We start from the raw sequence: 57,671 nt of genomic DNA, 5'->3' as shown, positions 1-57,671 counted from the left end.
TCCAGCGTCGCGCCTGCACATATCAAGGCAAGTGGCAAGGCAATGTTTGACAGTAGCTGACCTGTTTTGGCAATCGGTGTAGGCGGTAAAGGCAAGCCTACCCCCTTATAAATAAAGGCAGACACCAAGGCGATGATGAGCGGATTTTGAAAAATCTTGATGATAATATCCCGACTTTGGGCGGATAACCCCTTACTCTGGCTCGTGCGTGATAGCGTAATGACCGACAAGATATTATACAAAATCGTCAAAATCCCTATGTACACCGCCCCCACACTCGTCCCCACCGCCCCATAAGCGTTGGTTGCCACCGACAGCGAGATAATCGCCATGTTCGAGCGAAACACCCCTTGCACAAAAACGCCTTTATCACGCACGTCCTTAATGAGCATTTTGGCGTACAGTTCCGCCCCAAAAAACAGCACAAAAGTCGTTACAAACCCTGCCATGATGAGTGGCAACTGCTCGGCATAATTCACTTCACTTTTTATCACGCTAAAAAACAGTAAGCACGGCAAACCAAAATTAAAGACGATTTTGGATGCCGTATCAATAAAATTACTGTTAATCTTGCCTGATTTTCTCATATAAAAACCCAGCCCCATCAAGGCTAGGTTTGGAAAGACAATCATAAAAGCAAAACTGATGGCTTGGAGGATTTCTTGGGAGTTCATGGTAAATTCTGGTTATGATAAAATGACTTATCATAACCAAAAATTACTCAAAAATAAAGTAAAAATCTGCTCGTTATTAAAATGATGAAATTTTATAGGCATTTACCGCACTATCTTTTCCAATGTAGAAAATATAGCCATATTTCAAAATAATGGTTTCGCCATTTTGACCTTTTAATCCATGATGATAAAATCCTTTATCAACACTACAAGCGTCTTTTTCACTTTGCCAAGTCAAATCGCCACAGGTTTTAATTTCTACCCAAGTTTTGCCTTGTTTTTGTTGGGTTGTTACCTGACCTGTTAAAGCTGTACCACCACACGCCATATTAAAATAAGCATTATTATATTTTGGTACAGGGGCATCGTCTTTATCCAATAATTTTGGAAAAAATTGCAAGGTTTGTTTGGTATTTTCAAAATACAAATCTTCCAAACGAACTTCATTATACACATCAGCACAACCATCAAAATCCGCCAATATTGCTTGTTTTTGTGCGGTCATTGGTTTGGTTGTGTTTTGTGTTGGATTAACACAGCCAACCATTAAAATTGCCATTAAAAACGCATATTTTTTCATAATAATTTCCTTATTTTAACACTAATTTTATGGTATGGTTTTATGACTGTTTAAATTCACTCTCAAAAGCTGTCAAAACCTTTAAAGTTTTGCTACTGTCATGAATGGCAAAGACAATTTCATCAAAGAAATTTTTAAACTTTTCTTGTTTTAAGCAATCGTTAAATATTTTTGCCACTTGCACAGGGTCGTTTTTAAATACGCCACAACCCCACGCTCCTAATACCACAATTTTATGCCCTTGATGTTTTGCCACGCTTAATACATAATTGGCACGGCGAATTAAAGTTTCTTCAATGCTCTTTGTATCATTGGGACATCTTTGTAAATGTACGCCTGCATTGGGAGCGGGGGCGGTGATTACTGAACAAGTAAAAATATCGTCCAATAGTGTTTCTTTATTCACCCGAAAAAATGGCACGGCAGGCGAATAAATAATATGGTCGGTATAAAGCATTGATTTGTGCTTGCGGTTGATTTCATAATAATCAGGCTGGGTTAATTGGCACAAATACAGCCCAGACGAACGGCACAAATCTTCTTCTTGGGCTTTTGCCCCACTCAAAAAAACCACCGCCTGCATTTTTGGCGGACGCAAAATTTAATAAGCAAACATTGTCTTTTTGTTCTTTGACAATCAAACGATAAATTGCTTGCTTGCTGGCTACTTTCGTGCGTTACGCTTAACTTTAAATTACCATTACCAATTTGATTGTCATTGGCAAATAATTGCGCCAAGTCATCTGGGCGATATAATAAAGTATTGCTTTGGGCAAATGTTTGTTTATCCAAAAAATCAATTTCGCCTTTATCAGTTGGTAATTTGCCTGTTTGGCTGATTTGTAGGGCTTGCTGGGCGATTTGTTTGGTGTTCATTTTATTTTTCCTTATTTGAATGTAAGGTGCGTATTATGCACTATTAAAAGTGGCTAACATTTTTAAATGGTGCGTGATACACACCTGACGAATTTTTAAGAATTTTTTAATCTCTCCAATATCACTTTTGGATTGGTTTCATCTTGCCAAAAAATCAAATCACAAACTGAAAGATTGGGATAGCGTTTATGCAATGCGTCCATATTCCTATCCACAATCGCTACATTGCAGACAACGTCCAAGATTTCTTGAATGAGATTTAAGCATTCATCATCGGTTAATGTTTGCCAATTTTCAATATTAGGCGTTAATAAAATTTGGCACAAATCTTCCAATGAAATGCCTTTATAATAATTTTCAACCAAATACCAATCCACTTTCTTTTTGGCAAGGGATTGAATTTGGAATTTATATTGTTCGTCCAAAAAGTCCGTGCGTTCAAATGCTTGAATAAGCTGTGATAATTTTTCAAAATCGTTTGCCATAAGATTTTTTAAAGTATTAGGCATATAATATCACACACCATTTAAAATAAACTCTAAATGGTGCGTATTCTTATCAAAAATCCTTACTCCGCCACTTTCTCCATTCTCTTCATCTTCTTAACCGTCATCGCAAGTAAACTCACCGCCGCAGGGGTAACACCGCTGATACGGCTTGCTTGCCCTAGTGTTGCAGGGCGGACTTGGGTGAGTTTTTGCACGACTTCGTTGGATAAGCCTGACACGCCTGCATAATCAAAATCAAGCGGTAGAGCCGTGTTTTCAAGGCGTTTCATCTGCTCAATCTCATCATTTTGGCGGTCAATATAGCCTTGATATTTGACACTTATCTCAATCTGCTCGCCCACGTCATCGCCCACCGTACTGTCTGACACTTTGGCAATGTCGGCAAACGTGATATTTGGGCGTTTTAAAAGGTCAAGCAGGCTGTTTTCTTTGGTCAAAATCTCGCCTGTATTTTCCATAAAGGCTTTACCAATGGCGTTATTTGGCGTTGCCCAGATGTCTTTTAGGCGGGCGGTTTCGCTGGCGATGGACTCCATTTTTTGATTAAATTTCGCCCAGCGTTCATCGTCCACAAGCCCAAGCTCTCGCCCAATGGCAGTCAAGCGTTCATCCGCATTGTCTTCACGCAGTAAGAGGCGATGTTCGGCACGACTTGTAAACATACGGTACGGCTCTTTGGTGCCGTGAGTTATCAAATCGTCCACCAACACGCCAAGATACGCCTCGTGCCGTTGTGGTGTCCACGATGCCTTGCCAAGTGCCATGCGTCCTGCATTTAGCCCTGCCAGTAGCCCCTGCGCCGCCGCCTCTTCGTAGCCTGTCGTGCCGTTGATTTGCCCTGCAAAATACAAGCCGTCAATGGATTTGGTTTCTAGTGTGGGTTTTAGATTTTGTGGGTCAAAATAATCATATTCAATGGCGTAACCGGGGCGTGTGATGTGAGCATTTTCAAGCCCTTTCATGCTATGGATAAACTCAATTTGCACATCAAACGGCAGGCTCGTTGAGATGCCATTGGGGTATAGCTCATGCGTGGAGAAGCCCTCAGGCTCAATAAAAATCTGATGACTGTCTTTTTCGGCAAAGCGATGAATCTTATCCTCAATGCTTGGGCAATAACGGGGTCCCACCCCTTCAATCTTACCGCTAAACATGGGCGAGCGGTCAAGGTTGGCACGGATAATATCATGCGTGCGTTCGTTGGTGTGTGTGATGTAGCAGGGGATTTGGCGGGGGTGCATAGACACATCGCCCATATAGCTCATCACAGGGAGCGGTGTGTCGCCGTGTTGCACAGTCATCACGGAAAAATCCACCGTACGAGCGTCAATACGAGCAGGTGTGCCTGTTTTGAGTCGTCCAACGGGGAGCTTTAATTCACGCAAACGGTCAGCCAAGCGAATGGACGGCATATCGCCTGCCCGTCCGCCTGACTGGTGCTGTAAGCCAATGTGAATCACCCCACCCAAAAAAGTCCCCGAAGTCAGCACAATCGCACGGGTATTTAGGCGAATGCCTGTGGCTGTAACCACCGCCACCGCACGTCCATTCTCTACGATGATGTCATCCACAGGTTGCTGAAAAATCGTCAAATTTGGCTGATTTTCAAGCGTATGACGGATACTTGCCTTGTATAAAATACGGTCGGCTTGGGCTCGGGTCGCTCGCACGGCCGCCCCTTTTCGGCTGTTTAGCACCCGAAACTGAATGCCTGCCTTGTCGGTTGCGAGTGCCATTGCCCCGCCCAGTGCATCCACTTCACGCACCAGATGCGATTTACCGATACCACCAATGGCAGGATTACAGCTCATCTGCCCTAGCGTCTCAATGTTGTGCGTGATAAGTAGGGTATCTGCCCCCATGCGAGCGGACGCAAGAGCGGCCTCTGTGCCTGCGTGTCCGCCACCGATGACGATGACATCATAAGATTTGGGGTGGGTATAGAGTGTTGTCATAGTTGTTAATCTGTCTAAAAATTTAGGAAAAATTGGGGTATTATAGCAGATTTGGGGTGTATTTTGGGAAAATTGGGGAAAAATTTGAGTTTTGGTAAGGTGCGTATGACGCACCATTTGAGCAATTGAACCTAAAACAGTGCGTGGTACGCACCTTGCAGTTTTGGGCAAAAAAATAACCGCTTTATAATCAAAATAAAGCGGTTGGGCAAATCAAGGCAAACGATTGCCTTGTTTATCAATAGAAAAAGTTTCGCCGTTTAATTCAACTTCGGCGACATCATTATAAAAAGAAAAGGGTTGGTCGTATTGTATTGGAATAACAATTTTTCCTGTTTTGTCAATCATCCCCCATTTGCCATCTATTTCTACACCTGCCAAACCATCATTAAATCCAACATAAAGGCTGTCATAATTGGCAGGAATAACAATGTTTCCACTTTTATCAATAAATCCCCATTTTCCATCTATTTCCATACCTGCCAAATCTTCACTAAAATTATTAAGATAATCATATTTTATCTCAATAACCACTTTGCCTGATTTGTCAATAAACCCCCACTTGTCGTCTTGCTCAACTTTTGCCAAACCATCAACAAAAACATCAACTTCATCATAAATAAATGGAATAACCACACGATTGGATTTGTCAATAAATCCCCATTTGCCATCATTTCTCCTAACGCCTGCCAAACCTTCTGTAAAATCCAAAGCCCAATCGTACATAAAAGGGATAATGGTTTTTCCTGATTTGTCAATAAACCCCCACTTATCGTCTTGTTGAATGCCTGCCAATTGCTCATTAAAATTATAAAGATAATCATATTGCAATGGAATGATAACCTTGCCTGTTATGTCAATAAAGCCCCATTTTTCATCTTTTTGAACACCTGCCAAGCCATCTTTAAAACCCCACGCTCGGTCATATTGCAATGGCATAACCAATTTTCCAGCTTTATTAACAAAGCCGTGTTTTGCATTTGAGCCTTGTTCGTCAAACAGCCAAACTTGGGTAAGCCCTTCTTCTGATAAACAATCCACAAAATGATATTCAACTTCGGTCTGTGGTTTTTCACACCCCCACGCCTGCCCTGCCGACAGCACGCCCATCAAAATCATCATCCAGTTTTTGTTAAAGTATTTCATCTGTCGTCCTAAATTATCATCACACAAAGACAAAAAGATCTTAAAAATTAAGGTCTTTTTGGGCATCATTGGCAAGCAAAGTGTCAAGATTGGCACGAGCCTCATCGGGCATTTTGTCAAGTAACGCCTGCTTCATCAGCTCATCATTACTTGCCATTACCAAACGCACCAAAGGCAACACTTCAAAAGGCAAATCATCGACCTTTTGGGCGAAATTTGCCAAATAATACGCCCCGTCCACGTCATTATCCACCATGACCCTATCATAAACAGCACGAAAAGCCGATTCGCTCGCCCCATTATTGGCAATCAAAAGATGAATGGCTTGCAAGGCAGTATTAGGATTTTGGCAAAGGCTGATAATTTGCTCAGAAATGCTTGGCATGCTCATAAAAATACACCGCTCTCTTGTTGGATTTGCCCCAACATCTCTCGATCAACCAGTGTGGGTAATGAGTCATTAAGCTCACCACCGAGGTCGCCCACCAGCTCCATTAACGGCTTTATATCTACAGGTCGCTCCGACTCTGGCATAGCCTGCATGATTCTCACCAAATAATAAGCCGACTGTATATCCATGTCCGCACAGATTCGCTTATGGATGGCACAGATGGCATCTTTGTCAATATTTTCATATTTTATCCAATATGCCAATGCACTCAATGCCGTGTCAGGCTCTTGGCATAACTCTACAATTTCTTGGCTGTTTTTATGAATGAAACCTTCGTCTAACATTGCATCACCTTGCTACTTATCTTATTTGTGGTTATCAATAAAAATCGGTTATTTCAAATAACCGATTATCTCCATCATACTTCTGGGCTATGCTCTTCAATCAGTGGCTTTAATTCGCCTGATTGGTACATTTGTAGGATGATGTCGCTACCGCCGATGAGCTCGCCATTTACCCATAACTGTGGGAAGGTTGGCCAGTTGGCGATGAGTGGCAAGGTGCTACGGATTTCAGGATTTTCTAGGATATTAACAAAGGCAAATGGTCTACCGATTTGGGTCAAAACTTCCACGGCACGGGCTGAAAATCCGCATTGGGGAAATTGTGGCGTGCCTTTCATATATAGTAGGACAGCATGGTCTTTGATTTGGTTTTCAATCAAGGTTTTGATTTGGGGATTGATGTCGGTCATGGGATTGCTCCGATTTGGAAAATTTGAGTTATTATGGGGGCAAATGGGGATTTTTACAAGAATTTTTTGCGTAAAAGCTCATCACTTGTCAGCACGGTCGCAAATTCGCCATGCAAATTGGCAAGGCTGATTTCATGCACAAGCTGGCTGTCAAACCGCTCGCCTGTCGCCCCCATTCTATCAAAAGTCGCTGCAGCGTCCGATACCACAAAAGTGGTAAAGCCTAGATTGCCTGCCATGCGTGCGGTCGTGGATACACAGTGATTGGTCGTAAGCCCTGCAAGAACAAGGGTGTCGATGTTCGCTTTGGTCAGTTGCTTATGTAAATCTGTGTCGATAAAACTACTATTGACATGCTTTGTAATGACGGTTTCATGAGCTTGCGGTTTGGTCAGCTCAATCCAGTCAAAGCCTTGGTGTGTAGGGTGTAGGCGTGATTGGGGCGTGGTTGATGAATGACGAATGTGAAAAATCGGCAAACCCTGCTCTCGCCAATGGTTTAATAATTCAAAACAAACCTGCTCACAGTTTGGGTTGTTGCGATTGCCACCCCAATAGGCTTCATCATAAAAACCTTGTTGTAAGTCAATGAGTAATAAGGCGGTGTTTTTGACAATCATTTGATTTTCCTGTATTTATTGGCAACTAAATTTACAATTATGTTAAGCTAGGATTTTTTAACCAACAACACCACCGCACTCGCCCAAATGCCCTCGCCACGCCCTATCCAGCCCATTTTTTCATTGGTGGTCGCCTTGATACTCACGCAGTCCACACCTGCGCCAAGCACACCTGCGATGGTCTCACGCATGGCGGTGTTGTGTGGGGCGATTTTTGGACGCTCGCAAATAACCGTCATGTCAGCATTGCCAAGCGTATAGCCGTGCGACTTGACAAGTTCATAGACGTGTTTTAATAGCACTTTACTATCCACCCCTTTAAAAGCAGGGTCGGTGTCGGGGAAATGCTGTCCAATGTCGCCCAACGCCAACGCCCCCAAAAGTGCGTCTGCCAAAGCGTGAAGTAGTACATCGCCGTCCGAATGAGCCTTAATGCCGTGCGTGTGAGGAATACGCACACCGCCAAGCGTTACAAAATCGCCTGTCGTAAAAGCGTGAACATCTATACCTTGACCGATTTTTATCATGATTGAGCCTTTTTGCTTTATCTTAGTTTGTCTTAAACAAGGCTTGTAAAATAATTAGCAAGCCTTATATAATGGCAAGTTTACCACAATTTTATAACAAGAGACAATCATGACCCCTTACCGCCTATCCGATGTCGCCCAATTTCACGGCAAAAATCCCAATCAAATCAAAGTCATCGTTGGTATGTCTGGCGGCGTGGACAGCTCGGTGTCGGCTGTTCTATTAAAAAAAGCAGGCTTTGACGTTGAAGGCTTATTCATGAAAAACTGGGAAGAAGATGACGGCACCGAATACTGTACCGCCATGACGGACCTAGCTGACGCCCAAGCCGTTGCCGACAAAGTGGGCATACCGCTCCACACCGCTAACTTTTCGGCGGAGTATTGGGACAATGTCTTTGAGCATTTTTTGGAAGAATACAAAGCAGGTCGCACACCCAATCCTGATATTTTGTGCAACAAAGAAGTCAAGTTCAAAGCCTTTTTGGATTATGCCTTGACGCTGGGGGCGGACTACATCGCCACAGGGCATTATACTCGCCGAAGTTTTGAAGTGGACGGCAAGGCGTGCTTACTGCGTGGACTAGACACCAACAAAGACCAAAGCTATTTTTTGCATGCAGTCGGGGGCGACAAAATCGCCAAAACGCTGTTTCCTGTGGGCGAATTAGAAAAGTCAGAAGTACGAGCGATTGCTGAGCGGTATGAGCTTGCCACCGCCAAGAAAAAAGACAGTACGGGCATTTGCTTTATTGGCAAGCGAAAGTTTAAAGACTTTTTACAAACCTACCTACCCGCCAAACAAGGCGACATCTACACCGATGACGGTGTCAAGCTAGGTAAACATGACGGCTTGATGTATTATACCATTGGGCAACGTGGGGGCATTGGCATTGGTGGGGTGGCAAATCGCCCCGATGCGCCGTGGTTTGTCTTGCATAAAGATTTGGTAAATAACCGCTTGATTGTCGGGCAAGGACACGAACACCCTTATCTCATGTCCACCACCTTGACTGCTTATAAACTTGATTGGGTCGTCAATGCACCTGCCAACGGCACAAAACTCACCGCCAAAACCCGCTACCGCCAGCCTGACCAAGAATGTACCGTTTATCTTGAAAATGACACCATACGGGTAGTTTTTGACAATCCCCAACGAGCGGTAACGGCAGGACAATCGGTGGTCTTTTATGACGGTGATGTGTGTTTGGGTGGGGGTGTGATTGATTGGTGTGATGCGAAGGTGGGCTAAGGAAAAATAAAATGACATCACTTCCACAAAAAATGACGCTTGGCTTAAAATCTGCTTTATTTGATAATTTTTACAATTATGAAGACAGGGCAAGCCGATTGGAAGCAAGCCGATTGGAATTTTTTAGTTTTTTTTATTTTTTATTGGCTATTTTTAATTGTTCTTGCTTTTATTTTAGAAAGCTTAAAATTAGATGTTGTGTTAAACAATGTCATATTGCTTGCCGTATTTACACTTTTAACCTTAGCCAAATTATCGGTCAGCAGTCGCAGATTGCACGACAGTAACTTATCTAGTTATTGGTTTATCTTAAATTTTATTCCCATCATTGGTTCATTGATATTTTTGGGGTTAATGTTTAGAAAGGGAAGTAAAGGCGAAAATCGGTTTGGTGCTATGCCATCTTTTTAATGATTGATAATTTATAGGTTGTTATATTTATCTTGTATTTAATTTTATTATTTTTGGATAGGGATTTTTTGCCATTTTGTGAGCAGTTGGGATTAAAATCGGCTTTTTAACTTTAAAGCCCCAATCTATCCCGAACGCTTTTTGCAAACCGCTTAATAACACAATCTAAATCAACTATCCCGATCAAACTACACCGCAACCCATACACAAATCAGCGTCCACAAAAACACCCATCGCCCTACCCACGCATTATGGCGAAACGCCTTAAAGCAAGCAAGTCGCTCCCTATCCTTAATCAGCCCATACTGATACACCACCATCGCCACCACAGGCAATACGCCCACCAGTGCCCAAAGCCCCATGCTTTCATAAAAATAATGCCACCAAATCAGCTCCATCAAACCCACAAAGCACGCCTGCAGTGCCATGATGATTGCTACGTCATATTTACCAAACAAAATGGCGGTGGATTTGACCCCAATTTTAACATCATCGTCCTTGTCGCACATGGCGTACATCGTATCATACGCCACCGTCCAGCACATATACGCAACAAAGACAAGCCAGCCCCATTTATCCACCGTGCCAATGCTCGCCACATATGCCATTGGCACCGCCCAGCCAAACGCCATTGCCAAAACAACCTGTGGCAAATGCGTGTAACGCTTCATAAACGGATAAATAAAGGCAAGAAATACCGCCACCAGCGACCAATAAAACACCTGTATCGGCAAAAAAAACAGCAAACACGCCGACAATCCCGACAATCCCACAAAGGTAAAAACAGCCGTGCGTGCGGACAGTCGTCCATCTGCCAGTGGGCGGTTTTTGGTGCGTTTGACTTGCCCGTCCACCTTGCGGTCAGCAAAGTCATTGATGGCACAGCCTGACGCTCGCATCAGCACCGCCCCAAGCGTAAAAATGACGATGTGAGCCATGCTCGGCAGTCGCCCTACGCCTACATTTGCCAAAAACAATGCCCACAAGGTCGGGTATAGCAAAAGCTCCGTCCCCACAGGTTTGTCAAAACGGGTCAGTTGTAGCCATGCGATGAGTTTGTCTTTAAAAGTGTAAGTGGTTGCGGTCATGATGTTAAATGGTTAATTTTTGGGGTATTTTATCATAAAGCCTTTTTTATATAACAATGAAAAATGGTTTATATTTAAAAAAAATCGTTATACATTCTGCCCAAACCCCAATTATTTTTAAAATAAAAAATGACAAACCAAAATTTTTTGTTAAAATAAGCCCCAAATACTTTTTAACGGAAAAACCATGGCAGACAGCACCGAACACCCAGCACTCACGATAGACCCACGCACGCACGTGGCGGATTTGCCTTTTATCCATTACCAAGACGACACGCTATTTATTGACAACGTTAGCACCAAAACCCTAGCCCAGACCTATGGCACACCGCTTTATGTGTACAGCAAAAACGCCCTACTTGCCAATTACCGTGCCTATGTGGAGAGTTTCGCCCCCTTGTCAGACGTAAAAATTTGCTATGCCGTCAAATCCAACTCAAACCTTGCCATCCTTGCCACACTTGCCCATGCAGGGGCAGGCTTTGACATCGTGTCATCAGGCGAGCTTGCCCGCGTATTAAAAGCAGGCGGGCAAGCGGACAAAGTCGTCTATTCGGGCGTGGGCAAAACCAAAAGCGACATCGCCACCACCCTAAATGCAGGGATTGGGTGCTTTAATGTCGAAGCGGTGAGTGAGATTGAACTCATCAGCCAAGTGGCAAGCGAGCTTGGCAAGACCGCCCCCATTGCCCTGCGTATCAACCCTGATGTAGATGCCAAAACTCACCCTTATATCTCCACAGGCTTAAAAGATAACAAATTTGGCATCAGCCATGATAACGCCCTAGACGCTTATCGTTTTGCTAGCTTCCTGCCAAACCTTGACATCATCGGCATAGACTGCCATATCGGCTCACAGCTGACCGACACCCAGCCTTTTGTAGACGCTTTGGATAAAGTCATTGAGATGATTGACGAGCTGTTCGCACAGGGCATTAGCTTACGTCATGTGGATTTGGGTGGGGGCTTGGGCGTGCGTTATACCGATGAGACCCCTGCCAGCGTGAGCGAATACGCCAACGCCCTACTGCCCAAACTTTTGACATTACAAGAAAAATACGGCTTAGGGCTACATCTAGAACCAGGGCGAAACATCTCTGCCAATGCAGGGGTACTACTCACAAATGTGGACGCATTAAAACCCACCGAATACAAAAACTTTGCCATTGTGGATGCATCCATGTGCGAACTCATGCGACCTGCCCTATATGGCTCGGTTATGGCGGTTATCCCTGCTGATTTGACCGCCACGACCGCCCCCCAAGTGTGGGACATAGTCGGCTCGGTGTGTGAGTCGAGCGACTTTTTGGCAAAAAATCGTACGCTTGCCCTAAACGTGGGCGACACTCTTGCCATCACAGGGGCAGGAGCGTATGGCTTTGTCATGGCAAGCAACTACAACACCCGCCCCAGACCTGCCGAGATTATGTGTGATGACGGCTCTCATCGGGTTGTGCGTGAGCGTGAGAGCTTAGACGATTTGTGGCGTGGCGAGAGCGTTTAATAAAAACCGACCAGTTGGTATGTTTTATAGTAACACAACCGTTTAAATCGCCATGATTTTAAATAAAATGGGAGTGCAGGGATTGGCTCTGCACACCTTGTGAAAAACAATACCATCAAGCTCACAAACACAACCTTTTAACCCAACTTTTAACTCAGTCTTAACCCATTTAACCCCACTTTAACCCACCAACAAAATTAACACCATGTCCCAAATCCAGACCCTAGTCGATATGCTAAAAGCCTATCAAGCCCTACCCCATCACACCAACCCTGCCCTAAAACAGGCACTTGGCGATGTGCAAGCATGGCAAAAGGCTCGCATCAAACGCACCAATCACGCCCTATTTGCCGATGACAAAACCGCCCCACTTGCCAATTATCTCATTGAGCGGATTTATGGTGATGATGATTTTGACGTGCTTACCAATCAGCTTCTGACCGCAGGGACGAACGCCCTAAACGGCTCGGGCAAACTTGAAAAGCTCATCCCTACCAACGCCTTAGGGGCAGGCGTGCTTGGCGTGCAGTCGGCAGTTCATGCCATCAGTCTTGATTTGGCATTGGCAACGTCCTTACTGGCTGACTTTGGCGAGCGTTACGCTAATGGAGGCATTGATGACACACTCATGCATGACGTGTATCGGCACGTCAATGCCAAAGACGAACGCATCGCCCAAATCCACACCATCAAAGACGTGTGCGAGCAGTCTTATAAATATTTTAATTCTTTCATCCTACAAAACGCCTTTAAACTTGCCAAAGGCATGGCATACGACAACGGCTATCAGCCCCTATACGACTTCATCGGGGACGGCTTGGTTGCCATGAAACCCCTAAAACGCATTGATGATTTTACCGTGCCGTTTGTGGCAAATGAGCTTGTCGTTATTCACAAAATTCATGAATGAATTTTTAATTTTTCCCAAAACACGCCCATTCTTGCCCAAATTAGCGTATAATAAGGGCGTGTTTTTAAATTTGGAAAAATAGCCATGACCGACAACGACTTCACCAATCCTAACATCCTACCCACAGGCAAACCCCAAGGACAATCCGCCATGCAAACCCCCGCCAATGGCGAAACCGCCCACGCCAACACCCAAACTGACAACCGTTATTCTGAAAACATTGGCGAAACCACCCATTTTGGTTACCAAACCGTCAATGCTCGTGAAAAAGAAGCCAAAGTCGGACAAGTATTTACATCGGTTGCCACTAAATACGACATCATGAACGATTTGATGAGCTTTGGCATTCACAGGCTTTGGAAGCGTTTTGCCATTAAGATGAGTGGCGTGCGTGCAGGGCAAAGTGTCCTTGACATCGCAGGCGGTACGGGCGATTTGGCAAAAGTATTTAGTAAAGAAGTCGGTCGCTCGGGTCGTGTGGTCTTGTCCGACATCAACGAAGCCATGCTAGAAGTGGGTCGCACACGCCTTATCAATGCGGGGTGCAACAACGTGGATTTTGTGCTTGCCAATGCCGAAACCTTAGAACCCTTTGCCGATAATTCGTTTGACTTAGTTACCATCAGCTTTGGACTGCGTAACGTTACCGACAAACAAAAAGCCCTAGAAGCCATGTGGCGTGTGCTAAAACCTGGTGGGCGACTGCTTGTGCTAGAATTTAGCAAACCTGTGTTTGAGCCGTTGTCAAAAGCGTATGATCTGTACTCTTTTACCGCCCTACCGCTCATGGGGAAGATTGTTGCCAATAACAGCGAAAGCTATCAGTATCTGGCAGAGAGTATCCGCATGCACCCAGACCAAGCCACGCTAAAAGCCATGATGGAACAAGCAGGGTTTGTCAATTGCGATTATCACAATCTCACAGGCGGTATCGTGGCAGTACATCGTGGCTTTAAGGCTCGTTGATTTTTTATATCATTTAACTTCAAATATACTCGGGCGTGGAAAGCGCGCCCCTACAAAAGCATTTTAAAATTGTGGGCGAATGTCATTTACCCCTACAATCCATTTAAAATTAAAGGTTTTAAATGCCTGCCCCGAAAGGTAGATTTTACCCATTTGCCTTTTTTCTTTTTAAAACTCCTTTTATCAAACCCATTTTTACCAAAACCATGCTCATCTCTTATAAAAACCGCCTGTTTGACCTATATCGCATTTGTGCCAAATACCGCCTTGACACGCATTTTGCGGACGTACCAGAGCTTGCCCCTTTGGTACGGCTCATCAAAATGCACCCTGCCAGTATCGGCAAATCGCACAACCCATTGGGGGTCAAGCTCGCCTTAGAAGAGATGGGAACACTGTTTTTAAAGCTCGGGCAACTGCTCTCCACTCGCTCTGACCTACTGCCCCCTGATATCATCGCCCAATTATCGCTACTACAAGATAAAGTCGCCCCCTTTGACGTTGAGATTTTAAAACGTGAAATAGAACACCCCAAAACAGGGCTAGGCAAGCCAATCGGTGAGATGTTTGACCGATTTGATGAAAAGCCACTCGCCGCCGCCAGTATCGCCCAAGTGCATACCGCTTGCTTGCCTGACGGTCGAGAAGTGGTCGTTAAGGTCGTCCGTCCTGACATTCGCCCTGTCATCATCAAGGATTTTGAACTGCTTCGGGAGCTGGCAGGCTACCTATCAGCTCGTATGGAGTCGGCTCGGGCGGTGCATATCGTGAGTATCGTGGAAGACTACCGCCAAATCATGCTAAATGAGCTGGATTTGACCTTGGAGTCCGCCAACGCCACTCGCATGAGAGCTAACTTCACAAACTCGCCACTCATCTATGTCCCCGAAGTCTATATGGCAAACAAGTCGGTCATGGTCTCGGAGCGGATTTTTGGCGTGCCTATTAGCCAGACGGATAAATTTGACGCCTTGGGCTATGACCGTGCCGTCCTTGCCAAAAATGGTTTGACGATATTTTTTACCCAAGTGTTTCGGGATAACTTTTTTCATGCTGACATGCACCCTGGTAACATCTTTGTGGAGACCCTGCCAGACGGTCAAGCGGTGGCAAATCCACGCTATTTGGGGCTAGATTGTGCGATTATGGGGCAACTTGCTCCCGATGACCAACTTGTTGTCGCTCGTATGCTCCTATCGGTCATGAATGGCAATTACACCACACTGGTGGACATCATCAGTCATGCAGGTTGGATACCGCCATCTGCTGACAAGCACGCACTCATCGCCGACATGGCTCGCACGGTGTCCCCCATGGTGTCTAAGCCCATGAGTGAGCTTGATTTTGCAGGGATATTGTTTGAGATTTTAAACATCGCTCGCCGTCATCAGATGAGCATACCGCCACAGCTTATGCTACTTCTAAAAACGCTCGTCCACGTGGAAGGGCTTGGGCGTGAACTATATCCTGACCTTGATATTTGGTCGCTTGCCAAGCCGATTTTGACCGATTGGGTAAAATCACAGCTTGACCCCACACGTCTATTGAATGATTTTTATGACAAATTGCCCGAACATCTACTGTCCGCCACTGACCTGCCCAAACTTACTACCCAAAGCATCCAATCACTTGCCATGCTTGGCGGACGACAGGACAAACAGCTAAGAGAAGTCCAAGCCCTACGAGCCGATTTTTTAAACCAAAAACGCCATGACTGGATAGCGTTGGGCGGATTTTTTGCCTTTATCGCCATTGGGTTGACCGTGCCGATTTGGTGGGTGGGCGTGGTGTTTCATGTATTGGCATTGGGGTTTGCGGTGTGGCGGGTGTTGGCGTGATTGGACTCATCTGATCTTAAACAAACAGTCCAACCACAACCAGTGAAAAGATGTTTGGCATTACTTATAAAGATGTTGCAGTTGGTTTGACAATTCAAGCTTGAAAAACGTGCGATTCCCCTGCTTTTTTAAACAGGCATTTTTCATTGCAAATACCAAAGGTAGGCACTCCCTAATTATAAGCACTAAATTTGCTTTATTTTTAATCAATTTTATGTAAAATTTTATAGTACGAGCGGTCTGTTGCAAACATCAAAGTTTAACACGCCCTATAAAAATTATGCTAAAATAACAGAATTTACCCTTTAATAAATGATGGAAAAACCCATGACCGACCTACCCGAAAAAAACGACTTTATCCGCCAAATTATTCGTGATGACCTAGCAAGCGGTAAGCACGACAGCATTTTGACCCGTTTTCCGCCCGAGCCAAACGGCTATTTGCACATCGGGCACGTCAAGTCCATTTGCCTAAATTTTGGCGTGGCACAAGAGTTCGGTGGAGCGTGCAACCTACGCTTTGACGACACCAACCCCACCGCCGAAAAGCAGGATTATGTGGACAGCATTAAGGCGGACGTGGAGTGGCTTGGTTTTGACTGGGCAGGAGACATACGTTATGCGTCGCACTATTTTGACAAATTACACGAATGGGCGGTACAGCTTATCAAACAAGGCGATGCCTATGTAGACTTTCAAACGCCTGATGAGATTCGTGAACACCGTGGCGGTTTTGGTAAGCCATCTGTGGAATCGCCACAGCGTAACGCTACTGTTGATGAGAATTTGGCTCGTTTTGACGACATGAAAAACGGCAAATACAAAGAAGGCGAGGCGGTACTGCGTGCCAAGATTGACATGAATCACGCCAACATGAACATGAGAGACCCTGTGATTTATCGTGTCATGCACGCAAGCCACCACCAAACGGGCGATACATGGTGCATTTATCCGATGTACGACTACGCCCACCCCTTGTCGGACGCTTATGAGGGTATCACGCACTCGATTTGTACGCTTGAATTTGAAGACCACCGTCCTTTTTATGATTGGGTTGTTGAAAAAGTGGGCTTTGAGGTGCCACCCCGCCAATACGAATTTAGCCGTCTAAACATTGACCACACGCTAACGTCCAAGCGTAAACTCAAACGCCTTGTGGACATGGGCGTGGTATCGGGCTGGGACGACCCACGCATGCCAACCATTGCAGGCATGAGAAGACGTGGCTACCCTGCCGAAGGCTTGCGGGATTTTTGTGAACGCATTGGCGTATCCAAGGCAGACGGTGTGGTAGATTTTCGCCAGTTGGAATTTAGCATTAGAAACGTGCTAGAAAATACCGCCAGTCGTGGTATGGCAGTGCTAAACCCCTTAAAAGTTACCATTAGCAACTTTGATGAAGCGGTTGCTGATTTTGAACATCTAAAAAAAGACACGGTCAAGGCTCGCCTAGATAATGGCGTATTGTGGCTTACTCAGCCCAAACACCCACAGGCAGACAATGGCGAGCGTGAGATTCCTTTTACCAAAACCATTTATATTGATAAATCTGACTTTGAAATCACGCCCCCAGACGGATACAAACGCTTATCGCCAGAGAATCCTGAGATTCGTCTGCGTAACAGCTATGTGCTAAAAGTAGAAGAGCATATCATGGACGCTAATGGCGATGTGGTGGAGCTTGTCGCCACCATTGACCCACAAACGCTGGGCAATAACCCTGAGGGGCGTAAAGTTAAGGGCGTGATTCATTGGGTGTCGGCAAGTCATGGCGTGCCTGCCACCGTGCGACTGTATGAGCATTTATTATTTGAAGATGATGAAATCTCAGACGAGCATATTGCCACTATTAAAACACAAAACCCAGATGCCGATGATGATACGCTATGGGTACTAACCCACGTCAATCCAAATTCGGTAAAGGTTGTCAATGCCATTGTAGAGCCGTCATTGGCACAGGCAACAGGCGATGACAAATCCCAATTTGAGCGTGAAAGCTACTTTGTGGCGGACAGCGTGGAGCATAGCACCGATAAGCCTGTATTTAATCAGATTGTGGGGTTAAAAGATGGGTTTAAATAACTTTTAGCAATTTTAAAATTAAACGAAAGCCAAACGTGGTGTTTGGCTTTTTAATTCCATTGCCCAACTTTTAACTCGTTCACTTTACATTCTCATCAATCGCCTCATAAATGGCAAAAAGCTCAACATCATTTAGCACCGTCTCAGCAATGGGAAAAAGCTCTCGCTCTTCAAAGCGGATATGGTCATACAGAGCATTTGCAAGCTCCTTGACATCGTCCACACTTGGGTCGGTGTTGGCAAGTAGGCTCTCAATGTATTCATGCTCATCAAGCATTTGTTTTGCCAATTTAACCGCCCTGTTATCGGATAATTTTGTCAAAATAACATCAGCAAGGCGTGTCCGCTCAATCTCAAAATACGTGAGAATGGCAGTGGTCAGACACTCCACTAAGGCTTGATGGTGGATAAGTTTGTCGTCATCGGTGACGGATTTGGCTTTGTTGGCGATGACCAAGCCCAAATGGTGCTGGCGAGATAGGGGCTGTAAGGCGGGGTGTCGTTTCGTGGGAGTTTCTATTTATCAATTAAATTTTATTATAAAATAAAAAAACCACAAACACTAGGGCGATGTTTATGGTATTGTGGCACATAATGCTAATCAATAATTTAAGGTATAACTTATCCCGTAACTTCTCCCCTGTGCAGATAAGCTGGATAATTCACCATAAGTTGCTTTGGCAGCTTGACTAAATACGCTCTTATAATCGGCATCCATCAAATTATAAACCCCAAAATTTAGCTGACCCTTGGGCAGTTTGATCTCACCCAATAAATCCGCCACGACATAGCCTGAAATTCTAGCCTCCGGGGTTTTGCGGACATTTTGATTGGTTTTGGCAATCAGGCTGTCCTTGTAAGCTCTTTGTGTACCATCAATGGCAAGTAGTTGTAAGCGTAACTTATGTTCGTTTGGCGTAGTATATTGAGCAAAAGCGGTGGCTTTGGTAGGACTGATACGAAACGCCCCAAGCTCTCTGTACTGACCACCTGCATCTTTGTATTGACCTCGTGTATAGGCAATGCTGCCACCGACAGCCCAGTTATCATTAATCTTGTGATTTAATTCAAACTCCGCCCCATAAATACGCTCATCAGTATCAGCAACCACCACGCTATAATCTTTTAAAAACTGGGTTACTTTATCTGATGTATTATAAAAACCTGTCAACTTGGCACGGCTACCCCCAAATACTCCTACCCACCCTGCATCATAACTATTGACCGTGATTGGCTCGACATTATCAGAATTAACCACAAAACCTGCCCCAACATCTCGTAGCACCCTTTGCAGGTCAGGCAAACTATATCCCTGCCCAAAGTTGGCAAAAATACTGTGATTTGGCGTTAATTGATAATTTGCCCCAAGATTAAACAAAGTTTTGTGATGCTTTACTTTGCCAGAATTGACAACCCCTGCTTGATACGGCACTTTGTTTTGGATTAATAAATCAGCCAATAGCGACTCACTGGGTGGCACAAAATCGTCTGTTTTGCTGTCTATACGTTGATGTCGCACGCCTGCTGATATTTTTAAATCATCTGTTAAAGCAATATTGGCATTAGCAAAAACACCATAGGTTTTTAAGGTGGTGTCAGGCCCATAAGTGTAACGGTTGCCAGTGTCTTTAAATGCCAAGCCGTTGCTTTGCATAAAGGTGGTTAAATCATAACCTGTTGCCCCTTGGCGGTCTTTTTCTTGCTCATAGTCAATTCCATAACTAAGTAGCACAGGCTTTTGAGTAAGGTCAAATTTACGTTGCAAAGCCAATCTTGCTCCTAGTACCTCTGCCTTAGATTCAGATTGTAACACCCCATACGCGCGAGCTTGTAGGGCCTTAGTATAAGCATCCAAAGTGGCGGGTGGCAAATTCATGCTTTGTAAAATAGGCAGGGCTTTGGCGGTCGAAAACGGGGCAACAAAGGGGTAAAATCGCCCTTCTTCTTTACGATAATAAGCATTGGTATTGATGGTGTTACCCCACAAATCATCATGATGATAGTTGATATTAAAAGTGCTTTTGGTGGTTTTTGGCTGTTCTGATAATGATAAGCCTTTGATGGCATTTAATGAAGGCTTTTCTCCAAACAACACCGCAAGGCGATTACCATAATCAGGTGCATAATCGGTATCTTGTTTGTCGTTATAATGTGTCAATGCTAAATTGATGTTTTGTTTATCACCGATTTGCCAATCAACATTTGCATTAATACTTAGACTTTTGCTGTCTTGTTTATCGGTTTGGGCAGGCTCAGGAGCGATGCGTTTACCGTTAGCATCAAATGCCCCTCCTGTGGTGCGATAGTCGACATCAAGTCGTGCAAGGACATTGCCATTTTCGCTGACACCTGCTACACTCTGACCTACCTGATAACCGATACCTTCACTGGATAATTTACTACCATGTACACCGATGCGGGTTTCAAATTGCTCCTTTTCCAAATCCGACTTAGTAACGATATTAATCAAACCGCCTGTTGCCCCAGACCCATAAATACTGGTTGCTCCTGATAAAACTTCAATTCTAGCCACTTGACTGGGGTTGATACTATTAAGCTGTCGAGAGATGTCTCGCGAACCTGTCAAAGGCACGCCATTTAACAAAAATTGCACTTGACGACCGTACATGGTTTGCCCAAAGTTACTGGTGGTGCCACTACTTACCCCCAAACTTGGAATGAGCTGTGCCATTACATCGGCAAGCTGTCGAGAGCCTGTTGCTTGCTCTTGAATTTGCTCTTCATCTATAATTTTAGTGGTATGGGGCATTTGCGTGATACGATTGGCAAGTGCCATACCGCTCTTATCAATGGTAATAACCACAGGCTCTAATTCAACCGTTGGTAATGACTCATTGGGTTGAGCGTACAACTGCTGAGTTACTGCCACACTTAGTAAAGGCAAAGACAACCATTGAGAATAGTGGGAATGACGCATAAATTACTCCTTATGCTTATGGAAAAGTAAAATTTTAACAGTCTGTTACGAAAAATTTTTTTATCAATGTCGGCAAAATAAGCATTGACACCCCAGAACCAATCGCAAGCCATAAAAATAGCTTGTCATAGCCAAACTGATGTACTAAAAATCCACTCATCGCCCCGCCGATAAAATACACAAGCAACTCCACGCACACAAACAAAGTAAAGTCCGTGCCAGCTTGGTCGGGATTGGCAGCATTCATAAACAGAGCATATAAGGCAGTCATTGTTAAATAGCGAACAGATAAAATTAGCAAAACACTAATTGCCATCAAGCTCATAAATCCTGTTTTTAATAAACCTACCGCAGGTAAAAAATCACCCAATAAAGGATATAGCAATCCTAGACACAACAAAGCATAAACTGCCGTTCTTAGCCATCCGAATAATATAAGACAACGTACAATGTCGATATATTTGATTAATACCCCTGCCAAAAGTGCTGAACCAATCCCAACAATCGCTCCAAATACCGAAAACAAAAGCCCAATCTGAGACAGTGAAAAACCAAAATCCACAAGCATTGGATTTAGCATTGCCATCATCGGAGCTTCCACAAAGCGAAACACCACAATCAAAGCTAGTAACCATTTGGTTTGCGGGCGTTTGATAAGCCTAATAAGACTTGCTCTGGAAAGATTGGTAGCATGTTTGGGATTGTCTTGATCTTTTAAGAACGATAGTGAACACGAAATAAGCAAAACAGTTGTTGCCAAACTGATTGTCGCCATTTGCCAATCAAATCTCTGATATAGCCACAGTGTGCCAGCACCGCCTACCATACTACCAAACGCCACTCCAAAACTTTGCATGGCACTTGCCAGCCCAAAGGATGACTTATCAAATTGTTCCACTGTATAGCCATCAATAGCGATATCTTGGGTGGCACTTGCCAAAGACACCAAAAAACTTATGCTCAGAAATAATACAATCTCAGAAAACTGTAAAAAGCCAAGCCCAAACAGCCCGACTACCACGATAATTTGAGTAAAAAATAACCAAGTTTTGCGTTTGCCAATTTTGGCACAATAATAATTGTCCACATAACTTGCCCACAGAAATTTAAACGCCCACGGCAAATATAAAAGTGAAAGCATGCCAATCACCCTAATATCAACGCCTTGATGTCTTAAAATGGCAGGCAATGCCACATTAAAAAAATACAAAGGCAAGGCATGGGCAACATATAACAGTGCCACCATCGTCAAAAGATGGCGATTTTTTTGTTGTGAGACAATCATCAGACCGCCCCTATTTTAGTGTTTATCCATGCTTTGGCTTCAGTCAGTGATAACACCACCGCATAAGGCACTCGCCATGCTTTATGAAAAGCAGGACTGTCTAAGGCTTGTCTTTGAGTCTCATCATCAACAATTCTAACTAATCCCTTGCAATATTTAAAGAACGATTCTTTGTGCGTCTTGTACCAAACCGCCTCAGTCTGGCGGTAGTTATCAGGGAGTGTCAACCCTGTCCGACTATGGTAAATCAAGGCAAAACTCTGCTCACTGGCTAACAAATCACTCATAGCAATCAACCAACCATCAAATGCATCTTGACTAATCTCGCCTGAAAAATCGAGTAAAAATACAGGTAAGGAGCTATTTGGGTTCTGAATAGCATTTAGAAAAATAGGCATAACATCACTCTTTAATGCTGGCATTTAAATAATGGGCAAACTTACAATAAAACCCTTCTTTGTCACAAAAATATAACATTGCAGTTTTTTCAGGCATTACAATTTGATATTGGGGCATATAGTTTAATTCTTGAGCGACTACCTCATAGGGTTTTACACTTGCATCAGGTTCACCCACAATTTTTTTAGCAGGTGAATGTTCAAAAATAAAAAAGCTTAGTAGACGCATAATGGCACGCAAGTACCCTTTGCCAACAGCCTGTGCCTCTGCTAGTAACAAATGCCAACCCAAATCATTTTTGTCAGCCGTATAATACCCTGATAGTCTATCCCTTGCCCCTTCATAAACTTCGGCGTAACCAACCCATTCGCCATTAATACTAACCAAATACAAACGCTGGTGATCATCAGCCAACATTTTTTCAAAATAAACAGACAGCTCAGACAATGATTTATTGAGTTGCCATTGAGGGATAACATGGGGCATATTCATCCAACGATGCAACAATTCAATATGTTCAGGGTAGCGTATTTGCACCAACCCAAATTCAACCCCATTTTCTCTGTAAATGTAGTTGTTTGGCAGCCCCTGAGATAAAGTTGGCAATCGATTGATTTTACTGCATTGATCTTGATTAAAAGAATCGGTATAGATTTCTAGCATTTCTATTCTCTCATTAGGGTGTGTTGAATATTGGTATTTGNNGAAAAATCGCACGTTTTTCATGCAAAAACCAATAAAAGCGTTAAAATTTTCATCGTTTTTACAAATAATGTTATCAATGTTCAACACACCTTAGAAACTGTGGTGATATTGGATTGCAAATTGGTTCGCAAACCACGGGTTCTGGACGGTTGGCGTTATCTTGATAACCTCTTGTAAAAAAGCGAACACGATTTAGACACACCTTTTCAAATTTTGGTCTTTTTAAATCAAATAAAGCAATCCTCTCATTTAGCTCTGGATGTTGATGGTGAAATTCATCAACAATCTTTGATAACTCATTCCAAAATTCAAATTCAGATATATTATAATATTGATGTAATACATCAAAAATATAGCGATAATGCACAACAAAAAGCCCAGTGAAAATAAAATGACTCAAATCTTTTGGGGAGTGTTTTAATAAAATACCCACCTCTTTTGGTTTAGGCTCTTGTTCAAAAAAAGTGTCATCAACTAAATTAATATCATCCACAAAATCCTTTAAAACCATTTTTATCGGTATGCCATTCTCATGTATCAATAGACTATTTTCTCCATGTGGCGAAAATACAATTCCATAACGATACAACCAATACAATAATGGTGTTACACAAACTTTAAAGAATTTTTTTAGCCACTCAACAACCGTAAGACCCGACCGATGGATTAAATGTGGCAACAAAAAATCATCATGTCTATCTTTATGAATAAGTGCAGCTTGAGAGATCACTTTTTGATTATCAGTGATGTAATTTTCAACACTATCTCGCCACAAACAACCCAGTAATTCCGTAAATTGATAAGGTGGAGAGCTTAATTTATCAAAGGCGGGCTGTTTTACAGTAACTGTTGCTAACTCTCCCAATAGAACAACACCGGTTTCTTGCAATTGTTGGTCGTTTTTAAGTATTCTCAACAGCCATTCACTGATTTGCGGAGCAAAAAAATTACGCTTGTTTGGCAAGCCACGATATACTGCTGTATTTAAAATACTAAGTGGTAGTTTAATGTGATATGCTGTTTTATCAGTCATATCTGAAAAAGTTCGAATAGACTGTAAAGGTAAATACTCATGCTTAGACATTTCTAAAAACAGTAATTTTTGTTCAGAGATTTCAAGTGCATAATTTAAGCTAATCCAATTTGACCATTGCCAAGGATGTATTGGTAAAAATAAATATTCTTGACTGTCCAATCCTTTATTCATCAAAATGTTTTTAAAAGATTTATACTGACCTTCCCCCAACGTCTTTTTATAAATGCAATCACAAGTCAGCCCTTGAATTAATGAGAGTACCGCAAGACTTTTGTGAACAGCAAACCAAGGAAGTTTTCTTGCAATAGCAACCTCTGGAACATACTGTTTATAATCTTCATAGCCAAAACCGAGGCGACCTTTCCCCATAACAATCCAAGGATGTCCACGTAAAGCCGAGTCAACAACTGACCCACTAAGATTTGATAACGCTTCACTTGTTAAGCTATGCTTTGTGTATAAATGAGCCTCCGCCAACCAAGTATGATTAATTTCCTTTACCATATAAGCTTTTGTGCCATTATCCATATTCAGACTTTCACACAACTCAACAAAAAAATCAGTTAGATTATAAAAAGAATCACCTGTTTTTTTGTCATTAATAGAGTAGACGATAAAGCCACCAAATTTCTTTGGTTTGATAATTACTTCCAAATTAATTTTATCAAAAACAAATAACATTCTTTGCTTGTTTTCTGGCAAATATTCCACTTTTGTTGGTCTAATAATTTCTTCGTAAAGCAGCTCAGATATAGCAATCTTCATCAAAGACTGGCCAGCGCTTTTTAATTGCGACAACTCTATATTTAAATGATAAGCATTGGATGTATTCATTGCAAAACCTCATCTATGAAAAATTTGATAAAATATTGTTTCTACTTAGCTTATAAAACTCTTTATCCAAAATCCGATTGATTATGGTTGCTGAGCGATGAGCGCTCAATCCTAAATCTGGCGTCCCAACTCCATGAGTACAAAGTCCCATATTCTGCACAAAAATCCTCCCCATACCATTAGGGTGTTGGTAATTTACCTCATAATTTCGATCAATATCATAACTACCACAAGGTTGTTTTTTGATACAAGGATCTAATTCTGACATAAAATCCAGTGACGCTTGCTGATATCCAGTAGCCAAAATAACATAATCAGCACTTATTTTTGACGAAGTATTTGTATAATTATGTACAAAATCACAACAAATCTTGCCTTGATTCTGACAAGTTTGTATTAGTTTTAAATTTGAATTTAATTTTATTGATTTTTCATTATTCAAAATTATTTTTTGATAAAGCATGCTGTAAATATTTTTTAGTAAGTTTGAATTAATTCCTTTATATAAAAAATCTTGTTTTTTCAATAAATTTTTTCTTGCTTCTTCTGATAGGCTGTAAAAAAAATCCATATAGTCTGGGCTAAAATGCTCTAAAGCTAATGGCGTATACTCCATGGGAAAAAATCCCTCATCATCAGTAACCCAATGAATATTATTAAAATCATTTTGAATTAATTTATAAAAAATCTCGCCAGCTGATTGTCCAGAACCAACCAAGATAATATCGGATTTTTTCTTCTTTAAAAATTCATCAAAATTTTTCATAAAATCCGATGAATGGAAGCACTGATTTTCTAAATTTTTCACAATATTTTTTGTACAATCGGGAATATTTGGAGAAGTTCCTATGCCAATAACTAAATTTTTACACTCATAATTTTTAATTTTCCCATTACATTCAACAATAACATTAAATCCTTTATTAATAGGAAGAATCTGTTTTACTAAACAGCCAAAATTTAAATTTTCTAATTGACTGCATACCCATTGGCAATAGCTATTATACTCAATTCTTGGTAGGAAAAAAGACTCTTTAAAGTAAAATTGAAACAACCTTTGTTTTTCTTGCAAGTAATTAAGAAAACTGTACTTGTTTGTTGGGTCTACCATTGTTACCAAATCAGCTAAAAACGGAACTTGTAGTGTGGTATCAGGCATTAACATTCCTTGATGCCATATGAATTTTTCTTTTTTATCGAAAAATACTGTTTTTAAATGACAATCTTTATGGTTTAGCAAACTTGCCAAGCTTAAGTTAAATGGCCCTATACCAATACCTATGATATCAAACATGGTTTACCTCTTTGTGCTTTATAGGATTCTTTATCTTTACATAAATAGATTGGGTCTCTACTGGTGCAACCAGTTCATCCAAATCGTGTAAGCGAGTCAACAAATTTCCTTTGTAGGGTAATTGATTACTAAACAACAGAGTATTTAGTAGCTTACTATTTGGATACTTTTTCAACAGATTCTCAATATACTCCCGTAGTATATTGAGAAGATTTTCTTCTGTTGAAAATCCAGTTTTTGCAATACTGCTAATTAGCGAAAAAACCGTATTTCCAATAAAATAATATATAAATCGACTATTAGCAAAATCAATAGAAACAACACACTTTGCTCTAGCAATAAGATCTGTATACTCATCTATCAATTCATCTGCATAATCAGTAACATATCCAAAGCTTTGATTATCTCTTACCCAAAATTTATAAGGGAAATTATCTCTTATTTCTATGAGACAATTCTGTTGATGAGCCTCAAAAACCATACCATAATTATGATACATATCAATCATGGGAATTAGTGAAATTTTCAAAAATTCTTCAAACCATTTTTGACTAATTTCTCTTAAACAGACACCAAATTCTTTTTGACTACCTCTAATATTTTTGATAATGTGATATAGGCGATTTTTCTTTTGGAATGGATGATCTTGACATAACGTTGCCAAATTTGTAATGTTACCTTCTTCATTAAAAGGATTATTTCTAATAATGCAAATGGTTTCATTTATAATTTTTCCATCTACAATTACCCCATTCCAAGCAGGATCATTAACAACATCAAACATTGGGTATGAATTTTTTATATTTTCTCCAAACTGACTGTGCCAAATTTTATTAGCCAACAAACCTCTACGACCTTCTTTCGGTAAATTTATGCGTACTGAATTTGTGATTGCAACAGATAAAGATAATTTAAACATCCACTCCCTATTTAAGTTTACAACCGTACGAACTGATGTGGTGGCATAATAATCATCTCCCATTTGACCTAAATCTATTAATTTTTCTTCTGTTAATAATTTTTTATAAATATCTTTTTGTTGTAAATATTTCGCCTGCCAAGGATGTAGTATAATCAACCTAAAGTTATTATAACCTTCTGATTCATATTCTTTTTGAATTTTAATTTCATTTAAAATATCACTTTTTATCCTTTCTAATATCAGACCACTCTCTGACTCTTCAACGTAAATACTTGATTCAACCAACCAATAATGCAACTTAAAGCAACCATTAGTTTCTGGTGAAAAATTTTTCCATTGCACATTATCAAAACCAATTCTGTTTTTCGGAGTAGGATGCATGGTATGCCCACAGAATAGAGCTTGCTCCGTATCAACAAAATTAAGTTTTTTTCTTTTAAATATGCTGTCAATTTTTTGTTGTCGACTATCAAGAATTATCTGCAATTTTTCTGAACTATCCATCCATCTTGACAACACACTGTTGATGTTTATACTTTCTTTATCTGAATGCCAATATAGCATATCTTGTAACAATAAATTTGCCAGCATTAAAGAGTTAGTCTCTACAAAACCATCAGCTTGTTCAATATATATTTTATCAAAAATTTGATGATGTCCTAGCACACTGACAAATAGCAATGGAACAACTATGCGGACTTTTAAGGGTTCTAAAAACAAAGACAGGGCAGAGTGCCCCTCACAACATCCTCGACAAATGTCGCTTTGCTCGCTTGATTGTAAAATTTTAAAGCGACTGGTTTCAATACAGTAGGCGTTTATAAGATTTTGTATTGATAATCGCTCAATATCTCTTTGTTTGTTAGACATAAAACAAAGCTCCTCGTACTATAATTGATAATTATAATAATAATTATTATTATTGTCAATATATTTTATCAAATTTCATGTTAATTTCACCGTTAAGTCTCTCCAAATTCGGTCTAAACACTCTATATTAGACTTATGAATATCGCACAGTTTTAGAATTAATTTTTTAAATTATTATAAAAATCAATAAATTATAAAATAAAAAAACCACAAATACTAGGGCGATGTTTGTGGCAAAACCGAAAAAATGGTTTTTTAAACAAGTGCTTACTGCGATGTCTTTTGACGGACAATCTGATAACGTCTGCCCAAATACCAAATCGGTGCTGAGATGATGTGAATCAGACGAGTAAACGGCACAAGCAGAATAAGCGTGGTTCCTAAGAACATGTGTAGCTTATAAATCAGCCCTGCATCCACCACACGAGCGGCAGCACTCATCGGACGCAATATCGCCAAATCCTGTGCCCAGCCTGCCAATGACAGCATTAACGCACCGTCTTTATGGTCAGGATAGTGCCAAATGGTCGCAAGACCCATCAACAATTGCACCAAAATGATGACAAGTAGCATCTTATCGCTAAACGTGGATGTATGGCTCACACGTGGGTCGGTAAAACGTCGCCACATAAGAATCAGTAGTCCCACAAGGCACATCACGCCTGCAATACCACCGACAATGACTGCCACAAGCTGTTTGTCCGCCGCCGAGATAAAGCGTTCATAGACAAAGTGCGGGGTTAGCATACCAAAGAAATGCCCAAGCAGTACCACAATGATACCGATGTGAAATAGGTTACTGCCAAGTCTCATGCCTTTATCGTTTAGCATTTGGCTTGACCCTGCACGCCATGTATACTGCGATAGGTCAAATCTTGCCCAGCAGCCCAAAATACATACTGTCAAGGCGATGTAAGGGTAAATGCCGTACAAAAATATATGTATCCAGTTTTCGGGGGTTACTGCTGTGATTGCTGTTGCTTTTGCTATCATGACGACACTCCTTCGTTAACAGTTTTATTGGTTTTAAAATCCACCCAATGCACAGGGATTTCGCTCTCGTTTTGGGCTTGTCTTGCCAAGGTCTCGGCAATGCGAATGTCGGTTTGGCTTGACGGACAGCGTTCTTCTTGCTTTGCTGCCAAAAAGTCCACGGCTTCTTCTTCCCATTCTTTGTCAATGGCATCAAAAGTCGTATCATCCACCTTGTCTTTGCCCATCTTGGCAAGCTCTTCATCAATGACGGTCAAAGGCTTGCCTGCAATTTGCAATAACGCCTTAAACAGCCCAGCATAGCTACTGCCCTTGTCCACCAGTCTCGCCCCCAGTAGAGCGATGATGTGGCTAACATCGGCAATGTCCATGCGAATCTCAACATCATCTGCAAAGCTTGCCTTATAAGACAAAAATTCTAAATACATGGGCAAATAGTCGGGCAACTCTTTGACATCAATGGCAAAGCCCGCCTCTTCGTACTGTCCCATCAAATCCACCATCGCTTGCCCACGGTCTCGGCTCTCGCCATGCACGTGTTCAAACAGCCAAAGCGACAACGAACGCCCACGCTCAAACAGACTGTCATACACCGACTGAGCTTCAATCGAGCCTTTGCTTGATAACTCGTCAACAAAGGCGTTAATCTCTTGGCGAACCTCGGGGCTGATGAACTTTGATGTTGCTACGATGTCTTTACACGCATCTAGTGTATCATCGGCAAACAGCTCATCAGACGGATAATCCATCAGCAGGCTTATCACTTTTAATAATTTAAAATCAAGATGATTCATACTAGCCCCCATCAGTTATCCCACGTCTGCACGGTCTCAATCATCTCACGGCGATTGGACTTACGCTGACCGAACATACTGACGTCATTACCGCCTGTACAGCCATTACCAAAGCTAAAGCCACAGCCGTTTTTGTCGGCAAAGGCATCAGACAACGCTTCTTCACGGTGAGCGGTCGGAATGACAAAGCGGTCTTCGTAGTTGGCGATTGCCAAATAGCGGTACATCTCTTCAACTTGGTGTTTGGTCAAGCCCACGTCATCAAGCACCGCTTGGCTTTCAACCTTATCGACAAGTTGCATACGCTTATAAGAACGCATGGCAAGCAGGCGTTTTAGGGCAAGTTTGACAGGTGCTTCATCGCCAGCGGTCAGCATATTGGCAAGGTATTTGACAGGGATACGTAGGCTGTCCACATCAGGGATAAGTCCGTCCATGCCTACTTTGCCCGCTTCGGCGGCATTTTGGATTGGCGATAGCGGTGGCACATACCATACCATTGGCAAGGTGCGATATTCTGGGTGTAAAGGCAGGGCAAGTTGCCAGTCCATCGCCAGTTTATAGACAGGCGATTTTTGGGCGGACTCAATCACACTCATCGGCACGCCGTCTTTTAGAGCTTGCTCAATGACGGCAGGGTCATTGGGGTCTAAGAACACATCAAGCTGGGCTTTGTACAAATCTTTTTCGTTCGGGGTGCTGGCGGCTTCTTTGATTTTGTCGGCATCATACAAAAGCACGCCAAGATAGCGAATACGCCCCACACACGTCTCAGAACAGATGGTTGGCTGACCTGACTCAATGCGTGGATAGCAGAAAATACATTTTTCGGATTTGCCTGATTTCCAGTTATAATAAATCTTCTTATAAGGACAGCCCGAGATACACATACGCCAGCCACGGCATTTGTCTTGGTCGATAAGCACAATGCCATCTTCTTCACGCTTATAAATCGCTCCCGATGGACACGACGCCACACACGTTGCGTTTAAGCAATGCTCGCACAAGCGTGGTAAGTACATCATAAAGGTGTTTTCGTACTCACCATAAATGTCGGCTTGGACTTGGTCAAAGTTCTTATCGGCACGGCGTTTGGCAAATTCAGAGCCTAGGATTTCTTCCCAGTTTGGTCCCCATTCGATTTTTTGGATACGCTTGCCTGTGATGAGCGAGCGTGGGCGTGCAATCGGCTGATGGTCGCCTAATGGGGCGGTGTGCAGGTGCTGATAGTCAAAGTCAAACGGCTCATAATAGTCGTCAAGCGTTGGCAAATCAGGGTTGGCAAAGATATTGGCAAGCACACGGAATTTACCGCCAATCTTTGGATTGATGGAGCCGTTGGCATTACGAATCCAACCCCCCTTCCATTTTTCTTGGTTTTCCCACTCTTTGGGGTAGCCGATACCAGGCTTGGACTCTACATTGTTAAACCATGCGTATTCCATGCCTTCACGGCTTGTCCAAACGTTTTTGCAGGTAACAGAGCAGGTGTGGCAACCGATACATTTATCAAGGTTTAACACCATGCCAACTTGTGAGCGAATTTTCATAGGATTCCCCTTATGCCTAGTTCTTTTTAATTAATTTAAAAGAACATCGGTAGGTCAAAATTTGGTTTAGTTTATCCCTTTTGTCAAAGGCTTGCTATCCTACCAAAAGGGATAAACAGGGCGGTTTATCAGTCCAAAGTAGTAGGCAGTGGACGTGGCAGTCTGTCATCAGGCTTGCCCTCTAGCCAATCGATGTTCGCCATCTTACGCACCACCACGAACTCATCACGGTTACAGCCGACCGTACCATAGTAGTTAAAGCCGTACGCTTGCTGGGCATAACCGCCAATCATGTGCGTAGGTTTTAGAATTGCCCGAGTTACTGAGTTATGAATACCACCACGGGTGCCTGAGTTTTCAGAACCAGGGATGTTCACAAGCTTTTCTTGGGCGTGATACATCATTGTCATGCCTTCTTTGACACGCTGAGAGACGACCGCACGGGCGGTGATGGTGCCGTTGTGGTTAAAGACTTCAATCCAGTCGTTGTCTTCGATACCTGCTTTTTTGGCATCAATCTCACTCATCCACACGATAGGACCACCACGGGACAGCGTTAGCATGAGCAGGTTCTCAGAGTAAGTACTGTGGATGCCCCATTTTTGGTGTGGCGTTAAGAAGTTTAGTACAATCTCTTTGTTGCCGTTTGACTTATAGCGTTTTAGCTCGTCTGTCGTTCTTGTGTCAATCGGTGGGCGATACTGTTGCAACTGCTCGCCAAACGCCTGCATCCAAGGGTGATCTTGGTAGAACTGCTGACGACCTGTGATGGTACGCCAAGGGATGAACTCATGCACGTTGGTGTAGCCTGCATTGTAGCTGACTTTTTCGGATTCTAGTCCTGACCAAGTTGGGGATGAGATAATCTTACGGGGCTGAGCGACAATGTCACGGAAACGGATTTTTTCATGCTCAGACGATTTGGCAAGGTGCGTGTGGTCTCTTCCTGTATTGCTTGACAAGTCCGCCCATGCCTTGACCGCCACGTGTCCGTTGGTCTCAGGGGCGAGCATGAGCTACGTTGTCTTCGGTAACGGTGTAGTTTAGCTCGCCAAGTAGTTTGACTTCTTCCTTGGTGTCCCATGTGATACCTTTGGAGCCGTTGCCGAGCTCATCCATGAGCGTGCCAAGCGATGTAAATTTGGCATAAGTGGACGGATAATCACGCTCCACAACTTTGATGTGTGGGCAGTTCTTACCAGGTACTGGGCGTACGCCTTGGGTTTTCCAGTCGGTTCCACCAAAGGGCTGAGCCAGCTCGCCCTCTGAGTCGTGTTGCATGGGCAAGGTTACGATGTCTGTTTCCACACCAAGATGACCGACTGACAGCTCGGAGAATTTTTGGGCGATAAGCTTATAAATCTCCCAGTCCGTCTTGGACTCCCACGCAGGGTCGGTGGCAGCGGTCAATGGGTGGATAAAGGGGTGCATATCGGACGTGTTTAAGTCGTCTTTTTCGTACCATGTGGCAGTCGGTAGCACGATGTCTGAGTACAGACAGGTGGACGACATTCTAAAATCAAGCGTGGTAACAAGGTCAAGTTTGCCCGTTGCCCCATTTGGCTCAAAGTCAATCTCAGTTGGGCGAATGCCATCATGAATGGTCTCTTCGCCTAGGATACCGTGCTTGGTGCCTAGTAGGTAGTGAAGCATATATTCATGCCCCTTACCCGATGAGCCAAGCAGGTTTGACCGCCAGATGAATAGGTTTCTTGGGAAGTTGGCAGGATTGTCAGGCGACTCAGCAGCAAAACGAACGTTGCCATTTGCCAGATTGTCCACGACATAGCTCTCAATGTCCTGCCCTGATGACTTGGCAAGACGACCAAGCTCCAAGGGGTTCATGTTAAGCTGTGGGGCAGACGGTAGCCAGCCTGCACGTTCGGCACGCACGTTGTAGTCGAGCATATGCTCAGGAAACTCTGATTTGTCAGCGTGTGGCGATAAAATCTCATGAGCCGAGACTTTTTCGTGTCGCCATTGTGAGCTATGGTTATAAAAGAAGCTCGTGCCATTCATGTGGCGTGGCGGTCTGTGCCAGTCTAAGGCAAAGGCAACAGGAGCCCAGCCTGTCTGCGGTCTTAGTTTTTCTTGACCGACATAATGAGCCCAACCGCCCCCTGACTGACCGATACAGCCACACAGCATAAGCATATTGATAACGCCACGGTAGTTCATGTCCATGTGATACCAGTGGTTCATGCCTGCCCCGATGATGACCATCGATTTGCCATGAGTCTTGTCGGCATTGTCGGCAAATTCACGAGCGATTTGAATGACTTTTTCACGGCTTACGCCTGTGATTTTCTCTTGCCAAGCAGGCGTGCCTGCCACGGTTTCATCATTATAATCATCAGTTACGTGCTGACCGCCCACGCCATTGTCCACGCCAAGATTGGCAAGCATTAAATCAAAGACTGTTACCACTTTGACTGTTTTGTCATTGGCTAGTGTAAGCGTTTTGCAAGGCACATTTTTGTACTGGATATTGTCCCCTTCGGCGGCGGTAAAGTAAGGGTGTTCATCACCGCCAAAGTAGTCCATGCCAACTGTTGCCGCCTCGCCTGAGCCTTTTAGGGTCAAAGCCAAATCCACGTCTGTGTTGTTTCTACCTTCTTTACTCTCCAAGTTCCAACGACCGCTCTCGCCCCAACGGTAGCCAATCGCCCCATAAGGCGACACCAGCTCGCCATTATTATTGATGGCGATGGTTTTCCATTCGGGGTTGTTGTCTTGACCTAGGTTGTCCACCAAGTCAGACGCACGCAGGAACCGCCCTGCTCGTGCCGATTGCCCTTCGCCTTCGACCATGACAAGCATGGGCAAATCGGTGTAGCGTTTGGCATAATCGGTAAAGTAGGCACTTGGATTTTTTAGATAAAATTCTTTGATAATCACATGACAAAACGCCTGAGCAAGAGCGGCGTCTGTGCCTTGTTTTGGGTTTAGCCATAGGTCGCACAGCTTGGCAATCTCGGCATAGTCAGGGGTGATGGCGACAGTTTTTGTGCCTTTATAACGCACTTCGGTAAAAAAGTGAGCGTCAGGGGTACGGGTCTGCGGTACGTTTGACCCCCATGCGATGATGTAGTCAGAGTTGTACCAGTCGGCAGCTTCTGGCACGTCTGTCTGCTCACCCCACGTCATCGGAGATGCAGGTGGCAAATCGCAATACCAATCATAAAACGACAAACACACCCCACCGATAAGCGACAAATAGCGAGAGCCAGCGGCATAGCTAATCATACTCATGGCAGGAATGGGCGAGAAACCAATGATGCGGTCAGGACCAAAGGTTTTGGCGGTATAGATGTTGGCAGCAGCGATGATTTCCACCACTTCATTCCATGACGAGCGGACAAAGCCCCCCATGCCACGCTTGGATTTGTACTGCTCGGTCTTGGTTGGGTCAGTTACGATACTTGCCCATGCGTCCACAGGGTTTTTATGGGCTGCCTTGGCTTCACGCCAAAGTTTTAGCAAGGGTTTACGCACTTTGGGGTATTTGACACGGTTGGCAGAGTACATATACCAACTATAAGACGCACCACGGGGACAGCCACGGGGTTCGTGGTTGGGCAGGTCTGGGCGTGTGCGTGGGTAGTCGGTTTGCTGAGTCTCCCACGTTACCAGTCCGTTTTTGACATAGATTTTCCATGAGCATGAGCCTGTACAGTTCACGCCATGAGTTGAGCGGACGATTTTGTCAAACTGCCAACGACTGCGATAGCTGTTCTCCCAATCACGGTTTTCATCACGAATCTCGCCGTGTCCGTCAGCGTATTCGCCCGTTTTTCTCTTAAAAAAACGAAATTGGTCTAATAAATGGCTCATAAATCCCCCTTATGGGTTGGCTAAACTTAAAAAGTTTTTGGCTAAATTGATGAGCTCACTATAAAGAAAACCGCCAAATTAAGGTATTAACTTGACGGCTAGGGGGATAATACTAAGGGGGTAGGTGTGGCGTGGGGTTGGGTTTTTTGATGATAACTGTCAATTTTAGGCGGGTGCGAGGTTGTTATGTTCTGTTTGTTGTTAGAAAGTGATGCCCGCCGCGAAAAATCTCGTCCATTTTTGCAATAAATCCCTTTTTGATTTCCTTTCACTAGGTGCAAAACAATTTCATTTTGACCAATTCCCATAAAAAATACCCCAAACTTCACAGCTTGGGGTATTTTTATTTTTAGATTTGGATTATCTTAAAAACTCCACAATCTTGGCAAGTTCACCTTCAATGTGCCTGATGATGAGTCTCTCAGCTTGGTTGCACTCTTCAAAGTTTAAGCTGATGTTGTTTTCCGCCAGCTTCTCTTTGATAAGTTTGACATAGATGTCAATCATTGTAGTGTCAGTGGCTGTCTTGTTTGTTAGAGCATATTTGTCTAGGTAAGCACCAAGCTCATCAATGTTGCCAATCCCAAACTCATCAATCAGCTCGCCACACTCTTCATTATCCCAAACACTCATTACAACCTCTTTGTCATCGCTTAGAGCGATTAGGATAAAATGGTCATCAGAGCCACGAAACCATAAAGCATTGCCATCGTCTAGTTCTGACCCAAAATCTACCACACCATACTCTTGGACAAAATTTGAAACCGCTTGAATGTCCAACATCGCATTTACCTTTAACTTGTTAATTTATAGGGCACATACTGCCGTACTCATAGAGCGTAGTCCAGTCTTTTTGCAATGAATTTTCACTTTTTAAAACTTAACCAAAATATTATCCTCATAGCCAATTTGTGCGTTAATGCGAGCATTGACAACAATCCGCTTAAAGCCCCCAACCCTTTGCCAAGTGGGTGGCTCGTACTGTTCTACATAAGCCATATAATCCATCAACTCGCTTTTGGTGGAGCTAAAAAAGATAAAAGGTGGACGCACAAACTGCATAAGCCTTAAAAACTTTGTCATACCAAAATAGCCGTGCTTGGCATAAGCCCCTTGTGCAGTGCATAGATAAGGTGGGTCAAGCAGAAGCAAGCAATTTGGGGTGTCTTGGTATTTTTGTAGTAGCTTTTCAAAATCCAAGCATTCAAGGATAAGCCCCCCCAAAAACCACTCACATCTTGTTTTCGCTACACCAAATGGCTTTGTAAAAGTCAAATCAGTAACGCTACCAGCCCGCCCATTTTTACCCATTTCCCCTGACGGGCAATTACAAAGCGATGGCGATAGACGGTTAATGGAGGTTGCCCTATCCGCCCTGACATCTGGCACCTAAAAACCCACCCGCCAGTTTATGTGTTAAAATAAGGCAATAAAAAAGACAGGCATTTTTACCTGTCTTTTCTCAAAACTCAAAATTACACCCCACCCAACTTGTTGCACCCAGTGTAACGCTCTTGCAATTTGGTCTATCTTAACTTGTCCCACATTGTTTTGAATTATCCCATTTATTGCAGAGTGTGTGGTTGGTTTATTGTGGTGGGGTTTAAGAAAGGACGTAAGGTACGTAATACGCACCTTTTATTATCAAAGTTAGTAAGATTATCAAACCCCCACCCATTACAACAAAAAAATAACAAAAAACGCCACTTAAAAAGTAGCGTTTTTTTGGTCAGCCTTAGCACGGATATTGGGCCCCTTTACGGCTATAATACCACCATGTAATCACAAGGCAAATCACATAAAAGACGATAAGCATGATAAGCGTGCTGTTCGCCCCAAACCAGCCGAACATCTTGGGAATAAAAAACCCACCATAAGCCGCGAACGCCCCTGTAAAGCCGACCACCGCCGCCGATTCTTTTCTGGCGACATTGACAAGGTCGGGCGAGTTTTTGCGTTCGTGTAGGGTGCGAAAGATGACAGGAATCATACGAAACGTTGAGCCATTGCCGATACCTGTGGTAATAAACAGCACCATAAAGCACGCAAAATACCCTGCAAAACTACCGCCTGTGCCATTTTTTGGCAAAAAGACAATCACGCCAATGGTCGCTGCCGCCATAACAATGAAGTTAAAAAACGTAACCCTAGCTCCGCCCATCTTGTCAGCGAGCCAACCCCCAACAGGACGAAACATCGCCCCAACCAAAGGTCCAAGAAAAGCGACTCTTAGCGGATCAACATCAGCAAAAGACTGCTTGATAAGCATGGGGAACGCCGCCGAAAAGCCGATGAACGAGCCAAACGTGCCAAGATATAGGATACACATGACCCAGTTGTGATAGCGTTTGAAAATGACAGACTGGTCTTTAAAAGACGCTTTGGCGGACGATAAGTCATTCATAAAAAACCACGCCAGTATCGCCATAAGTGCGATAAACGGCACCCACACAAAGGCGGCGTTGTGTAGATATAGGCTCTTGCCGTTGTCAAGCGTAACGCCTGTGCCGATGATTGACAAGCCGATGACCGCAGGCACGACAAACTGCACGGTAGATACGCCTAGATTGCCAAGCCCTGCATTTAGCCCCAAAGCCGTGCCTTGCTTGGATTTGGGATAAAAAAACGAGATGTTGGACATGCTAGACGAAAAGTTGCCCCCACCCAATCCACAAAGCAGGGCGATGATGACAAAGACGCTAAATGGCGTATTGGGGTTTTGTAGAGCAAAGCCCATCCACAGCATGGGAATCAGCAGACTTGCCGTGGATAGAGCCGTCCACCGCCGACCGCCAAACACAGGCACCATAAACGAATAAAAAATCCGCAAAGTCGCCCCTGATAAGGCAGGTAAGGCAGTAAGCCAAAACAGCTGGTCTTTGGTAAAATTAAAGCCAGCGTCAGGCATACGCACGACCACCACCGACCAAATCACCCACACCGCAAAGCCTAGCAGTAGAGCAGGAATAGAAATCCATAGGTTGCGACTGGCGGTCTGTTTACCGCCATTTTCCCAAAACTCATCATCTTCGGGTCGCCAGTCGTGAATCACGCCCCCGCCTTTTAGTTCATTTTTTGCACTCATGTTGCCCCCTTAGGGAAATTTTAAGATTTGGGGTTATTTTAAGGGGAATTGGGCAACTTTTCGCTTATCCTAATGATGAATAAGGTAGGGGGCGGATGCTACTTTAGGGGTAGGTTGGGACATGGGCATAAAAATGACAGCCACTTGGGCTGTCTAGGGCGTATGCTGATCGTGTTAGACACACTCAAAACACCTTTTATCAGGCTTTTTAGCCCTATTTTCAACTTATACAAGCAATTGATTTATCAAAGGCAGATTGCAATTCACTCCTGCAATCTAAAAAAATAATTTTCTAATAATTAGGGCGTAAATGGTAGGGACGCCCTAATATCACCAAATGGCATCTTTACCATCAATCAAACTTGCATGGTTTTGATGCTTTCAAGATACGCACGAATGTTTGATACATAGTGCATGCACTGTACATATCGCCCATTTTTACTGGCATTGCGAGCCAGATAACCATAAACCTCTGCCCAACTATTACCATCTCGCCCTTTGGCGTTTAGCTCACTCTGAATGCGTTTGACGGCATTAGGTCCCATGTTATAAGACGCCAGCACGAACCACAAACGCTCCGAATCTGGTACATCTGTATAGAGCTTTTCTAGCACTTCTAGGTATTTGGCACCGCCTTGGATACTTTGGACAGCATCGGTACGGTTTTTTACGCCCATTGCTTTGGCGGTGTCTTGGGTTAGCATCATGAGCCCCTCAACACCTGTGCGTGAGATGGCATTAGGGTCAAGGTGCGATTCTTGATAGCTGATGACCGCCAGAACTTGCCAGTCGTGGTTATGAGCTTTTGCCCCACGTTTAAAGGCATTTTCATACAACGGTAAACGCTGTTTTAACGCTCTTTTAAAATGCTTATCACTGTACTCATTTGCCAACAACGTTTGATCATAAAAACGTGCCGTAGAGCCTGTGATTGCCAGCTCATCAGGACTGCATAAAAAATTTTTGGCATGCTGTACCAGACTGTTATCCTTGGTATGAAACATGAGCGACATATTGGCATTAAGACCATACCCTGAGACTTTTTTTGCTGTGTCATCATTACACGCCAATGGCACGCTTGCCATGCCTTCGTAACTCTCACCAAGCAGTCCATCGACATCGCCTGCTTTAAAGGCATTTAGAGCTTCTTGCTCAGTGTCATAGACTTTAAGATTTAGGCTAACGCCAAGTCTATCGGCATAGCGGTCGGCAATGTCATGACCAAAACCATGCTGAATGTCGCCATGGTTGAACACCGTGCTGTCACCCTTGGTCGTGGCGATGACAATCTCACCCTTTTGTTTTACGCCATCTAATGCAGACATGGCAGATGATGGCGTAGAATCCATGCTTGGCGTCAAAAAACCCTTGACGGGCAAAGAAAGCAGTGACACCGTGCCAAGACACAGCACCCATTTGGCAAGCGTTGCCACGGGTTTGTTTGGGGTATTTAGTCGTTGGGCAAATTTACCAAAAAGACTTTTTTTGGTTTGTTCGTTAAGCTCCGATAAGCATAGGGCGGATTTTTGAATGATAAATGGCTTAAATGTTGTCGCTTTAAAATTTGGATTGGTGTTATTATTGTCTAATATTGCTGGGTTATTGGCATAAAATGAATAATAAAATCGGTGATTATTGGTGCGAATGATTTGCATAATATTCTCCTATCTTACCGTAAACACCGCACGATTTACATCATAAATAACACAATGCAATAATATGTGGTGCGATTGCTGTGTTAGATATCCATGTCATCCATGATGGGTCTTCAAGCACTTCTAAGCCATTACGCTTAGGGTTACTTGACATCAATGGATAAGACAGATAAATCATGATGATATCGCCATCAAGCTCATGGCTTGGATTTACCCATGATGACAAGTTTAGCCAATCATCACAGGGGACATCATCACGCAACAACCAAACGGTTTAACTAAAATTTGGCAGTTTCTTCGCAGTGGCTTAACCATCAATAATGCCAATATGATGATAATGACATATATGCCATGATTAAGCAAAAAGTAAATTAAGGTTAGAATAAAAAACTTAGTTTTAATATAGGCGATTTGGCTAAATGGTCAATCATTACATTGTAAACTGACGATAGACGGTATTAATTTATAGATAAATAGCATAAAGTAGCAAATATTCACAAAAACCATCATTATTGTAAAATCGTTTCTTGATAATTTTTTAAAAATGAAAATTGCAATACTAATGTATAAACTAATAAGTCATTTTTAAAATTTCAATAAAAATCAATGCTTTTCATCAGATTATATCATAAAACAGTCAAAAAATTCATGTTTTGCTTTTTAGAATTTTAATTAAAAATTATAAAACAATTGTTCATATTCATTAAATGATAATGATTTTTGATTATTGTTATGTTTTTCAAGTGTTTATCAGCATCTTTATAAATGACTCATCAGTTTAAATCAGCCCTTGCCAAATGACCATTTTTTGGTTAAATTTTATCATAATTTTTCACTTTCTATGTTTAACGGACACAAGGACATCGCCATGACCCTATCTTATACCGCCCCCATTGATGAAATGCGTTTTGTGTTAAACGACATTTTTGACGCCCCAACCTTTTGGCAAAACACGCCTGCCCTATCCCATGTGGATAGCGACACGGTGGACATGATTTTGGACGAAATGGCAAAATTCGCCACATCCACGCTTTTGCCCCTAAACCAATTGGGCGATGAAGAAGGGGCAAGTTATCTTGGAAACGGACAAGTCGCCACGCCACAGGGCTTTAAGGACGCATTTAGAGCCTATGCCGATGCTGGCTGGATAGGGCTTGGGGGCGACCCTGAGTATGGCGGACAAGGCATGCCAAAAATGGTGAGTATGCTTACCGAAGAGATGCTGTTTGCCACCAACCAATCATTCGCCCTATATCCCAATCTCACCGTAGGGGCGACATTGTGCCTACTGGCGAGCGGTAGCGATGAACAAAAGGCTCTATATTTGCCCAAGCTATACAGTGGCGAGTGGTCAGGGACGATGTGCTTGACCGAACCGCACGCAGGGACGGATTTGGGGATTATCAAGACAAAAGCTGTCCCCAACGCTGACGGCTCGTATGCCATCACAGGCACTAAGATTTTTATCACCGCAGGCGAGCATGACCTGACAGATAACATCGTTCATCTGGTACTTGCCAAAACGCCCAACGCCCCAAAAGGCTCAAAAGGCATATCACTATTTATTGTGCCAAAATTTTTGGTCAATGCAGACGGCAGTTTGGGCGAGCGTAATGGCGTATCGGCAGGCTCCATTGAGCATAAAATGGGCATCAAAGCGTCTGCCACTTGCGTGATGAACTTTGACAACGCCACAGGCTATATGGTAGGGGCGGAGAATACAGGCTTGGCAAGTATGTTTGTCATGATGAACTATGAGCGAGTTACCATGGGGCTACAAGGGCTTGGGGCGAGCGTGCTTGCCTACCAAAACGCCTGTGCTTATGCCCACGACCGCTTACAAGGGCGAGCCGATGGCGGTGTCAAAAATACCGATAAACCTGCCGACCCCATCATTCATCATGCGGACGTCCGCCGTATGCTTTTAAATGCCAAGACAAACAGCGTGGCTTCTCGCACCTTTGCCATGTATGTCGCTCGTGAACTTGACACCGCCAAATTCTCAGACGATGATAATGCCAAAAAAACCGCTTCCGCCAAGGTTGCCCTATTCACCCCGATTGCTAAGGCGTTTTTGACCGACATGGCATTTGGTGCCACCATTGACTGCCAGCAGGTGTTTGGCGGGCATGGCTATATCCGTGAATGGGGCATGGAACAAATCGTGCGTGATACTCGTATTAGCCAGATTTATGAAGGCACGAACGGCATTCAAGCCCTTGACCTACTCGGGCGAAAAGTCGTCAAGGACAACGGACTGGCGATGAGTGCGTTTATTGATGAAATCAAAGCATCCGCTAATGCCCTGCCCGATAGCCCATTAAAGGATGAGACCCTAAGAGCGTGCGATACGGTGGCGGATTTGACCGCCGAGCTTATCAAGGTTGCAACTGCCGACCCCAACGCCATTAACGGCTCGGCAGTGGATTATCTGCACACGGTGGGCTATCTGTGCTATGCCTATATGTATGTGCTGACCGTCAAGGCGTGTGCGGATAAGGATGGGGATTTTTATGCTGATAAAGTCCGTCTGGCTGACTATTTTACCGCTCGTATCCTGCCACGCCTGCACGCCCATGCGGTCATGGCAAAAAATGGGGCGGATAGCATCATGGCGTTTGATGAAGGGTTTTTTGGGTAAATTTATGCGATAAATTTGCACCATATAAAAATCGGGCGAATGTCCCGATTTTTATTTTGTCATTATTTTTCAAATAACTCTCTTTAAATAGGTAAAACAACCTATTTTGCCATTTTATCAAACCACAAAAAATATTCCGCCATTTTAAATTATCCCCCAAAAACTGTGCTAAAATAGTCCGTTTATCAGTTATCTTGTATTTTTAAGGACAACCTTTGCTAGATCACAGCTCTGACTTACGCCATATTTTACAATACATCAGCCTACTCCAAGAGTTGCCCGAGCCTTCGTCTTTGAAACGTTTCATTGACGCACTAAGAGTGACGGGCGATGACGAAGAAGCGGTCAATCCCAAAATCCGTGAACTCATTGATATTTTAAAAGAAAATCCTGAATACGGTGCAGGGCTGGCAGCGTTTATCCTGCGTCTAACAGACAACTATCAGCGTATCACGCTCTATGCAGATACGGGCATCATCTCTGATGACAGCTTTTCACACAGCATTAACCGCTTGATAGGACATCGTTTTTTGCCCTTACTGCCCAAAGAAGACTCCGTGGTAGAGCTTGCTCACTATCTGTTTGACGGGGCAACCGATGAGAAATGGCTGTCACTCATCACGCCTGAGTATTGGGATGAGCTGGTGGAGCTTATCAAGGTTGATGAGCAGAACCTAGAGCTGGTCGCCAGTGCCAAAAACAGCATCCTAAACGCTTTGGTCATCTTATCTTATCGCATCAGTGGCATCGGACTGCACACTGAGATGATGGATACCTATCCACAAATATTAAACTACACCGCCGCCTTTGTCGCCCAAAACCAAGAGACCGTCCTGTTTGTCAATCAGTATCGCCAGTCCCATAACTTGGACGCCATGACTGACACCATGCCTGATGTGGACATTGACCCTGCTCCTTTGCTTGTCATGCTAGAGCAGTGCCAAGACATTGTTGATAACATTCGAAAACGGGTGTACAAAACGGGCATTTCCATTCGTATGACTAATATGCTTGTGCGACTTGAGCAGAGCATTCACCGCATGCATATCTTGCTTGAACTCGTCTCTGACAAAAACAAAAACCGCGACAAAGCCATCGTGGAGCTAACCCAAGAGATTGTCCGCACCGCCAAAACCCGATACAGCTTTGGCTATCTCATCAAAAATAACACCCGCCTGCTGTCTCGTAAAATCACCGAAAACTCAGGTCAAGTGGGCGAGCATTACATCAGTACCGACAAGCTTGGCTACAAAAAAATGTACAAAAAGGCGGCCATTGGTGGTTTTCTCATCGCTTTTATGGCAACCTTAAAAATCCTAGGCTCATCGCTCGTGCTTGCCCCCATTGGCAAAGCGTTCATGAACAGCATGATTTATGGACTTGGCTTTGTTGGCATTCACATCGCAGGGGGGACAGTCGCCACCAAACAGCCCGCCATGACCGCCGCCGCCATCGCCTCCACCATCTCAGAAGGATCTAGTAAGAAAAAACAGCTAACCAAACTTGCTGAGTTGGTCGTGGACATCATGCGAACGCAGTTTATCGCCATCATGGGTAACATCTCCATCGCCATGCCCATCGCCCTACTCATCGCCTTTGGCTGGGTGCAGTTCTATGGTGAGCCGATGATTAGCACCGAAAAGGCCGCCTACCTGCTCCACGAGCTTGACCCCTTGCGTTCACTCTCCTTGCCACACGCTGCCATCGCTGGGGTGTTTTTGTTCCTATCAGGACTTATCTCAGGGTATTATGATAACCTTGCCGCCTTTAATAAAATCGGCGAACGGGTCAAACGTCACCACCTGCTTGCTCGTCTCATGCCCCAAAGCTGGCAAAACCGCCTTGGCAGTTTTGTAGAAGCCAATCTTGGGGCGATTATGGGGAACTTTATCTTTGGCTGTTTTTTGGGCAGTACCGCCACCATCGGCTACATGCTCGGACTGCCACTTGACATTCGCCACATCGCCTTTGCCTCCGCCAACCTTGTGCATGGGCTGTTTTTCTTATCCCCTGATGATTTGACATGGCAACTTGCCCTGTATGCTTTTGTTGGAGTATTGCTCATCGGCATGGTGAACCTGATTGTTAGTTTTTCACTGTCACTCATGATTGCCCTACGTTCCAAAGAAGTGCATTTTAGCCAGTGGAAAGATTTGGGCGAGCTGATGTTCAAGCACTTAATCACACACCCAAGGGACTTTTTCATTCCTAGAAATGAAAGCGTTAAATACGCACGTATTGACAGCGAAGGGCGGATTATCTATGATGACAATGTCAAAGAAACTGCCATTCCTAGCGGTTCGGTCGTCCGTCGTCTAGGCAATAAAAAAACCGACCCCCTAAAAGACATCCAAAATGCAGTCAATGTCGCCAAAACCGACCTAAGCCAAGGCACGCTTGATAAAGTCAAAGTAGAGACCAAACACAGTGAAGCAGGCGAGATGGGGCTTGACATGAATAGCGAGACCAATGCCAAAAACCCACTACCCAAACCCGACAAACCGCCACAGCTACCAAAGTAAATACCATGAAACAAAGTATTGCACTTGATATTTTAAAAACAGGACAAAACGTCTTTTTGACAGGGCAGGCAGGAGCAGGCAAAACTTATGTCCTAAACCAGTACATTCACTATCTGCGAGTGCGTGGCATCTCAGCTGCTATTACCGCCAGTACAGGCATTGCCGCCACGCACATGAACGGCATGACGATACACGCATGGTCTGGCATGGGCATTAAGGACAGCTTTACCGATGAAGATTTTAAACGTCTAAGATATCGCCAAGCCGTGACCGACCGCCTAAGAGACGCTAAGGTACTCATCATCGATGAGATTTCCATGCTCCATGCCAAGCAAGTGGACTTGTTGGACGAGATTTTACGTACCATTCGTGAAAATGACACCCCTTTTGGTGGGGTGCAGGTGATTTTCTCGGGCGATTTTTTTCAGTTACCCCCTGTTGGCAACAAAGGCGAAAGCAACAAAGAAAAGTTTGCCTTTATGGCGAAGGCATGGAAAAGTGCCAATTTTCAAATCTGCTACCTATCAGAACAACACCGTCAAGCAGGGCATGATGAGCGTGAACGGTTTGGCATGAGCCTAAACGACATCTTGAACCAAATCCGCCATCAGGACGTGGATGCTCTCGCCCAAGACATCTTGCTTGGCACTCGCCATAACGACATCAGCGATAATTGTACACGTCTGTACACTCATAATGGCAACGTGGACAGCATCAACCAAGAACAGCTTGCTCTGCTAGATGGCGATGCTCACACCTTTGACTGCACCACCTATGGCGATAAAGCCTTGATAGAAATGCTCGCTAAAAACGTCAAAGCCGCCCCATCTTTGACCCTAAAAGTCGGGGCTCGGGTCATGTTTGTCAGAAACAACCAAAACCTTAGTGTCTCTAATGGCACGATGGGCGAAGTGGTTGATTTTGTCGCCCTACCACAGGCAAACATTGATGGTAGTAACGAGTCCGCCAACACCATCAAATACCCCATGGTACGACTCAATAGTGGTCGCATGGTCTATGCCGAGCCTGATGAATGGACGATAGAAGATAACCAAGGCGAGATATTAGCCAGTTACAGCCAAATCCCCCTTGCCTTAGCATGGGCAATCACCATTCACAAAAGCCAAGGCATGACCCTAGATGCTGCCGAGATTGATTTATCTCGCACCTTTGAGATGGGGCAAGGCTATGTTGCTCTCTCTCGCCTGCGGTCGCTGGACGGCTTAAAACTCCTTGGCATGAACAAAAACAGTCTGCTGTTAGATGAATGGGTGTTTCACGTCAATAACCGTCTATTAGAGATTGCAGAAGAACAAGCCGAAAAGTTCTACGCCTTAGATGATGACACCCTAAGCGAGATTCACAAACAGTTCATCATCGCCTGTGATGGCATTACTGATGATACCATCATCGCTCGCCAAGAAAAACTTTTACAAAAAGTCAAAGATGAACAAGCCCGCAAACAGCACATCAACGCCAACCAAACCCAAGGCAAATCGCCCACCCAAGTCGGCAAAACCCTAGATGAGACCCTAGCACTCATCAAAGAAGGTCTTAGTCTTGATGAGATAGCACAGAAACGTGAGCTTGCCAAATCTACCATCATCAGCCACATCACCGAGCTCATCGAACGTGATGGCAAAGACGACTACCTGCGTTTTGCCCCCAGTGATGATGAACTACACGCCATCAAAGCCATCTATGATAAGCTCGACGCCCAAGGCGAATTTGAAGGCGGTGTCAAGCTTAAACCCATCGTGGAGATGAGTGGTAAAGGCAATGGCTATTACAACATCGCAAGGCTGGCGTTGGCATTTTTGGACATCTCCAAAGCCGACACAACAGACACGGCAGATGACAGCAAAACAGCTAACACCAACAAGGATAAGCCATGACCCTTCGCCTTGCCATCAACGGTTTTGGACGTATTGGGCGAATGCTACTGCGTGCGTATCTGTCCGACATCACAAGATTTGACCGCCTTGACATCATCGCCATCAATGACATCGCAGACGCCCACACGCTCCTGCATTTATTAAAATTTGACAGCACGCACGGCAGATTGGGTGTGGATGCACATCTACAAGATAACCATTTGATTTTACAAAAAAACGGGCAAACCCTGTGCCGGATTTTACTACTTAACCAAAAAAGCCCCACTGACATCGCATGGGGCGAGCTTGACATTGACGTGGTGTTAGAATGCACAGGGCGTTTTCGCTCCTATGATGATGCAAGCCTGCACCGCTTATCAGGGGCAAAACAAGTCATCATCGGCTCTGCCCCCTTTGATACGGTGGATGCCAGCGTGGTCATGGGGGTTAATGATGAGATACTGCATACCAATTTACCGATTATCTCAGGCGTGTCCTGCACCACCCAAGCCCTAGTCCCCCTACTGCACACCTTGCAAGTCTATGGCATAGACAGCGTGATGATGACTGAAATTCATGCCGTAACCGCCGACCAAACGGTGCTAGACCAAGCCCACCGAGACCTAAGGCGAGCAAGAGCGTCAGGGCAAAACATCATTCCCACCACGTCAAGTAGCATTAATGCCAGTGTGCGGGTGTTACCATTTTTACAAGGCAAATTAAGCGGGCATTCTATCCGAGTGCCAACAGTCAATGTCGCCTGCATTGACATCACGATCATCTTTGAAAAAGCCCCTACCCTTGACGACATCAGAAAACTCTTAAAACACACAAGCCAAAACCGTCTGCGTGGGATTATGGATTATACCAATGAACCGCTTGTTTCATCTGACTTTATCGGCGATACCCATTCGCTCATCATAGACGGCTCTCAGCTTATGCAAGCGGGTTGCCAATTTAAAATCCTAGCATGGTATGATAATGAAGTTGGCTACGCCAATCGCTTGCTTGATATGTGTGTGGCGTTAAGCAAAGCAAAACAATCCTAGTACCCATATCTAAAAACAATCTAAAAAACAAAGAGTTACATAACATCCATGCAACCATGCCAATAGTGTGTTATATTATGCATTTTTACCAATCGTATTAACATGACTGACCGTTTTATTTTACAAGAAGTATTGACCGATGATGTGCCGTTTCGGGTACATAATGTCAAGATAGACAAATTCATCTACGAGCAGGATTTGCCACTCATGCTGTTGGCTCATTATGACCGCCTAAGCGATGAGCTAAAGATTCAAAAGCCTTTGACCGACTTTTTTGGGCAGATGAACGACAAAGTAACCACGGCACAGGCGTGTGCGATTTTTGGGGTCAGTCCCGACAGCCTACGCCCTGCCACCCACATCAAAATCACAGGCACGAGTGTCATCGTGTGGGATGAGTTTCCCCTTGCCCTGCATTTGCAATTTACCAACACCGCCAAAGACAGCCAGACCACCGATGAGTGCGACCTCACCCAAGCAGTCGCTGACGAGATTGGTAACATCCTACTGTCAGGCAACGTCAATGTCCTGCACAAAAACACCGCCAAGGAGCTGGTGAGCGTTGATTTGTCTGATGATGAATTTGTCATTACGCCCAGCGATAACTATACTCGCCTGCCCAACAGTCACGCTCTTGCCACCACCCAAATCCTAAACCACATCAGACACACCACCCCCCAAGCCATGGCATATCTAAGCCATGCTCTACGTGATAAAATCATGGAGCATGCACAAGAGCGGTTTTAGGGTTTTGGGTGTTTTATCTATCGCATATAAGGCGTGCTCAGCACGCCCCTACATCCAAACATTATTGCGTTTGTAGTAATTTTCAAATTTTTTGGGTATATTTTTTATTTCAAGTAACCCACGCATTAAAAAAACGGTTGGGCAATCCCAACCGTTTTGTTTGCAATATAGTAAAAAATCAGCTCTGGTTCAAAAAGTATGCTACAAAGAAAACAGTTCGTGGCGATCTTGGGAAACCTAACGGTTTTCCTACCCGCAGGCAGGCTCAGGGCGAACGGAAAACCTAGTTCAGCATACTTTTTGGACTACTATCAAAAATCAACTATAAAAACGCCCGATTCTGTAAGGCTTGGTGCAAGGTTAGGCTATCGACATAACCCAACTCCCCGCCCATGGGAATGCCTTGGGCTAAGCGAGTGATATTATCCACGCAGGCTTTTAGGGCGTCATGGATAAAAAAGGCGGTGGTCTGACCTTCGACCGTCGCCCCCGTGGCAAGAATCAGCTCGCTAATGGCAGACTTTTTGACCAACGCCACCAACTCATCCATGTGCAAATCATCCGCCCCGATACCGTCCAAGGGCGACAGATGACCGCCCAGCACAAAATACCGCCCACGATACGCTCCACTTTGCTCAATCGCCACCACATCGGATGCACGCTCCACCACGCACAGCTGACTGTCATCACGGCGGACATCGGCACAGATGGGACAGATGTCATCATCGCTAAATGAATGGCAGATTTGACATTCTTTAATCTCATTCATGGCAATCTCCAAGGCATAGGCAAGCGCCAAGCCTTGGGGACGTTTTTTGGACAATAGTTCTATCGCCATGCGTTGGGCGGACTTTTGCCCGACAGATGGTAGGATTTGTAAGGCTTTGACCAGTTGGTCAAATTTGGGGGTGAGCATTAACCGAACAATCCTTGCATGCCCTTGGGCAGACCCATGCCTGTGGTCGCCCCCGCCATGATTTCCTCTGATAGCTCATCTGCTTGACGTACCGCATCATTAATGGCGGCCGCCACCAAATCTTCAATCATGTCAGGCTCATCATCCATCAAACTTGGGTCGATAGATAGGCGTTTGACCACATGGCGACCTGTCATGGTCACTTTTACCAGTCCGTTGCCTGCTTCGCCTTGAACTTCTTTTTGGGCAAGGGTTTTTTTGGCGGATTCGACGTTTTGCTCAACCTGCTTTTGCATGGCTTGGGCTTGTTGCATGAGTGCTTGAATGTTCATCATAAACTCCAAAGGATAATAAATTTTGGGTAATATGGTTAGCCATTATAACAAAATTTTAACTTAATGGGAAATTGTTATCATGGAGCGTGTTGAACATTGATAACATTTTTGTAGAATATGGTATAATTTAACGCTTTAATCCATTTTTGCATGAAAATGGCTATCCGACCACTTGATCGTGTAAATTGTCAAGATTTTACCTTAATTTCTTTAAATTAAGTGGTCGGATTTTTTTCATCGTCAGACGTTCGTTTGATAGAATGACCATCAAACTTCACTTTTTCCTTGAAAAACGGGCGACTCCCCTGCTTTTTTAAACAGGCATTTTCATTACAAATACCAACATTCAACACGCCCTAATACACCATCCATTTATCCAGCGAGACAGTCATGACAGCCCCACACCCCGATACCCCACCCGAGCATAACCACGTCATCGTCATCGGTGGCGGTCATGTCGGACTGTCCTTTGCCCTGCTTTTGGCTCATCAAGGCATTTATAGCACGCTGTTGGAGACGGTCAAATACCCGACCATCGCCCCCGACCAAGACCATGAACGCCAATCCTATCTGGACAGTCGCAACACCGCTTTGTCTAGGCGTAGCGTGCAGATTTATCATGAGATTGGGCTGTGGGATGAATTGGACAGCCATGCCTGCCGTATTGACAAGGTGTTAATTAGCGAGCTTGGTAGCTTTGGGCGGGCGACACTTGATAAACAGGCGGAGAACGTTGAGAGCTTTGGTTTTGTCATGGAAAACGCATGGCTAGGACGGGTACTGCTCCAAGCGGTCAAGGCAAGCCCCTATATCCGCCTGCATGATAACACCCAAGTGACCGCCATCGACCAAGATGACGACATGGCTCATGTTACTGCCATCAGCCAAGATGACAAAACAGACAACGGTACTATTCAGCTATCCGCCCCACTGGTTGTGGCGTGCGATGGTCAGCACTCGCCTGCTCGCTACATGCTCGGCATAGGAGCGGACAGTCATGATTATAGGCAAGTGGGTATCGTTGGTGTGGTTGAGACAGACACGCCACACAAGCATGTCGCCATTGAAAAATTCAGCCCTGCCGGACCGTTGGCGGTGCTACCCCTACCCGACAGTGCAGATGGCAAATATCGCCGTTCGGTCGTCTTTATCTGCCCAAAAGGCGATGAACACGCCTACTTGCATGATGACGCTCACTTTTTGGCGACATTGCAACAAGTCTTTGGCACAGATGCAGGGCAGTTTGTACAAGCAGGCAGGCGTGGGGCATACCCTTTGACCAAAGTATTAGCTCATCGGCAGGTCGTCGGTCGCTGTGTACTCATGGGCAATGCCGCTCACACACTACACCCTGTGGCAGGTCAAGGCTTTAATCTATGCCTAAGAGACGCCTACGCTCTTGCCAAACTTTTGGGCGAGAACTTACAAAACGCCAAAAGCGGTAAATTTGGCATGACCACCCCCGACTTTGGCAGCCAGACCCGCCTGCTAGGTTATGAGCAATCCCGCCAAACCGACCAAAAGCGAGTGATTAAATTCTGCGATACCGTTGTTGGCAGTTTTACCAGCACCAACCCTGTCATGAAAGTCGCTCGCAATGTCGGACTGATTGCCTTTGACAAAATCCCCTTTGTCAAACCGATGGTTGCTACCTATGCGATGGGGTTAAAATCTTGATGGTTTGACGTGCCTGCTTTTATAAAACGATGCATTTTAAGTCGAGATTAGAGCATGATTTTTAAAATTTATCACACGCCTTTTATACCCCCTTTAAAAAATCAAGCCCAACCCCCATTTAGCACTCAACTGTGTTATAATTGACCGTTTCAATCACTTTTAGGCATGAGCGAGAACCCATGAGCGAACATTCTACTTCCCAATTAGCCGCCCTTATTCAGCTTGGCAAAGAGCAAGGCTATCTGACCTATGCCGAGATTAACGACCAACTGCCCGAATCCGTCACCGAAAGCGACCAAGTAGAAGACATCATCGCCATGCTGACAGACGTGGGTATTGCCATTTATGAAGTCGCCCCTGATGAAGACGACATCATTTTGGCAAACTCGGGCAGTGATGACGACATGGCAGCCGATGAAGCGGCGGCGGTATTAGCCAGCGTTGAGACCGAACCGGGGCGTACCACCGACCCTGTGCGGATGTACATGCGTGAGATGGGGACAGTGGACTTGCTCTCTCGAGATGGCGAGATTAGCATTGCTAAACGCATCGAAGAAGGCACTCGAGAAGTACAGTACATCATGGCGTACTGGCCTGGCACGGTCAAGTTTGTGCTTGATGAATACGCACAAGTACAAACGGGCGAGAAAAAAATCTCCGATGTGGTCACAGGCTTTTTATCCCTAGATGACAGCGATTTTGAAATCCAAGAGAGCGACACAGAGATTAACCTAAAAATCAGTGAAGCCGATGATGACAGCGACACCGAAGACGAAGACGATGATGACAACGGCATGAGTATGGACGCTGACAGCGATGACAGCAGTCTTGACCCTGAAGAAGTCAAAGCCCGCTTTGATGAAATTCAAAGCCTGTTTGACAATGCCAAAAAAATGCTTGAAAAACATGGGCGTAACAGCGAAAAAGCCAAAGCCGCCTATGATGAGCTTGCCACTCGCTTTATGCTCTTAAAACTCAACAACCGCCTATCTGACCAAATCATGGCACTCATGCGTGAAGTCTATGAAGACGTGCGTACCACCGAACGCCAAATCATGCGTTTGGTTATCCGTAAAGGCAAAATGCCCTTTGATGAGTTCAAAAAAACCTTCCCCAGTAACGAGACCAACATTGACTGGCTGGCTCACCGTATTGATGGCAAACCTGCCTTTGCTGGCACCTTAGAAGCGGTGATGCCTGATGTTGTTGCCTTGCAAAAGAAAATCTTGGCACACGAAGAAAACCTACAAATAAACATCAAAGACATGAAAGCCGTGGCTCGCCAAATGGCAATCGGGGAAGCCAAAGCCCGTCGTGCCAAAAAAGACATGGTCGAAGCCAACTTACGTTTGGTTATCTCCATCGCCAAAAAATACACCAACCGTGGCTTACAGTTCCTTGACCTTATCCAAGAAGGTAACATCGGTCTTATGAAAGCGGTAGACAAATTTGAATACCGCCGTGGTTATAAATTCTCAACCTATGCCACATGGTGGATTCGTCAAGCCATCACTCGCTCCATCGCTGACCAAGCACGCACCATTCGTATCCCTGTACACATGATTGAGACGATTAACAAAATCAACCGTGTCAGCCGTCAGCTACTCCAAGAAATGGGGCGTGAACCCACCCCCGAAGAGCTGGGCGAACGCTTAGATATGGACGAAGCCAAAGTACGTAAAGTCCTAAAAATCGCCAAAGAGCCGATTTCCATGGAAACCCCCATCGGTGATGATGAAGACAGCCACCTAGGCGACTTCATCGAAGACAGCACCATTTCAAGTCCTGTTGAGAGTGCCACTGCCGAAGGCTTGCGTGAAGCCACCCGAGAAGTGCTGGACAACCTAACCGAACGTGAAGCCAAAGTGTTAAAAATGCGGTTTGGCATTGACATGGCGTCCGACCACACCTTAGAAGAAGTGGGCAAGCAGTTCGATGTTACTCGTGAGCGTATCCGTCAGATAGAAGCCAAAGCCCTACGCAAACTTCGCCACCCATCTCGCTCTGAGCATTTGCGTTCGTTCTTGGAAAGTGATTGATTTTTCGGTATTGTTAATCAACCATACCTTTGGGCGGATTTGTAGGAACAAATTACATTTGCCCTGTGGTAAAGTGTTGATTTTTGGGCGAATTGCAATTCGCCCAAAAATCAATGGTAATTTTATATAATTTTTACATCCCTTTTGGCGTGTCTTAATTTCCCCAAACTCATCTTGGCCGAACAATGATAATCAACACCCTAAGTGGCACCATAAATCCGCCTGCCATACCCCATGCTGTCAAAGAGATTTTTAGCCATGCCAATGCTGCGGCAACATACGCACCACCATACATGACATAAATCTTGCGATGCATCAGGGTGCAAGATCAAAAGATGTACAAAGGCAAGCGAACTCATAGCGGTCAGTGCCCAAAGTCAATGTTTTTTACTCATTAAACTTCCTGCAAAACTAGTTTTCCGTTCGCCCTGAGCTATGCCTGCGGGTGGCGGAAAACCGTTATGGTTCGACAAGCTCAAGGCGAACGGTTTTCTTTAATTTAGGGTTTTGCAGGAAGTCTATTTAAAATCAAATAAGGAAAATAACACCCCAAAATCTCACAAAGCGCCGTCATGACAAATAACAGCAAGGTTTTGGCGAGAGCATGAATAGAAAAATCCATAAAGTAGACCTCTTGCGAAATTACGATTTTATTGAACTTGTCAAAATTCCAAATCTAATAAAATCAAGGTTTGCAAGCCAAAATTTTTGAATTTCGCAAGAACTCTAGTATCTTTGGGTAAAAATTATTCGGCATTGTTAAACAACAATACCCAAGCTAAAATACCCACTCAGTCTATCATAAGCAAAGCAAACACCCAATGAGCCAAATATTCACCCATTGCCCTAAGTGTCAATCACCCTCTTTTGTTAAAGCAGGTTTTAATAATGGTAAGCAACGCTATAAGTGCAAAGACTGTTGTTATTTCTCTGTACACAAACATGCCTCATATAAGAGCGATGACATTAAAAAAATGGCAATAGATATGTATCTTGAAGGCTTAGGCTTTCGCTCCATTGGTAGAGTGCTAAATATTAGTATGGTACAGTCTATCAATGGGTTAAGCAATTAGGTGAACAACATGAAATCACCTCCGATAATACCAAGCTTATTGACATTGTCGAACTTGATGAGATTCACAGTTACACTAAGTTTAAAAAACTACCGTTAGACGTGGATTGCCATTGACGGAAGACACCAAACAACTCTTAGGCTTTGTTTGTGGTAAGCGAGACAGTAAAACCTTTGAAAGACTGTACAACAACCTAAACCCAAACAACATAAAACTGTTTTGCTCTGATTACTGAAAGTCTTATCAAGAAATCATACCCATACACAAACACCTAACCAGTAAAGCTCAAACGTTTACCATAGAGGGCTATAACAGTCTGATTAGGCATTTTACCGCAAGGTTTAAACGTAAAACCAAATGCTATTCTAAATGCCAAAAGATGATAGAAAATACACTGAGCTTACTGTTTGCTAAGTGGAATGGTAGTTTGAGGTGTGTATTTTGATTTAACAATGCCCTCTATTTAATGAATGTTAGGGTATTGTAGCATATTTGGGGTTTGTGGGGTGTATCCACTTTCCACCACCAAGACAGCCCTGGCAAAGAGGAAGCAATGAAAACACCAATGGGTTATTAACAGAATATTTCCCCAAAGGGTCTGATATTAACCAGTGGGACAATCAATACATACAAACAAAGGTCGCCAAACTCAATCTGCGACCTAGAAAATGTTTAAATTGGCGAACACCTTATGAGGTCTATTATCAAAAGGTGTTGCAGTTAGTTTGATGATTCAAGGGTAAAAAATGGGGCTGACATAGATTAGCAACTATGCTATACTACAAATATGGATCATTCATTGCTCATTTTGTTTAGTATATGAATCCTAATACGACCAAGATTTTAATACAGACGCAACATAAGGAAAAAACAATGAACCAACAAAGTACTTTAACGCTTGCAGGCATTCCTGAAACGATGCTGATTACATTGTGGGCAAAAGCGATTGAAAGCCAGCACAAAAACCCCATCATCAAAGACGAAAAAGCCTTAGAGCTTATTCAACAAATTGATTATGATTTTAACAAATTTAAACGGTCAGCATTTTCACAAGTTGGTATTGCCACACGAGCAAAACTAATTGATGATGAGACACTTGCCTTTATTAACAAACATTCGCAGGCAATTATTATTCAAATTGGTGCAGGTCTGGATACCAGATTTTATCGGCTTGGTTGTCCAAGCCATATTGTTTGGTATGATATTGATGTGTCAATGGCTATGGCTTATAGAAGCAAACTAATCGCACCCCAAGACAATGTGCATATGCTTGATTTTTCAATGCTTGATAAAGAATGGGTGGCGTATATTCAAAATAAAGATTTGCCAATTTTGGTGATTGTTGAGGGCGTGCTGATGTATTTTGATGAAAGTAAGGTGCGTCAATTTTTTGATTTGTTATGTGATAATTTTAATCATCTTGAAGTTGTTTTTGATATGTTGTATTATAAAGGTGTCGGTAATGTCAAAAAAACCGATGCCGTCTCAAAAACAAAAGACCAACCTGAATATCTTTGGTCAATGTTAAATAGTCGGGATATTGAACACTGGCATCACAAAATTCATTTTGTCAAAGAATACCATATGAGCGATTATTATGGTAATCGCTGTCCCTTTCCTTTTAATTTATTATATAAATTGCCTTATTTTTATAAAAACTTTAATCAAAGAGTTGTCAAATTGGAGCTACATTAACTATACCCAAACAACCTAAAAAGGCTACAAATTTGTTTTTGGGCGTAAGGTGCGTAACACCTACCATTTCAAAGCCTAAGTCCAAAACGGTGCGTTATACGCACCTACAAGACCGTAGGTTGGGTTGAGTTTATGAAACCCAACAAAATTAAGGCTTAGGTTTAAATGTTGGGTGGAACGGCGGTTCAGTCCAACCTACAATCTTATTTTTGGAGTATATATGAAAAAAGTTTGGTCAGCATCCATTGATTTGGGGCGTATGAAAGTTTATCCAATAGGGTCAAGCTATGATGGTTTATTTGATTATCGTGCTTATCGGCTCAATGAAATTAAGATTGCTCAAAATCCCCATCATCCTGATAGCCAGATTTTAAAGTATCTTTTTTAGCTTATGGTAAAAAAGTTTTAAATCAACAATGTGGCGAAATTTTTAAACAATTCAATTTGGGGCAAAACGATTTAACCCCAGTGCATATTTACGATATACATACAGGCAAATTGTGGAAAGAGGAAACTTTTTATGTCTTGAATTTACAACCCAACCGCAACACCAAATAAAATAAAGAAGTGTTCATCAATTTAATGTATTATTAAGTTACACCCCCCAAACCACAAAATCACCACACACCCCCATGTTCCAAAACAGTTCATCCAAATCATCAGTCATCCAGCCTTGTCTTAAAGACTTAGCTTGACTCCATTGATACTCAATGGGGTTTAAGTCAGGAGAGTAAGGAGGCAAGAACAATAAACGATGTCCATGCCTGGTTAGTAGCTTTTGGATTCTTTTGTTTTTATGAAAAGGAGCATTGTCCATGACAATCAC

General features: G+C 43.8%; 49 protein-coding genes and 3 pseudogenes (1 of these 52 running past the window's edge). 19 read left to right on the top strand and 33 right to left on the bottom strand.

What is annotated here, in order from left to right:
• The 11 genes from B0182_RS08895 to ispF all read right to left on the bottom strand — a co-directional run.
• A protein-coding gene (locus tag B0182_RS08895) for an AEC family transporter (protein WP_078274605.1) crosses the window boundary here: on the bottom strand, positions 1–659 show its 5' portion. The gene continues 295 nt to the left of window position 1, outside the view; 659 of the gene's 954 nt are visible here — the first part of the coding sequence; the start codon lies at positions 657–659; its stop codon lies off the left edge, out of view.
• 91 nt (positions 660–750) lie between these two features.
• Positions 751–1,254 carry a hypothetical protein gene (locus B0182_RS08890; protein ID WP_078274587.1) on the bottom strand — a complete coding sequence of 168 codons (504 nt, stop codon included), beginning with the start codon at positions 1,252–1,254 and terminating at the stop codon, positions 751–753.
• Positions 1,255–1,294: 40 nt separating this feature from the next.
• Positions 1,295–1,819: a TIGR02452 family protein gene (locus B0182_RS08885; protein ID WP_158079672.1), complete on the bottom strand. Its 525-nt coding sequence runs from the start codon at positions 1,817–1,819 to the stop codon at positions 1,295–1,297.
• A 406-nt stretch (positions 1,820–2,225) separates the two neighbouring features.
• The gene (locus tag B0182_RS08875) at positions 2,226–2,615 is read right to left on the bottom strand and encodes a hypothetical protein (protein ID WP_143821698.1); all 390 of its coding nucleotides are present in this window, start codon (positions 2,613–2,615) and stop codon (positions 2,226–2,228) included.
• 83 nt (positions 2,616–2,698) lie between these two features.
• Positions 2,699–4,594: a tRNA uridine-5-carboxymethylaminomethyl(34) synthesis enzyme MnmG gene (mnmG, locus tag B0182_RS08870; protein WP_078274603.1), complete on the bottom strand. Its 1,896-nt coding sequence runs from the start codon at positions 4,592–4,594 to the stop codon at positions 2,699–2,701.
• Between the two features lie 213 nt (positions 4,595–4,807).
• Positions 4,808–5,740: a WG repeat-containing protein gene (locus B0182_RS08865; RefSeq protein ID WP_158079670.1), complete on the bottom strand. Its 933-nt coding sequence runs from the start codon at positions 5,738–5,740 to the stop codon at positions 4,808–4,810.
• A gap of 40 nt (positions 5,741–5,780) precedes the next feature.
• On the bottom strand, positions 5,781–6,131 hold the full coding sequence (locus B0182_RS08860; protein WP_078274583.1) for a hypothetical protein: 351 nt from the start codon (positions 6,129–6,131) through the stop codon (positions 5,781–5,783).
• Positions 6,128–6,475 carry a hypothetical protein gene (locus tag B0182_RS08855; RefSeq protein WP_078274582.1) on the bottom strand — a complete coding sequence of 116 codons (348 nt, stop codon included), beginning with the start codon at positions 6,473–6,475 and terminating at the stop codon, positions 6,128–6,130. The genes B0182_RS08860 and B0182_RS08855 overlap by 4 nt, the downstream gene beginning before the upstream one ends.
• 74 nt (positions 6,476–6,549) lie before the next feature.
• The gene (grxD, locus tag B0182_RS08850) at positions 6,550–6,885 is read right to left on the bottom strand and encodes a Grx4 family monothiol glutaredoxin (RefSeq protein ID WP_036362211.1); all 336 of its coding nucleotides are present in this window, start codon (positions 6,883–6,885) and stop codon (positions 6,550–6,552) included.
• A 53-nt stretch (positions 6,886–6,938) separates the two neighbouring features.
• The gene (locus B0182_RS08845; protein ID WP_078274581.1) at positions 6,939–7,505 is read right to left on the bottom strand and encodes a cysteine hydrolase family protein; all 567 of its coding nucleotides are present in this window, start codon (positions 7,503–7,505) and stop codon (positions 6,939–6,941) included.
• 47 nt (positions 7,506–7,552) lie between these two features.
• Positions 7,553–8,032: a 2-C-methyl-D-erythritol 2,4-cyclodiphosphate synthase gene (gene ispF / locus B0182_RS08840; protein WP_078274580.1), complete on the bottom strand. Its 480-nt coding sequence runs from the start codon at positions 8,030–8,032 to the stop codon at positions 7,553–7,555.
• 109 nt (positions 8,033–8,141) lie between these two features.
• Between ispF and mnmA the strand changes: the two genes are divergently transcribed.
• Positions 8,142–9,284 carry a tRNA 2-thiouridine(34) synthase MnmA gene (gene mnmA, locus B0182_RS08835; RefSeq protein WP_078274579.1) on the top strand — a complete coding sequence of 381 codons (1,143 nt, stop codon included), beginning with the start codon at positions 8,142–8,144 and terminating at the stop codon, positions 9,282–9,284.
• A gap of 60 nt (positions 9,285–9,344) precedes the next feature.
• On the top strand, positions 9,345–9,695 hold the full coding sequence (locus tag B0182_RS08830; RefSeq protein WP_211271638.1) for a DUF805 domain-containing protein: 351 nt from the start codon (positions 9,345–9,347) through the stop codon (positions 9,693–9,695).
• Between the two features lie 188 nt (positions 9,696–9,883).
• On the opposite strand, the gene ubiA is transcribed toward B0182_RS08830, so the two are convergent.
• Positions 9,884–10,783, bottom strand: a complete 900-nt coding sequence (gene ubiA / locus B0182_RS08825) for a 4-hydroxybenzoate octaprenyltransferase (RefSeq protein WP_078274577.1) — start codon at positions 10,781–10,783, stop codon at positions 9,884–9,886.
• A 187-nt stretch (positions 10,784–10,970) separates the two neighbouring features.
• On the opposite strand from ubiA, the gene lysA reads away from it, so the two are divergent.
• From lysA to B0182_RS08800, 5 genes are all read left to right on the top strand, one after another.
• Positions 10,971–12,287 carry a diaminopimelate decarboxylase gene (gene lysA / locus B0182_RS08820; protein WP_078274576.1) on the top strand — a complete coding sequence of 439 codons (1,317 nt, stop codon included), beginning with the start codon at positions 10,971–10,973 and terminating at the stop codon, positions 12,285–12,287.
• A 205-nt stretch (positions 12,288–12,492) separates the two neighbouring features.
• Complete coding sequence (locus tag B0182_RS08815) at positions 12,493–13,197, top strand: FFLEELY motif protein (RefSeq protein WP_078274575.1); 705 nt, start codon at positions 12,493–12,495, stop codon at positions 13,195–13,197.
• 84 nt (positions 13,198–13,281) lie between these two features.
• The gene (gene ubiE / locus B0182_RS08810; protein WP_078274574.1) at positions 13,282–14,163 is read left to right on the top strand and encodes a bifunctional demethylmenaquinone methyltransferase/2-methoxy-6-polyprenyl-1,4-benzoquinol methylase UbiE; all 882 of its coding nucleotides are present in this window, start codon (positions 13,282–13,284) and stop codon (positions 14,161–14,163) included.
• Positions 14,164–14,369: 206 nt separating this feature from the next.
• Entirely contained in the window at positions 14,370–16,001 is a 1,632-nt protein-coding gene (locus B0182_RS08805; protein ID WP_078274602.1) for an ABC1 kinase family protein, read from the top strand.
• A gap of 327 nt (positions 16,002–16,328) precedes the next feature.
• Positions 16,329–18,083: a glutamine--tRNA ligase/YqeY domain fusion protein gene (locus B0182_RS08800; protein ID WP_078274573.1), complete on the top strand. Its 1,755-nt coding sequence runs from the start codon at positions 16,329–16,331 to the stop codon at positions 18,081–18,083.
• A gap of 79 nt (positions 18,084–18,162) precedes the next feature.
• On the opposite strand, the gene B0182_RS08795 is transcribed toward B0182_RS08800, so the two are convergent.
• From B0182_RS08795 to B0182_RS14335, 17 genes and pseudogenes are all read right to left on the bottom strand, one after another.
• Positions 18,163–18,540: a hemerythrin domain-containing protein gene (locus B0182_RS08795; protein ID WP_211271637.1), complete on the bottom strand. Its 378-nt coding sequence runs from the start codon at positions 18,538–18,540 to the stop codon at positions 18,163–18,165.
• Positions 18,541–18,684: 144 nt separating this feature from the next.
• A complete protein-coding gene (locus tag B0182_RS08790; RefSeq protein ID WP_078274572.1) occupies positions 18,685–21,021 on the bottom strand; it encodes a TonB-dependent receptor in 2,337 nt (778 codons plus the stop codon).
• Positions 21,022–21,055: 34 nt separating this feature from the next.
• On the bottom strand, positions 21,056–22,306 hold the full coding sequence (locus B0182_RS08785) for an MFS transporter (protein ID WP_078274571.1): 1,251 nt from the start codon (positions 22,304–22,306) through the stop codon (positions 21,056–21,058).
• A complete protein-coding gene (locus tag B0182_RS08780; protein ID WP_078274570.1) occupies positions 22,306–22,704 on the bottom strand; it encodes a hypothetical protein in 399 nt (132 codons plus the stop codon). Before B0182_RS08780 ends, B0182_RS08785 begins: the two co-directional genes overlap by 1 nt.
• Before the next feature lie 4 nt (positions 22,705–22,708).
• A complete protein-coding gene (locus tag B0182_RS08775; RefSeq protein ID WP_002233959.1) occupies positions 22,709–23,311 on the bottom strand; it encodes a GNAT family N-acetyltransferase in 603 nt (200 codons plus the stop codon).
• Positions 23,312–23,483: 172 nt separating this feature from the next.
• Complete coding sequence (locus tag B0182_RS08770; RefSeq protein WP_078274569.1) at positions 23,484–25,280, bottom strand: IucA/IucC family protein; 1,797 nt, start codon at positions 25,278–25,280, stop codon at positions 23,484–23,486.
• Between the two features lie 13 nt (positions 25,281–25,293).
• Positions 25,294–26,574 (bottom strand): lysine N(6)-hydroxylase/L-ornithine N(5)-oxygenase family protein, encoded by a 1,281-nt coding sequence (locus B0182_RS08765; protein ID WP_078274568.1) that lies wholly within the window; start codon positions 26,572–26,574, stop codon positions 25,294–25,296.
• A complete protein-coding gene (locus tag B0182_RS08760; RefSeq protein ID WP_078274567.1) occupies positions 26,567–28,366 on the bottom strand; it encodes an IucA/IucC family protein in 1,800 nt (599 codons plus the stop codon). The genes B0182_RS08765 and B0182_RS08760 overlap by 8 nt, the downstream gene beginning before the upstream one ends.
• Positions 28,367–28,633: 267 nt before the next feature.
• Positions 28,634–29,359: a respiratory nitrate reductase subunit gamma gene (narI, locus tag B0182_RS08755; RefSeq protein WP_078274566.1), complete on the bottom strand. Its 726-nt coding sequence runs from the start codon at positions 29,357–29,359 to the stop codon at positions 28,634–28,636.
• Positions 29,356–30,153, bottom strand: a complete 798-nt coding sequence (narJ, locus tag B0182_RS08750) for a nitrate reductase molybdenum cofactor assembly chaperone (protein WP_112742385.1) — start codon at positions 30,151–30,153, stop codon at positions 29,356–29,358. The genes narI and narJ overlap by 4 nt, the downstream gene beginning before the upstream one ends.
• Before the next feature lie 11 nt (positions 30,154–30,164).
• On the bottom strand, positions 30,165–31,703 hold the full coding sequence (narH, locus tag B0182_RS08745) for a nitrate reductase subunit beta (protein ID WP_078274564.1): 1,539 nt from the start codon (positions 31,701–31,703) through the stop codon (positions 30,165–30,167).
• A gap of 128 nt (positions 31,704–31,831) precedes the next feature.
• A pseudogene (locus B0182_RS08740) lies at positions 31,832–35,537 on the bottom strand (nitrate reductase subunit alpha).
• A gap of 360 nt (positions 35,538–35,897) precedes the next feature.
• Positions 35,898–36,320 carry a hypothetical protein gene (locus tag B0182_RS08735; RefSeq protein WP_078274563.1) on the bottom strand — a complete coding sequence of 141 codons (423 nt, stop codon included), beginning with the start codon at positions 36,318–36,320 and terminating at the stop codon, positions 35,898–35,900.
• 90 nt (positions 36,321–36,410) lie between these two features.
• Positions 36,411–36,926, bottom strand: a complete 516-nt coding sequence (locus tag B0182_RS08730; RefSeq protein ID WP_143821696.1) for a hypothetical protein — start codon at positions 36,924–36,926, stop codon at positions 36,411–36,413.
• A gap of 346 nt (positions 36,927–37,272) precedes the next feature.
• Positions 37,273–38,622, bottom strand: coding sequence for a NarK family nitrate/nitrite MFS transporter (locus B0182_RS08725; RefSeq protein WP_078274561.1), 1,350 nt, complete (start codon positions 38,620–38,622; stop codon positions 37,273–37,275).
• Positions 38,623–38,978: 356 nt separating this feature from the next.
• Entirely contained in the window at positions 38,979–40,277 is a 1,299-nt protein-coding gene (locus tag B0182_RS08720) for a transglycosylase SLT domain-containing protein (protein ID WP_078274560.1), read from the bottom strand.
• Positions 40,278–40,317: 40 nt separating this feature from the next.
• Positions 40,318–40,539, bottom strand: coding sequence for a hypothetical protein (locus tag B0182_RS14335; RefSeq protein WP_158079669.1), 222 nt, complete (start codon positions 40,537–40,539; stop codon positions 40,318–40,320).
• Positions 40,540–41,145: 606 nt separating this feature from the next.
• Here B0182_RS14335 and B0182_RS08710 point away from each other — a divergent pair.
• The 5 genes from B0182_RS08710 (at position 41,146) to B0182_RS08690 (ending at position 49,110) form a co-directional block, all read left to right on the top strand.
• A complete protein-coding gene (locus B0182_RS08710) occupies positions 41,146–42,918 on the top strand; it encodes an acyl-CoA dehydrogenase C-terminal domain-containing protein (protein ID WP_078274558.1) in 1,773 nt (590 codons plus the stop codon).
• Positions 42,919–43,133: 215 nt separating this feature from the next.
• Complete coding sequence (locus B0182_RS08705) at positions 43,134–45,440, top strand: site-specific recombinase (protein ID WP_078274557.1); 2,307 nt, start codon at positions 43,134–43,136, stop codon at positions 45,438–45,440.
• 5 nt (positions 45,441–45,445) lie between these two features.
• Complete coding sequence (locus B0182_RS08700; protein ID WP_078274556.1) at positions 45,446–47,335, top strand: AAA family ATPase; 1,890 nt, start codon at positions 45,446–45,448, stop codon at positions 47,333–47,335.
• Positions 47,332–48,363: a type I glyceraldehyde-3-phosphate dehydrogenase gene (locus B0182_RS08695; RefSeq protein WP_078274555.1), complete on the top strand. Its 1,032-nt coding sequence runs from the start codon at positions 47,332–47,334 to the stop codon at positions 48,361–48,363. Before B0182_RS08700 ends, B0182_RS08695 begins: the two co-directional genes overlap by 4 nt.
• Positions 48,364–48,465: 102 nt before the next feature.
• Complete coding sequence (locus tag B0182_RS08690; protein ID WP_078274554.1) at positions 48,466–49,110, top strand: hypothetical protein; 645 nt, start codon at positions 48,466–48,468, stop codon at positions 49,108–49,110.
• A 322-nt stretch (positions 49,111–49,432) separates the two neighbouring features.
• Here the strand turns inward: B0182_RS08690 and recR are convergent, their stop codons facing one another.
• Positions 49,433–50,026: a recombination mediator RecR gene (recR, locus tag B0182_RS08685; protein WP_078274553.1), complete on the bottom strand. Its 594-nt coding sequence runs from the start codon at positions 50,024–50,026 to the stop codon at positions 49,433–49,435.
• Entirely contained in the window at positions 50,026–50,358 is a 333-nt protein-coding gene (locus B0182_RS08680; RefSeq protein WP_078274552.1) for a YbaB/EbfC family nucleoid-associated protein, read from the bottom strand. Before B0182_RS08680 ends, recR begins: the two co-directional genes overlap by 1 nt.
• 393 nt (positions 50,359–50,751) lie before the next feature.
• Between B0182_RS08680 and B0182_RS08675 the strand changes: the two genes are divergently transcribed.
• On the top strand, positions 50,752–52,038 hold the full coding sequence (locus B0182_RS08675; protein ID WP_078274551.1) for an FAD-dependent monooxygenase: 1,287 nt from the start codon (positions 50,752–50,754) through the stop codon (positions 52,036–52,038).
• A 179-nt stretch (positions 52,039–52,217) separates the two neighbouring features.
• Positions 52,218–54,077 carry an RNA polymerase sigma factor RpoD gene (rpoD, locus tag B0182_RS08670; protein WP_078274550.1) on the top strand — a complete coding sequence of 620 codons (1,860 nt, stop codon included), beginning with the start codon at positions 52,218–52,220 and terminating at the stop codon, positions 54,075–54,077.
• A gap of 517 nt (positions 54,078–54,594) precedes the next feature.
• Here rpoD and B0182_RS08665 read toward each other — a convergent pair.
• Positions 54,595–54,699: pseudogene (locus tag B0182_RS08665) on the bottom strand (YnfA family protein); the annotation flags it as partial.
• A gap of 199 nt (positions 54,700–54,898) precedes the next feature.
• Here B0182_RS08665 and B0182_RS15335 point away from each other — a divergent pair.
• From B0182_RS15335 to B0182_RS14330, 5 genes and pseudogenes are all read left to right on the top strand, one after another.
• Positions 54,899–55,150 (top strand): IS1/IS1595 family N-terminal zinc-binding domain-containing protein, encoded by a 252-nt coding sequence (locus B0182_RS15335; RefSeq protein ID WP_078274548.1) that lies wholly within the window; start codon positions 54,899–54,901, stop codon positions 55,148–55,150.
• 250 nt (positions 55,151–55,400) lie between these two features.
• Positions 55,401–55,595: a hypothetical protein gene (locus B0182_RS15330; RefSeq protein WP_078274600.1), complete on the top strand. Its 195-nt coding sequence runs from the start codon at positions 55,401–55,403 to the stop codon at positions 55,593–55,595.
• Between the two features lie 68 nt (positions 55,596–55,663).
• Positions 55,664–55,879: pseudogene (locus B0182_RS08650) on the top strand (transposase); the annotation flags it as partial.
• A 144-nt stretch (positions 55,880–56,023) separates the two neighbouring features.
• Positions 56,024–56,845, top strand: coding sequence for a class I SAM-dependent methyltransferase (locus B0182_RS08645; RefSeq protein WP_078274547.1), 822 nt, complete (start codon positions 56,024–56,026; stop codon positions 56,843–56,845).
• 220 nt (positions 56,846–57,065) lie between these two features.
• Entirely contained in the window at positions 57,066–57,233 is a 168-nt protein-coding gene (locus B0182_RS14330; protein WP_158079668.1) for a hypothetical protein, read from the top strand.
• A gap of 207 nt (positions 57,234–57,440) precedes the next feature.
• Here B0182_RS14330 and B0182_RS15205 read toward each other — a convergent pair.
• Positions 57,441–57,671: transposase (locus B0182_RS15205; RefSeq protein ID WP_211271636.1), on the bottom strand; the 231-nt coding region annotated here is incomplete at its 5' end.

Source organism: Moraxella bovis (assembly GCF_002014975.1).
Classification (GTDB): domain Bacteria; phylum Pseudomonadota; class Gammaproteobacteria; order Pseudomonadales; family Moraxellaceae; genus Moraxella; species Moraxella bovis.
The sequence above is the reverse complement of the archived record's forward strand: the minus strand, read 5'-3'. Positions and strand labels throughout refer to the sequence as shown.

What these genes read in the sequence shown, in the direction of transcription:
- B0182_RS08890 (WP_078274587.1), bottom strand. Translation starts at nt 1,254, where the DNA reads ATGAAAAAATATGCGTTTTTAATGGCAATTTTAATGGTTGGCTGTGTT.
- B0182_RS08875 (WP_143821698.1), bottom strand. Translation starts at nt 2,615, where the DNA reads ATGGCAAACGATTTTGAAAAATTATCACAGCTTATTCAAGCATTTGAA.
- mnmG (WP_078274603.1), bottom strand. Translation starts at nt 4,594, where the DNA reads ATGACAACACTCTATACCCACCCCAAATCTTATGATGTCATCGTCATC.
- B0182_RS08865 (WP_158079670.1), bottom strand. Translation starts at nt 5,740, where the DNA reads ATGAAATACTTTAACAAAAACTGGATGATGATTTTGATGGGCGTGCTG.
- B0182_RS08860 (WP_078274583.1), bottom strand. Translation starts at nt 6,131, where the DNA reads ATGAGCATGCCAAGCATTTCTGAGCAAATTATCAGCCTTTGCCAAAAT.
- B0182_RS08855 (WP_078274582.1), bottom strand. Translation starts at nt 6,475, where the DNA reads ATGTTAGACGAAGGTTTCATTCATAAAAACAGCCAAGAAATTGTAGAG.
- grxD (WP_036362211.1), bottom strand. Translation starts at nt 6,885, where the DNA reads ATGACCGACATCAATCCCCAAATCAAAACCTTGATTGAAAACCAAATC.
- B0182_RS08845 (WP_078274581.1), bottom strand. Translation starts at nt 7,505, where the DNA reads ATGATTGTCAAAAACACCGCCTTATTACTCATTGACTTACAACAAGGT.
- ispF (WP_078274580.1), bottom strand. Translation starts at nt 8,032, where the DNA reads ATGATAAAAATCGGTCAAGGTATAGATGTTCACGCTTTTACGACAGGC.
- mnmA (WP_078274579.1), top strand. Translation starts at nt 8,142, where the DNA reads ATGACCCCTTACCGCCTATCCGATGTCGCCCAATTTCACGGCAAAAAT.
- ubiA (WP_078274577.1), bottom strand. Translation starts at nt 10,783, where the DNA reads ATGACCGCAACCACTTACACTTTTAAAGACAAACTCATCGCATGGCTA.
- lysA (WP_078274576.1), top strand. Translation starts at nt 10,971, where the DNA reads ATGGCAGACAGCACCGAACACCCAGCACTCACGATAGACCCACGCACG.
- B0182_RS08815 (WP_078274575.1), top strand. Translation starts at nt 12,493, where the DNA reads ATGTCCCAAATCCAGACCCTAGTCGATATGCTAAAAGCCTATCAAGCC.
- ubiE (WP_078274574.1), top strand. Translation starts at nt 13,282, where the DNA reads ATGACCGACAACGACTTCACCAATCCTAACATCCTACCCACAGGCAAA.
- B0182_RS08805 (WP_078274602.1), top strand. Translation starts at nt 14,370, where the DNA reads ATGCTCATCTCTTATAAAAACCGCCTGTTTGACCTATATCGCATTTGT.
- B0182_RS08800 (WP_078274573.1), top strand. Translation starts at nt 16,329, where the DNA reads ATGACCGACCTACCCGAAAAAAACGACTTTATCCGCCAAATTATTCGT.
- B0182_RS08790 (WP_078274572.1), bottom strand. Translation starts at nt 21,021, where the DNA reads ATGCGTCATTCCCACTATTCTCAATGGTTGTCTTTGCCTTTACTAAGT.
- B0182_RS08785 (WP_078274571.1), bottom strand. Translation starts at nt 22,306, where the DNA reads ATGATTGTCTCACAACAAAAAAATCGCCATCTTTTGACGATGGTGGCA.
- B0182_RS08780 (WP_078274570.1), bottom strand. Translation starts at nt 22,704, where the DNA reads ATGCCTATTTTTCTAAATGCTATTCAGAACCCAAATAGCTCCTTACCT.
- B0182_RS08770 (WP_078274569.1), bottom strand. Translation starts at nt 25,280, where the DNA reads ATGAATACATCCAATGCTTATCATTTAAATATAGAGTTGTCGCAATTA.
- B0182_RS08765 (WP_078274568.1), bottom strand. Translation starts at nt 26,574, where the DNA reads ATGTTTGATATCATAGGTATTGGTATAGGGCCATTTAACTTAAGCTTG.
- B0182_RS08760 (WP_078274567.1), bottom strand. Translation starts at nt 28,366, where the DNA reads ATGTCTAACAAACAAAGAGATATTGAGCGATTATCAATACAAAATCTT.
- narI (WP_078274566.1), bottom strand. Translation starts at nt 29,359, where the DNA reads ATGATAGCAAAAGCAACAGCAATCACAGCAGTAACCCCCGAAAACTGG.
- narJ (WP_112742385.1), bottom strand. Translation starts at nt 30,153, where the DNA reads ATGAATCATCTTGATTTTAAATTATTAAAAGTGATAAGCCTGCTGATG.
- narH (WP_078274564.1), bottom strand. Translation starts at nt 31,703, where the DNA reads ATGAAAATTCGCTCACAAGTTGGCATGGTGTTAAACCTTGATAAATGT.
- B0182_RS08735 (WP_078274563.1), bottom strand. Translation starts at nt 36,320, where the DNA reads ATGTTGGACATTCAAGCGGTTTCAAATTTTGTCCAAGAGTATGGTGTG.
- B0182_RS08725 (WP_078274561.1), bottom strand. Translation starts at nt 38,622, where the DNA reads ATGAGTGCAAAAAATGAACTAAAAGGCGGGGGCGTGATTCACGACTGG.
- B0182_RS08720 (WP_078274560.1), bottom strand. Translation starts at nt 40,277, where the DNA reads ATGCAAATCATTCGCACCAATAATCACCGATTTTATTATTCATTTTAT.
- B0182_RS08710 (WP_078274558.1), top strand. Translation starts at nt 41,146, where the DNA reads ATGACCCTATCTTATACCGCCCCCATTGATGAAATGCGTTTTGTGTTA.
- B0182_RS08700 (WP_078274556.1), top strand. Translation starts at nt 45,446, where the DNA reads ATGAAACAAAGTATTGCACTTGATATTTTAAAAACAGGACAAAACGTC.
- B0182_RS08695 (WP_078274555.1), top strand. Translation starts at nt 47,332, where the DNA reads ATGACCCTTCGCCTTGCCATCAACGGTTTTGGACGTATTGGGCGAATG.
- B0182_RS08690 (WP_078274554.1), top strand. Translation starts at nt 48,466, where the DNA reads ATGACTGACCGTTTTATTTTACAAGAAGTATTGACCGATGATGTGCCG.
- recR (WP_078274553.1), bottom strand. Translation starts at nt 50,026, where the DNA reads ATGCTCACCCCCAAATTTGACCAACTGGTCAAAGCCTTACAAATCCTA.
- B0182_RS08680 (WP_078274552.1), bottom strand. Translation starts at nt 50,358, where the DNA reads ATGAACATTCAAGCACTCATGCAACAAGCCCAAGCCATGCAAAAGCAG.
- B0182_RS08675 (WP_078274551.1), top strand. Translation starts at nt 50,752, where the DNA reads ATGACAGCCCCACACCCCGATACCCCACCCGAGCATAACCACGTCATC.
- rpoD (WP_078274550.1), top strand. Translation starts at nt 52,218, where the DNA reads ATGAGCGAACATTCTACTTCCCAATTAGCCGCCCTTATTCAGCTTGGC.
- B0182_RS15335 (WP_078274548.1), top strand. Translation starts at nt 54,899, where the DNA reads ATGAGCCAAATATTCACCCATTGCCCTAAGTGTCAATCACCCTCTTTT.
- B0182_RS08645 (WP_078274547.1), top strand. Translation starts at nt 56,024, where the DNA reads ATGAACCAACAAAGTACTTTAACGCTTGCAGGCATTCCTGAAACGATG.
- B0182_RS14330 (WP_158079668.1), top strand. Translation starts at nt 57,066, where the DNA reads ATGAAAAAAGTTTGGTCAGCATCCATTGATTTGGGGCGTATGAAAGTT.